General features: G+C 58.6%; 34 protein-coding genes and 4 tRNA genes. 34 read left to right on the top strand and 4 right to left on the bottom strand.

Annotated elements, in window-relative coordinates; genetic code table 11:
- Positions 1–251: 251 nt before the first annotated feature.
- The 3 genes from coaE to uvrB are packed head-to-tail and all read left to right on the top strand — an operon-like array spanning position 252 to position 3,759.
- Complete coding sequence (gene coaE / locus GPK39_RS06970; protein ID WP_215674625.1) at positions 252–893, top strand: dephospho-CoA kinase; 642 nt, start codon at positions 252–254, stop codon at positions 891–893.
- Complete coding sequence (locus GPK39_RS06965) at positions 886–1,467, top strand: lytic transglycosylase domain-containing protein (protein WP_215674624.1); 582 nt, start codon at positions 886–888, stop codon at positions 1,465–1,467. The genes coaE and GPK39_RS06965 overlap by 8 nt, the downstream gene beginning before the upstream one ends.
- Positions 1,468–1,518: 51 nt before the next feature.
- Positions 1,519–3,759 (top strand): excinuclease ABC subunit UvrB, encoded by a 2,241-nt coding sequence (uvrB, locus tag GPK39_RS06960; protein ID WP_215674622.1) that lies wholly within the window; start codon positions 1,519–1,521, stop codon positions 3,757–3,759.
- 65 nt (positions 3,760–3,824) lie between these two features.
- On the opposite strand, the gene GPK39_RS06955 is transcribed toward uvrB, so the two are convergent.
- The 4 genes from GPK39_RS06955 to GPK39_RS06940 all read right to left on the bottom strand — a co-directional run bounded on the left by GPK39_RS06955 (position 3,825) and on the right by GPK39_RS06940 (position 9,947).
- Entirely contained in the window at positions 3,825–5,465 is a 1,641-nt protein-coding gene (locus GPK39_RS06955; protein WP_215674620.1) for an NAD(P)/FAD-dependent oxidoreductase, read from the bottom strand.
- 80 nt (positions 5,466–5,545) lie between these two features.
- Positions 5,546–6,817 (bottom strand): NAD(P)/FAD-dependent oxidoreductase, encoded by a 1,272-nt coding sequence (locus tag GPK39_RS06950; protein WP_215674618.1) that lies wholly within the window; start codon positions 6,815–6,817, stop codon positions 5,546–5,548.
- Positions 6,818–7,648 carry an Mrp/NBP35 family ATP-binding protein gene (locus GPK39_RS06945; RefSeq protein WP_215674616.1) on the bottom strand — a complete coding sequence of 277 codons (831 nt, stop codon included), beginning with the start codon at positions 7,646–7,648 and terminating at the stop codon, positions 6,818–6,820.
- 145 nt (positions 7,649–7,793) lie between these two features.
- Entirely contained in the window at positions 7,794–9,947 is a 2,154-nt protein-coding gene (locus GPK39_RS06940) for an LTA synthase family protein (protein WP_215674614.1), read from the bottom strand.
- Positions 9,948–10,140: 193 nt separating this feature from the next.
- Between GPK39_RS06940 and uvrA the strand changes: the two genes are divergently transcribed.
- From uvrA to GPK39_RS06785, 31 genes are all read left to right on the top strand, one after another.
- Positions 10,141–13,020, top strand: coding sequence for an excinuclease ABC subunit UvrA (gene uvrA / locus GPK39_RS06935; protein ID WP_161116048.1), 2,880 nt, complete (start codon positions 10,141–10,143; stop codon positions 13,018–13,020).
- 132 nt (positions 13,021–13,152) lie between these two features.
- Complete coding sequence (gene ybaK, locus GPK39_RS06930) at positions 13,153–13,653, top strand: Cys-tRNA(Pro) deacylase (RefSeq protein ID WP_006236166.1); 501 nt, start codon at positions 13,153–13,155, stop codon at positions 13,651–13,653.
- A 105-nt stretch (positions 13,654–13,758) separates the two neighbouring features.
- Positions 13,759–15,339, top strand: a complete 1,581-nt coding sequence (gene murJ / locus GPK39_RS06925) for a murein biosynthesis integral membrane protein MurJ (protein ID WP_161144834.1) — start codon at positions 13,759–13,761, stop codon at positions 15,337–15,339.
- Between the two features lie 6 nt (positions 15,340–15,345).
- Positions 15,346–17,286, top strand: coding sequence for an excinuclease ABC subunit UvrC (gene uvrC / locus GPK39_RS06920; protein WP_338404405.1), 1,941 nt, complete (start codon positions 15,346–15,348; stop codon positions 17,284–17,286).
- A gap of 365 nt (positions 17,287–17,651) precedes the next feature.
- Positions 17,652–19,265: an ABC transporter substrate-binding protein gene (locus GPK39_RS06915; RefSeq protein ID WP_195363241.1), complete on the top strand. Its 1,614-nt coding sequence runs from the start codon at positions 17,652–17,654 to the stop codon at positions 19,263–19,265.
- Between the two features lie 155 nt (positions 19,266–19,420).
- Positions 19,421–20,377 (top strand): ABC transporter permease, encoded by a 957-nt coding sequence (locus GPK39_RS06910; RefSeq protein ID WP_022094871.1) that lies wholly within the window; start codon positions 19,421–19,423, stop codon positions 20,375–20,377.
- Positions 20,378–20,380: 3 nt separating this feature from the next.
- Positions 20,381–22,396, top strand: a complete 2,016-nt coding sequence (locus tag GPK39_RS06905; protein WP_022094872.1) for a dipeptide/oligopeptide/nickel ABC transporter permease/ATP-binding protein — start codon at positions 20,381–20,383, stop codon at positions 22,394–22,396.
- Positions 22,397–23,224: an ABC transporter ATP-binding protein gene (locus GPK39_RS06900; protein ID WP_006236159.1), complete on the top strand. Its 828-nt coding sequence runs from the start codon at positions 22,397–22,399 to the stop codon at positions 23,222–23,224.
- Between the two features lie 80 nt (positions 23,225–23,304).
- The gene (locus tag GPK39_RS06895) at positions 23,305–24,282 is read left to right on the top strand and encodes an acetylxylan esterase (protein WP_055310506.1); all 978 of its coding nucleotides are present in this window, start codon (positions 23,305–23,307) and stop codon (positions 24,280–24,282) included.
- A complete protein-coding gene (locus GPK39_RS06890) occupies positions 24,275–25,126 on the top strand; it encodes an acetylxylan esterase (protein ID WP_055286947.1) in 852 nt (283 codons plus the stop codon). The genes GPK39_RS06895 and GPK39_RS06890 overlap by 8 nt, the downstream gene beginning before the upstream one ends.
- Positions 25,127–25,194: 68 nt before the next feature.
- On the top strand, positions 25,195–26,115 hold the full coding sequence (locus GPK39_RS06885) for a dihydrodipicolinate synthase family protein (RefSeq protein ID WP_035138887.1): 921 nt from the start codon (positions 25,195–25,197) through the stop codon (positions 26,113–26,115).
- A gap of 172 nt (positions 26,116–26,287) precedes the next feature.
- Positions 26,288–27,253: an ROK family protein gene (locus GPK39_RS06880; protein WP_055286945.1), complete on the top strand. Its 966-nt coding sequence runs from the start codon at positions 26,288–26,290 to the stop codon at positions 27,251–27,253.
- 140 nt (positions 27,254–27,393) lie between these two features.
- Complete coding sequence (locus tag GPK39_RS06875; RefSeq protein WP_215674610.1) at positions 27,394–28,080, top strand: N-acetylmannosamine-6-phosphate 2-epimerase; 687 nt, start codon at positions 27,394–27,396, stop codon at positions 28,078–28,080.
- A gap of 101 nt (positions 28,081–28,181) precedes the next feature.
- Complete coding sequence (rapZ, locus tag GPK39_RS06870) at positions 28,182–29,102, top strand: RNase adapter RapZ (RefSeq protein WP_022094878.1); 921 nt, start codon at positions 28,182–28,184, stop codon at positions 29,100–29,102.
- A 6-nt stretch (positions 29,103–29,108) separates the two neighbouring features.
- Positions 29,109–30,038 (top strand): DNA-binding protein WhiA, encoded by a 930-nt coding sequence (gene whiA, locus GPK39_RS06865; RefSeq protein WP_022094879.1) that lies wholly within the window; start codon positions 29,109–29,111, stop codon positions 30,036–30,038.
- Positions 30,039–30,231: 193 nt separating this feature from the next.
- The gene (gap, locus tag GPK39_RS06860) at positions 30,232–31,257 is read left to right on the top strand and encodes a type I glyceraldehyde-3-phosphate dehydrogenase (protein WP_055286941.1); all 1,026 of its coding nucleotides are present in this window, start codon (positions 30,232–30,234) and stop codon (positions 31,255–31,257) included.
- 140 nt (positions 31,258–31,397) lie between these two features.
- Positions 31,398–32,588 carry a phosphoglycerate kinase gene (locus GPK39_RS06855; RefSeq protein WP_035138885.1) on the top strand — a complete coding sequence of 397 codons (1,191 nt, stop codon included), beginning with the start codon at positions 31,398–31,400 and terminating at the stop codon, positions 32,586–32,588.
- Entirely contained in the window at positions 32,581–33,348 is a 768-nt protein-coding gene (tpiA, locus tag GPK39_RS06850) for a triose-phosphate isomerase (RefSeq protein WP_089572945.1), read from the top strand. The genes GPK39_RS06855 and tpiA overlap by 8 nt, the downstream gene beginning before the upstream one ends.
- A 5-nt stretch (positions 33,349–33,353) precedes the next feature.
- Positions 33,354–34,907, top strand: a complete 1,554-nt coding sequence (gpmI, locus tag GPK39_RS06845; protein WP_215674608.1) for a 2,3-bisphosphoglycerate-independent phosphoglycerate mutase — start codon at positions 33,354–33,356, stop codon at positions 34,905–34,907.
- Positions 34,908–35,072: 165 nt separating this feature from the next.
- Positions 35,073–35,327, top strand: coding sequence for a preprotein translocase subunit SecG (gene secG, locus GPK39_RS06840; protein WP_006236144.1), 255 nt, complete (start codon positions 35,073–35,075; stop codon positions 35,325–35,327).
- 291 nt (positions 35,328–35,618) lie between these two features.
- On the top strand, positions 35,619–37,295 hold the full coding sequence (locus GPK39_RS06835; protein ID WP_215674606.1) for a peptide ABC transporter substrate-binding protein: 1,677 nt from the start codon (positions 35,619–35,621) through the stop codon (positions 37,293–37,295).
- Positions 37,296–37,451: 156 nt separating this feature from the next.
- Positions 37,452–38,489: an ABC transporter permease gene (locus tag GPK39_RS06830; RefSeq protein ID WP_195363665.1), complete on the top strand. Its 1,038-nt coding sequence runs from the start codon at positions 37,452–37,454 to the stop codon at positions 38,487–38,489.
- Between the two features lie 14 nt (positions 38,490–38,503).
- Positions 38,504–39,439: an ABC transporter permease gene (locus GPK39_RS06825; protein WP_035138881.1), complete on the top strand. Its 936-nt coding sequence runs from the start codon at positions 38,504–38,506 to the stop codon at positions 39,437–39,439.
- 2 nt (positions 39,440–39,441) lie between these two features.
- Entirely contained in the window at positions 39,442–40,533 is a 1,092-nt protein-coding gene (locus GPK39_RS06820; protein WP_022094887.1) for an ABC transporter ATP-binding protein, read from the top strand.
- Positions 40,533–41,561 carry an ABC transporter ATP-binding protein gene (locus GPK39_RS06815; RefSeq protein WP_215674605.1) on the top strand — a complete coding sequence of 343 codons (1,029 nt, stop codon included), beginning with the start codon at positions 40,533–40,535 and terminating at the stop codon, positions 41,559–41,561. The genes GPK39_RS06820 and GPK39_RS06815 overlap by 1 nt, the downstream gene beginning before the upstream one ends.
- A 594-nt stretch (positions 41,562–42,155) precedes the next feature.
- A tRNA-Leu gene (locus GPK39_RS06810) sits at positions 42,156–42,245 on the top strand.
- Positions 42,246–42,304: 59 nt separating this feature from the next.
- A complete protein-coding gene (locus tag GPK39_RS06805; protein ID WP_215674603.1) occupies positions 42,305–44,650 on the top strand; it encodes a GAF domain-containing SpoIIE family protein phosphatase in 2,346 nt (781 codons plus the stop codon).
- A 77-nt stretch (positions 44,651–44,727) separates the two neighbouring features.
- Positions 44,728–45,474 carry an anti-sigma factor antagonist gene (locus GPK39_RS06800; RefSeq protein ID WP_138375360.1) on the top strand — a complete coding sequence of 249 codons (747 nt, stop codon included), beginning with the start codon at positions 44,728–44,730 and terminating at the stop codon, positions 45,472–45,474.
- A gap of 106 nt (positions 45,475–45,580) precedes the next feature.
- Positions 45,581–45,656: transfer RNA gene (locus tag GPK39_RS06795), tRNA-Gly, on the top strand.
- A 34-nt stretch (positions 45,657–45,690) separates the two neighbouring features.
- Positions 45,691–45,764, top strand: a tRNA-Cys gene (locus GPK39_RS06790).
- Positions 45,765–45,806: 42 nt separating this feature from the next.
- A tRNA-Gly gene (locus tag GPK39_RS06785) sits at positions 45,807–45,882 on the top strand.
- Positions 45,883–46,290: the final 408 nt, after the last annotated feature.

The following is a 46,290-nucleotide window of genomic DNA, read 5'->3' as shown; positions in this document are numbered from 1 at the left end:
GCCCCATCGCGCCGAGAGTACTGCGGGGCCAGCCCGTGGGAGGCCAGGGCGCCGCTGACCGGTGGACGGCACCGAGCCGTCAGCGACTTGAAGAAGGGGGAGGCCTCGCGGCCTCCCCCTTTTTTGCGTTGTATATACGTTGTACTTTGGGACCTAGCTCCCCCGTATGTGCTCTTACTGTTTGGCTGTATTTTGAGTCCATCTAGTGTATTTGAGCGATAATTACTCGCATTGGCGTTAGGGAGGGCTTGATGTTTACCGTATTTGTCTTGGGCAATATTGCTTCGGGTAAGTCAACTGCCTGCCGCTATTTCGAATCTCGTGGCGCTATGCTTATCGATCTGGATGAGCTTGCAAAATCGCTGTATGTGCCGGGCTCTGATATCGTCAATACTCTCGCGGATGAATTCGGTTGGGACATTTTGGATGAGGAAGGCGGCATTCGCCGCAGCATCCTCGCTTCTCGAGCTTTCGCTTCTCCTGATTCGGTCGCACGGCTCAATGGCATTGTGCATCCCGTTCTGATTGAACAGCTTTCGCTTAGGATTCTCGATCCGGTTTGTTGTACAGTTTCATCTCCCCGTTATCCCTTTGCGGTGGTCGAGGTTTCTGCTCCGACTGGTTTTGAGGATGCATTTGGTTTGGCTGATGAAATTCTGGTCATTAGCGCCCCTTTGTCAGTTCGTCGCGAGCGCGCTATTCAACGTGGCATGGAGCCATCTGATTTCGATGCCCGTTCTGCTTGTCAGCCCGATGAGTCTGCGCTGTGCAATCTCGCCACAACGGTGATTGATAATGCTGCAGGCGATAATTCGCTCTTTGAGCAGCTTGACTCATGGCTTGCATGCCATGGGTTTAAAGACGCTGCGGATAAGGAGGGTGCCGATGCCTAAGACACGTTTCTTTGCGTGGTATCGCCTTGTACCGCTGGCTGCCGTTTTTGCCTTCGGCCTTATCTCATTCGTTTACTCTTGTGCTCCCGCCGCTTTCTTTAAGCCACTGTATCCGATTGACTACGAGGCATATGTAAAGCAATCCAGTATTTCGCATAATCTGGATCCGTATTTGGTGTGCGCTGTCATTAAGTCGGAATCGAATTGGGATCCCGCGGCCGAGTCGAATCAGGGTGCTCAGGGATTGATGCAGCTGATGCCCGAGACTGCCCAGGATATGATCGCCAAGGGCCTTGTCGACGGTGGGGAGTATTCGGGCGACAACCTTAACGATCCGGCTACGAATATCGAGTTTGGCTGCGCATACCTCTCGTATCTTCTGACCTATTTCAACGGGTCGACGGATAGTGCCATTGCCGCTTATAACGCCGGTATGGGCAATGTCGACGGATGGGCGCAGCAGAACACGTCACTTCATAATGCGATTACCTTTCCTGAAACTCAGGCTTATCTGATTCGCGTCAATAATGCCTGGGTTCGATATAAGACTCTCTATCCCGATCGGTTCGTATAGGACTAAGCCCACCGCCTGCGTATACTGCAGATGTATGAGTTAGGAGTATCCATGGCGGAATTTGAAGTAGAACGCGTTGGTGGAGAACTTAAGCGCTTTGGCGTTGAGGGCACTGAGGTGCCGTTTGAAGTCGTCTCTCCCTATGAGCCTGCCGGTTCCCAGCCTAAGGCCATTGAGTCGCTTGTGCAGGGCGTGAGGGACGGAGACCGCTATCAGGTTTTGCTGGGTGTGACTGGTTCGGGCAAGACCTTCACGATGGCAAAGACTATTGAGGCCCTGGGAAAGCCGACGCTGGTCATGGCTCCGAATAAAACGCTCGCCGCTCAGCTTGCGAGCGAGCTCAAAGAGTTCTTTCCCAATAACGCTGTGGTCTACTTTGTCTCGTATTACGACTACTATCAGCCCGAGGCGTATGTGCCGCAAAGCGATACATATATCGAGAAAGACTCCTCGATTAACGAAGAGGTCGAGATGCTGCGACATCAGGCGACCGCATCGCTGCTCTCTCGACGCGATGTGATCGTTGTCGCATCGGTCTCGTGTATCTATGGCATTGGCTCTCCTGAGGACTATGCGGGTCTGGCTCCAAACGTCGACAAAAAGGTGCCGCTCGAGCGCGATGACTTTATCCATGCACTTATCGACATTCAATATGATCGCAATGACTATGACCTGGCACGCGGCACGTTCCGCGTGCGCGGCGATGTTGTCGACGTGTATCCGCCTTATGCCGAGCATCCGTTGCGGTTTGAGTTCTTTGGCGATGAGGTCGAGCTGATTGCCGAGATCGATGAGGTCACCGGTGAGATGCTTCGTGAGTATGAGGCCATTCCCGTATGGCCGGCATCGCACTACGTGACCGAGAAGCCGAAGGTCAAGGCGGCTCTGAAATCGATCAGCGAAGAGTGCGAGAAGCGCGTCGCGGAGCTCAAGGCGACCGACAAGTTGCTCGAGGCGCAGCGTCTGCAGCAGCGCACCGATTATGATCTTGAGATGCTCGAGACGATGGGCTTTTGCAACGGCATCGAGAACTACTCGCGTCATCTGGACGGTCGCAAGCCGGGTGAGCCGCCGTTTACCCTAATCGATTACTTTCCCAAGGATATGCTCTGCATCATCGATGAGAGCCATGTGACGGTGCCGCAGATTCGCGGCATGCACGAAGGTGACCGCTCGCGTAAGGTGACGCTGGTGGAACACGGTTTTCGCCTGCCCTCGGCGCTCGATAACCGCCCGCTTCGTTTCGATGAGTTTGAGGCAAGGATACCCCAGTTTATCTATGTTTCGGCCACGCCGGGCGATTACGAGCTGCGGGTGAGCCAAAACGACGTGGAGCAGATTATTCGTCCGACCGGTCTGCTCGATCCCAAGATCGATGTGCGTCCGGTTCGCGGTCAGATTGACGATCTTGAGGACGAGATTCGCGAGCGCGTTGCCCGCAAGGAGCGCGTGCTGGTGACCACGTTGACCAAGCGCATGGCCGAGGACCTGACCGACCATCTGCTTGATGCGGGCATTAAGGTCAATTACATGCATTCTGATACGGCGACAATGGACCGTGTCGAGATCCTGCGAACGCTGCGCGAGGGCAAGATCGATGTTCTCGTTGGCATCAACCTGCTTCGCGAGGGCTTGGATCTTCCCGAGGTCTCACTGGTGGCAATTCTCGATGCCGATAAGGAAGGCTTCTTGCGCAACCGCCGTTCGCTGATTCAGACGATTGGCCGCGCGGCCCGTAACGCCGATGGCGAAGTCATCATGTATGCGGACGTTGTGACCGATTCGATGAAAGAGGCCATCGAGGAGACGCAGCGCCGTCGCGAGATTCAGATGGCATATAACGAAGAGCATGGCATTGTGCCCAAGACAGTGCGCAAGGCCATCAACGACATCTCAAGTTTTATTGCCGAGGCCGAAAAAACCGTGGGTTCCAAGGGGCGCTCGAAGGGCGATTCTCTTGGTCATGGCGCATTCTATACGCCCGATGAGTCGGGCGAGGGCGGCGTGCCGGAAACGGTGGCGCCCGAGCAGACACTTGCGGAGCAGTTGGAAGAACTGCCGCATGACGAGCTTGTGCGGATCGTCGAAACCATGGAAGAGGATATGCGCAACGCTTCTGCCGCCATGGACTTTGAGGAGGCGGCGCGCCTGCGCGATGCCGTCGTTCAGATTCGGGCGATGCTCGAGGGCGCGTCTGAGGACGAGACGATCGAGCGCTTACGTTCGCAGGCCCGCAAGGGTTCCACGTTCGCATCGGGCAGAAAACGCCAGGGTGCACGGTTTAAGAAATAGCGAACAGGCCCCGAGTTCCCTGTGGAGCTCGGGGCCTGTGTCTTTTGCGCGCTGGAATTCGTGCGTTAGAGGTCCGCGATCAGGGCTTCGGCACAACGGATGCCGTCGGTGGCCGCGCTCATGATGCCGCCAGCATATCCAGCTCCCTCACCACAAGGGTAGAGGCCCGGGGTCGACACGGCATGGCACGTTCGGTCTCGGGTGACAGTGACAGGTGAGCTCGAACGAGTCTCCACGCCGGTAAGAACGGCATCGGGACGGTCGTAGCCTCGTAGCTTTTTTCCGAGTAGGGGAAGTCCCAGGCGGAGCGACTCGACGATATGCTGCGGCAGGGCTTCGTCAATTGCCGTCCAGGTCACACCGAGCGGATAGGTGGGCTTTACCTTTCCGGGCGCCTTGCTGGCGCGTCCTGCGAGGAAATCTCCGACGAGTTGTGCCGGTGCGTTCCAGTTGGAACCGCCCAGGCGATAGGCGGCCGCCTCGCAGGCACGCTGGAGCTCGATGCCGGCGAGCGGGTCATCGTTGGGAAGGTCCTCAGGCGTGACGTTAACGAGCAAGGCGGCATTTGCGTTGCGTCCGTCGCGGGCATTGAGGCTAGCGCCGTTGACGCACAGGTGGCCCTGCTCGGAAGAGGCGGCGACAACCTGTCCGCCGGGGCACATGCAAAACGAGAACACGCTGCGGCCGTTGGGAAGATGGGCGACGAGCTTGTAGGGGGCTGCTCCGAGGGCAGGATGTCCCGCCAAGGCTCCATATTGGGCTCGGTCGATGTCGCGCTGCGGATGCTCGATGCGAACGCCCATGGCAAAGGTCTTTTGTGCGAGGGCCACGTTGTGGTCCTTAAGGAGCTCAAAAATATCGCGAGCAGAATGCCCGCAGGCGAGGATGAGGTGCTTTGTCTCAATTGGCTCGTAAGCGGCGTCTTGGGACGATTGGACATCGATACCGGTGATGGCACCAGACGCGTCGATGCGAATGTCGACGAGCTTTGTTCGATAACGGACGACACCTCCGAGCTGCTCGATGCGCTGGGATATAGCGGTGACAACCGTGGGAAGGATGTCGGAGCCAATGTGCGGCTTGGCATCCCACAGAATATCGCGGGGCGCGCCCGCCTCGACGAAGGTTTCGAGGATAAGGCGATGGGCGGGATTTTTGGTTCCCGTATTGAGCTTGCCGTCCGAGAAGGTCCCCGCGCCGCCTAGGCCAAACTGGATATTGCTCTCGGGGTCGAGGATGCGCTCCTTTAGAAAGAGATCGATCGCATGCGAGCGGCGAAATGCTGGGTCGCCGCGCTCGATGAGCAAGGGCTTAAGACCCGCTTCGGCAAGGGTGAGTGCAGCGAAAAGGCCAGCGCATCCGGCGCCGACAACGACAGGGCGTTCTTGAGGTGCGTCGGAGACGGGGGAGGGGAATGAGGGCCCATCGTCCTCTATCGCGCGTACGCGCGAGCGGTCACGCTCGGCGACGCTGTCGACCGCTTCTCGCTCGAGGTGGGGACTAGTCAGCTCAACACGAAAGCTCAGGATAAAATGGACGTCTCGTTTTTTGCGAGCGTCGATTGACTTGCGGTGGAGCTCGATGGACTTGATCTCGGAGTCCTTGCAACGTAGGACGCGCTTGGCGACTCGCTTGCCAACAATGAGGCAGGCATTTTCATCGCCGGCTTCATCGAGCGACGCGTTGACTTGGGTGATTTCGATCATCGAGGTCTCCTTAGAGGCAAGAAAGAGGCCGTCCGGTATCCCAGACGGCCCGAATGCGTTTTTGATTATAGACTGCGCGGCTACAGGCTGCTTGCAGCGCGAATGCCCGAGAGCCAGGCCCACGCAAGGTTAAAGCCTCCGCAATCGGCGTCGATGTCGAGTGCTTCGCCGCAGACGTAAAGCGGGGCGTCGACAGCGCTGCGCGCGCGTAGACTGGGTATTGAGATGCTCTCGACAGATACGCCACCACGCGTGACCTGCGCCGAGCGCTCCTCGGCTGTTCCCTCGACGAGCAACTTAAAGTGTTTGAGGATTGAGACCAGGTGGATGACATCGTTGGAGCCTGGATGGCACTGCTCGAACGTCGTGCAGACGACGCGGGAGAGTTGCGGGGCGAGCATGCCGTCGAGCCAACGGGGATCGCGGGGCGAAAAGCCGCCGAGTAGCTCAACGCGCCGGTTGAGCATATCGAGCAGCTCGTCTTTGGAGAGGTCGGGGAAAACGTCGAGCAGGATCGTATCGCCGCGCTGGATACGACGGGAGAGGTTGAAGACAGCGACGCCCGAGATACCGAAGGTTCGAAACAGGACTTCACCGTCTTCGTGCCAGAGCTCATTATGATTGCGGGCGAGCGTCAAGCGGGCGCGGACGCGCAGGCCATCCAACGTCTTGAGTGCCGCCCGATCGCCGACGACCGTTGCCGATACGGGGCAGAGGATGGGGCGCAGCGAAGTGAGGGGGAGGCGAAACGTATCGGCGATACCGGTGGGGTTGCCGCCCGTGGCGATAATTACGGCATGTGCCTGCAGGGCCTCGTTCTTGCGAGGGACATCGGCGAGCGCTTTCCGAAGCGAGCGGAGCTCCGATTTTCGGTCGTCGTGCTTTTTTGCCTTGAGTGCCCGCGCTGGACGGTCTATTTGGAGTGCCCAACCTTCGGAAGCTTTGTGCGCCGAGGCAACGTTGGCTCCGCAGATTAAGGTGATACCCAGGCGATCGCAGACGTTGAGAAGCGCGTCACGCACCGATTCGGCACGAAGGGAGCGTGGGTACAGCCGGCCGTCCTCAGAGGTTGTCGTGATGCCCAGCGAGGAGAAGAAACCCATAAGCTCTTGTTCGGGCTGGGGGCCCATAACGGATTCAACGAATGCGGGGTGGTTATACCGCTGTGGATCAATCGATTCGTTGGAGAGGTTGCAGCGGCCGTTGCCGGTCGCAAGGAGTTTAAGGCCGCAGGCGACATCGCGCTCAACGATGCAGACGCTTTTGCCAGCGCGTGCGGCCGTAATGGCGGCGGCGAGGCCTGAAGCCCCGCCGCCGATTACCAGGACGTCATAGAAGGCGCTCGTGTTCACTTAGGCCTCGTCGGTCTCGTGCGGGGTAATAATCTCGACGGCAGAGACGGCCTTGGGCAGCATGCCATCGGGCAGCGCGGTCTCGACCTCGCCCTTATCGCAGGCCTCGGCGAGTGCCGGATTAATGGGAAGCTGGCCCAAGATGTCGAGGTTGTAGCGCTCGGCGACCTCGGGAAGCTTGCTCTTGCCGAAGACCTCGATCTTCTTGCCGCAGTCGGGGCACTCGATATAGCTCATGTTCTCGACGATGCCCAGAATGGGGACGTTCATCTTCTCGGCCATGTTGACTGCCTTGGCGACGATCATCGAGACCAGATCCTGCGGGCTCGTGACGATGACGATGCCATCGACAGGCAGCGATTGGAAGACGGTGAGGGCGACGTCGCCCGTTCCCGGAGGCATATCAACCAGCAGGTAGTCGATGGGGCCCCACGAAGTCTCGCTCCAGAATTGCCTAATGGCGCCTGCGATGACCGGACCGCGCCAAAGGACGGGGTCGGTCTCGTTTTGGAGCAGCAGGTTGGAGCTCATGACCTTGACGCCATGCTCGGAGATTTCGGGCAGCATGAGGTTACCGAGGGCATGGACATGGCGTCCGCTCATGCCGAACATCTTGGGGATGGAGGGGCCGGTGATGTCGGCATCGAGGACGCCGACCTTGTGGTCGCGACGGGCGAGCTCGGTTGCGATGGCGCCCGTCACAAACGACTTGCCGACGCCTCCCTTACCGGAAAGCACAGCGATAACGCGCTTGACCTCGGACAGCGTGTTCTCCTCAAATTGCGACGGTGACGTTTGTCCGCCGGCGGCCTGTGCGTGCTCGCAACCCATGTATGACTCCTTTGTATATGTTGGGGCCGGGGCCCCGTGATGTGACACGAGCGTCATTGTACCCTCGTTTGCGAGCGGGAGTCATTTGCGATGCATTTGGGCCGAGCGTGCTTGCAATACGATGGGTCCGAGCGAATGGGCGGGCTTACTGAACTTTGCTGGCGAACTCGAGGTATTGCATGCGCCGCAGCTTGTCGATCGTCGAGGCGTATGGGCTGTCTTCAGATTCCAAGTCGTAGCGCAGCCCGTCGGCACCAAGGTAGCCGGCGACATTGATGGTGGGCACATCTGACCTTGTTACAAGCAGAGCCTTTTGATAGTCGGTGAGCGGGGCGCCGATCTTATTAAGGGTAATGGCTGCAATCTCGTTTGCCCCGACGGTGTCGTAGACGTTGAGCTCGGCATTGCCGGCGATTTCATAGTTAGCCCAGACGAAATATGTCGACTGATAGATACGGAAAGCGTGGCTTGCCGTATCTTCCTGAGGGTACAGCTCGTCGTTGAGAGTCGTTGCGGCGCTCGGCTGATGGTCGCCAAAAAAGACAAGGACAACCGGTCTGCCGATATTGCGGAGCTCGTTGATAAAGTACTCGAGGTCCCGGTCGGATGCGTTGATGCAGGTAAGATAGGTGTTGAGCGCGCTATTGGCGCCCTCGCTGGCTCCCTCGACCCAATAGTTTGTCAGCTCCTCGGCGGGAACGGTGCCATAGTCGTAGCCGCCGTGATTTTGCATCGTGACGTCAAAGATGAACTGCGGGGCTTCGTCGGTTCTAAGCAGGTCGAGTATCTTGTCGTAGGTGGCGTAGTCGCATACGCCGGCATGGTAACAGGGCGCACCTTCGAAATCGCCGATAGAAAGAAAGTCTCCAAAGCCCAGCTGCTGATAGATTTTATCTCGATGGTAGTTGACGGGGTTTTGTGGGTGCATAGCGGAAGCGGTATACCCAAGCTCCTTAAGGTCCTTTGCCAGGCTGTTGACGCCATTCATCTGATACAGCTGATAGGGGATCTTGCCTAATCCGACAAAGGCCGTTGTCGCTCCGGTCAAAAATTCGAATTCGGAGTTCGCCGTTCCGCCACCGGCGACCGAAGCGAGCATGGTGCCGCGAACAAGTGTGTCGGGAAGCGAGTTGTAGAATGCGGGGCCGGTGTACCCGGCCGCCTGGAGCTGCTCAAAGCACGAAAGGTCGCTAAAACTCTCGTTCATGACGGCAACAATCGTCGGCTTGATTTCATTGAACTGGGCAACGGCCGCCGCGCGCTGCTCGCTCGAGCCATACGTGTTGTCGTAGGCGGCGGCGAGCTCCTGCTCGATGCTCTGCGCCTCATCGGGCGTATAGTCTTCGGGCCTCTCAATAGGCAACTCGTTGACCATTTCGGTGAACGAAGTGATAAAACCCTGAGACGCATACGTGGTGATGGGCTGCCAACGGTCAAATCCAAAATTCAGCGCCTGCTCCAAGTCGATGCGGGAAAAGCCCGAGAGCCCCACAACGGTCACTAGCAGAAAAGCGCAGAGGTTAGCGGCGATTGCGGGGAAGACATGGGTGGGCGTACGGAGCTTTCGCGGTCGGATAAGCGAAAGAAGCCCCAGGGAAATCTCCAGCAGGGCGAGAGAGGTTACGATTCCGGCGGTAAAGGTAAACTCGTATCCCTCGCTCACTTCCATTGCGGTGCCGAGGGCCAAGATATCGCTTGGCAGGATGGCTTCGCCTTTAAACGTTATGACGAAGTGCTCGGCAATGCCAAGGATGCAACAGACGACGGGCACGAGGGCCATGACGCCTCCATGACGCTGTCCCAGCAAATAAAGGGAGAGCAGAACCGTCGCGAGCAGCCCGACGGAAAACCCGAATGAGTTGGCGGGAATGCGATAGAACGTTTCGTTGCAGGCAATTTCGAGTGAAACGAACGAGAGCGCTGAAACAGCGGCGATGACAAGGATGTCACGGCAAATACAGGCAACTGTTCCCGTCGCAAGATCGGTTTGGTCGATAAGTCCCGAAACCAAGGGCTCGACAAGAAGTATGACGGCGGCGGCGCCGAGCGCCGAATAAGAAAGGACCCATAGGGAACTGTCCTCATTTACGAGCAATTGATTCGTAATCCATGCAGCTACCATGCCGAGCGGGATGAGGAGCGTCGCGCACCAAAAGACCCGGGCAATGGGCGGCTTTTCATTGTGTTTGATTGAAAAATACACGCGCACGACGACGGTGGCCACGATAAGGACGGCGATGAATATGGGCAGATTGGCCATGTCGCTCGAAGTGATTTCAAGGGGGATACCTTCGGTCATGGACGTTCCTCTGTTACAGCAAATTAAGTTCAGTATTAGATTACTGTAACCTTTCCACGGCATTTCGAGAAACAAAGCACCCGATGCGCAAAGCTAAAGGTCTGCGAATCTTGTATTACGAACATCTGTGCGCGTCGAGTGCGCTAAACTCATCGACAGTATGATTCGATGCAATAGGAGGCAAGGAGCTTCCATGTCTGATTCTTCTATCGTTATTCGCGGCGCTCGTGAGCACAACCTCCGCGATATCGATGTTTCCATTCCGCGTGACCAACTCGTGGTCATTACCGGCCTTTCTGGCTCGGGCAAGAGTTCGCTGGCATTTGACACTATCTATGCCGAGGGTCAGCGTCGATACGTCGAGAGCCTTTCAAGCTATGCGCGCCAGTTCTTGGGCCAGATGGACAAACCCGACTTGGATTCAATTGACGGCCTTTCACCGGCGGTGTCGATCGACCAAAAGACGACGTCTAAAAACCCTCGCTCGACGGTTGGTACCGTAACCGAGATTTATGACTATCTGCGCCTGCTGTTCGCCCGTGTGGGTACCCCGCACTGTCCCGAATGCGGCCGCGTCATTGAACGCCAGACGACCGATCAGGTCGCCGATAAGGTGCTGGCGGCGGGGGAGGGCCGTCGCGCGTTTGTGCTGGCACCGGTGGTGCGCGGGCGAAAAGGCGAGTACACCAAACTGTTTGAGGACCTTCGCGCCGAGGGCTTTAGCCGCGTGCGAGTTGACGGCGAAGTGCGCTCGCTCGACGACCCTATCGATCTGGACAAAAAGTTCAAGCACGATATCGAGGTCGTAGTCGATCGCATCGTGATTCGAGAAAACTCTCTGGGCCGTATCGCCGAGTCTGTTGAACAGGCGACTGCCTTGGCGCACGGTAATGTGAATGTATACATGCTGCCCGATCGCGATGCTCCCGAGGGAACCGAGGGCGAGCTGCTGGAGTATTCGTTGGCTCTGGCGTGTCCGGAGCACGGGCACTCTATCGACGACCTACAACCCCGCGACTTTTCGTTCAACGCGCCCTATGGCGCGTGTCCCGAGTGCGATGGTCTGGGCTTTAAGAAAACGGTCGATGCCGAGGCGCTGATTGAGGACCCCTCGAAGTCCATTGCCGACGGAGTCTTTGGTAGCCTGTTTGGCAACTCGAACTACTATCCGCAGATTTTTGCTGCGGTCTGCAAACACTTTAAGGTGAGCACCGATACGCCGTGGGAGGACTTGCCCCCTCGCGTGCGTCGTGCATTCTTGGATGGCCTGGGCGATACGAAGATCTCGGTCGACTACCAAAAGCTCGACGGTCGTCGCAGCCAGTGGGACACCAAGTTTTCGGGCGTGCGCAATATCCTGTACGAGCGCTATACCGAGACGACCAACGAGAATACTAAGGCGCGCTTGGAGAAGTACATTCGCGAGGAGCCGTGCTCGAGCTGCCATGGCGCTCGCCTGCGCCCCGAGATGCTCGCCGTCACCGTGGGCGGCAAGTCCATTTATGAGGTTTGCTGCCTGTCGTGCCGCGAGTCGCTCGAGTTTTTTGAGGGCTTGGAGCTTACCGAACGTCAGCAGTTTATCGGCGGGCGCATCGTCAAGGAAATTCTGGAGCGCCTGCGTTTTCTGGTCGATGTTGGACTCGACTATCTGACGCTCGATCGCGCCTCGGCGACGCTTTCCGGCGGTGAGGCCCAGCGCATTCGCCTGGCAACGCAGATCGGCGCGGGTCTCATGGGCGTGCTCTATATTCTGGACGAGCCTTCGATTGGTCTTCACCAGCGCGACAACGAGCGGCTGATTAAGACGCTCGAGCGCCTGCGCGATATCGGCAACACCGTTATCGTCGTTGAGCACGATGAGGACACGATTCGCGCTGCCGACTATGTGATCGATATGGGGCCAGGCGCGGGCGTCAACGGCGGGCACGTTGTCGCCGCGGGAACGCCCGCTGACATCATGGCGTGTCCCGAATCAATGACGGGTGCCTATCTGACCGGCAAACGAATGATCCGGGTGCCTGATGAACGGCGCAAGCCCGGTCGTGGCTGCCTTAAAATTACGGGCGCTCGAGCCAACAACCTCAAAAACGTTACCGCCAAGATCGAGTTTGGTACGCTTACGGTTGTTACCGGCGTGTCGGGATCGGGCAAGAGCTCCCTGGTTACCGACACCATTGCGCCTGCCCTTACGAATGCCATTCACCGTTCGACGCGCCCTGTGGGTCCGTATAAAAAAATCGAGGGCATCGAGTGTATCGATAAGGTTATTGATATCGACCAGTCGCCGATTGGCCGCACGCCGCGTTCCAACCCTGCTACCTATATCGGCCTGTGGGATGATCTTCGCGCGCTGTTTGCGAGTACGCCGGAGTCGAAGGCGCGCGGCTACTCGCCGGGTCGTTTCTCCTTTAATGTGAGTGGCGGGCGCTGTGAGGCGTGCAAGGGCGACGGGCAGATCAAGATCGAGATGCACTTCCTTCCCGATATCTACGTTCCCTGCGAAGTTTGCGGCGGTAAACGCTACAACCGCGAGACACTCGAGGTCACCTACCGTGGCAAGACCATCTCGGACGTGCTCGACATGAGCGTCACCGAGGCGCTGGCCTTCTTTGGGAATATCCCGCAGATTAAGCGCAAGCTCCAGACGCTGTACGATGTAGGCTTGGGCTACGTGAGCCTGGGCCAGCCCGCCACGACGCTTTCGGGCGGCGAGGCGCAGCGTGTGAAACTCGCCAAGGAGCTTCATCGACGCCAGACGGGCAAGACGTTCTATATTTTGGACGAGCCGACGACCGGCCTTCATTTTGAGGACGTCCGCCAGCTGCTCGATGTGCTGCAGCGCTTGGTCGATGCGGGCAACACGGTGCTGGTGATTGAACACAACCTTGATGTCATCAAGGTTGCCGACCGCCTGATCGATATGGGTCCCGAGGGCGGTAACGGCGGCGGAACCGTCGTGGTTTCGGGCACACCGGAGCAGGTTGCGGACTGTCCGCAGAGTTATACGGGCAAGTTTTTGGCGCCGTTGCTCAGGCGTGACCGGGAGCGTCAGGCTCAACTTGATGCTCAATAAATAGGCGATTCAGTTTATGGGCGTCATCGACTCCTTGTGATTCGATGGCGCTTGCTGTGCCGAAGTGACGTATGCAGCCGAATTGGACATATACTTAATCCTTGCGTCCGAATGCGAGGGAAAGGATATGTCATGGCAAAGGCTGTAAAGACGCCAAAAACCAATGCGATGCGCGAGCTGGAAAGCGCCGGCATTTCCTATGTTCTACATACGTACGAAGACGATGGTGATGAGTCGGTGGGCCTGGGTGTCGCGATTTCGGAGCAGCTTGGCGAGGAGCCCGGTCAAGGATTTAAGACTTTGGTCTGCGTGACACCGTCCAACGACTATGTCGTGTGCTGTATCCCTGTTGCCGACGAGCTCGATCTAAAGTCCGCCGCGCGTGCCGCGGGGGAGAAGTCCTTGGCCATGATGCATGTGAAGGATTTGCTTGCGGCGACTGGCTACGTTCGCGGCGGCTGCAGCCCGGTCGGTATGAAAAAACGCTACCGGACGCTCATTGATGAGACATGTGTCCTTTGGGATACCATTTTTATTTCGGGAGGCAAGCGTGGTTATCAGCTCGAGCTTGCACCCGATGATTTAATTGCATTTTGCGGGGCGACGGTTGCCGCGATTACGAGAGAGGACTGAGCGATGCCGCAGGAAGAATTGAAGCGCGGAGCTCATTTTGCAAAAGAATCTGCGCCTCAGACACCCTCATCCGAAGCTTCTTCGTCGCGAGATGACACTGACGACATGGGCTCGTCGGACTACTCCACGGTTGGTCGTTCCGCCGGGCTTATGACCATCCTGACCATTGTGTCTCGCGTCACCGGTTTTATCCGCACGTGGGCAATGGCGGCCGCTATCGGCATGTCGCTGCTCTCGTCCTCCTATCAGGTCGCCAACAACCTGCCCAATATGCTCTACGAACTCGTGATGGGCGGCATGCTCGTGACGGCGTTTTTGCCCGTGTACATGGGCGTGAGGCGTGAGCAGGGTCGCGAGGCCTCGAACGAGTACGTGGGCAACCTGCTCGGCATTCTGCTTTTGGTGCTGGGTGGCATTTCGTTGCTGGGGACCGTGTTCGCCCCGGGCTTTATCTGGACGCAATCGTTCCTTTCGGGTGACGGCGGCAGCATGGATACCGCTGCGTTCATGTTCCGTTTCTTTGCCATCCAGATTCTGTTTTATGGTTTGGGCTCGGTGTTCTCGGGCGTTCTCAACGCACACCGCGACTACTTCTGGTCGACGTTTGCTCCGGTCCTCAACAATGTGATCGTCATTGCGAGCTTTATGGGTTTTGCGCCCGTGTCCGCACAGTTTGGCGAACGTGCCGGCATCATCTTGATTGCGGCCGGTACGACCCTCGGTGTCTTTGTTCAGATGGCATGTCAGATCCCCGCGCTTGGCAAGCACGGCGTGCATCCCCATATCCATATCGACTTTAAGGACCCCGCACTGCGGCAGACGATTGCGCTCGGTATCCCGACGCTGCTCGCCACGGTGTGCATGTTTGTCTCGACTTCTATCACCAACGCTGCCGCGCTGGTGGTCCAGCCCGAGACTGGTCCTTCCGTCATCGCCTATGCGCGCCTGTGGTACACGCTGCCCTACGCGCTGATTGCCGCCTCGCTTTCGACGGCGCTCTATACCGAGCTCTCTCACGACGCGCAGGAGAAGGATTACGACAGCGTTCGCACGGGCATTTCGCGTGGCGTCGCCCAGATGCTGTTCTTCCTGATTCCGTTCGCGCTGTACCTGATTGTCTTCGCGCGTCCGCTCAACATGATCTACTGTGCTGGCAAGTTCGATGAATCCGGCGTGACGCTGGTGTCCGAGTACCTTGTCTACCTGGCGCTCTCGCTGCCGCTCTACGGCGTGGTCGTGTTGATGCAGAAGAGCTTCTCTGCCTTGCTCGACATGAAGCCCTATAGTCGCTATTGCCTGTATTCTGCCATCGGCCAGGCCGGCTCGGTTCTGCTGTTTGGCGTTGTGCTGGGCTTCGGCATGCCGGCAATCGCGCTTTCGTATGTCGTCGACTACGTGATCTTGGTCGGTTGTTCGCTGTGGTGGCTGCGTCGTCGTCTGCGTGGCCTTCAGGTCAAATCTATCCTACATGGCGGTTTCTTTGGCCTTTTGCTCGGTGGCCTGGGTGCTGCCGCAGGCGCCGGCGTCATGTGGGCGCTTGAGCACTTTGTCGGGGCGCTTGGCGGTTCGATTCTGATTACTCTTGGCTATGTTTGCGTTGCGGGTGTCGTCTCGCTTGCTGTTACCTTTGGCCTTGCCGTCGTCCTTAAGATGCCCGAGGTCTCGGCGCTGCTTCGTCGCAAGTAGGTGCGCGTGGCCGGTCACGACAACATTCCAACGCTTGCCGAGCAGGTTTCGCGCGTTCCCACACAGCCCGGATGCTACCTTTGGAAGGATGCCAAGGGCGATGTCATCTACGTGGGCAAGGCGAAAAACCTACGCGCCCGCATGCGTCAATACGTGACACTGCAGGATGAGCGTCAAAAGATTCCGCTGATGATGCAGTTGGTGGCGAGCTTTGACTATATCGTGGTGGAGACCGAGCATGAGGCGTTGGTGCTCGAGCGCAATTTGATTGGTCAGTACCATCCGTACTTTAACGTCGACCTCAAGGATGACAAGAGCTACCCCTTTATCGCCATTACAAAGGGCGACCTGTATCCCGCTATCAAATATACGCGTGAGCGCCATAAGCCGGGAACGCGCTATTTTGGACCCTATACCGATAGCCGTGCGGCACGTGAGACGATAGATACGCTGCGCAAGGTTATTCCCATCTGCTCCGCATCCTGTGCGGAGTGGCGTCGTTGTCGCCGTATCGTTGAGTCCCACAAGGGCGAGGAAGACATCGTCAATATGATTTGCGCGCAAAACGGGCGTCCCTGCTTTGACTACCATGTCGGGCGCGGCCCGGGTGCGTGTGTCGGCGCGATTTCCCCGGCAGACTATGCCAAGAACGTCAAGCGTGTCGAGCGCTTTTTGTCGGGCCATCGCAAGGATGTCGTCGATGAGCTGACCTCCGAGATGACGGATGCCGCCGAGGCGCTCGACTTTGAGCGCGCGGCACGCGTCAAACGTCGTTTGGAGGTCATCAGGGGTCTGGACGATCGTCAGCAAGTCGTTTTTCCCTCCAGTGTCGATATCGATGTCATCGGGTTCTATCGCGAGGAGACCATCTCCGCCGCTTGCGTCTTCGTCGTTCGCGAGGGCCGAACAGTTCGCACCTGCGAGTTCATTCTCGACAAGGGTCTTGATGTTGACGAGGAAGAGCTCCAGTCGGGCTTTCTTAAGCGCTATTACGACGAGACGGCTGATATTCCAGCTGAGGTCAACCTTTCCGTCGAGCTTGAGGATGCGGAGGCGCTGGGGGAATGGCTTGCGGGCAAGCGCGAGCGTTCCTGCCATCTCCATAGGCCGCAGCGTGGCGAAAAGCACCGTTTGCTCGATATGGCATCCAAAAATGCGCGCCATGCCCTCATGCGCTACATGATGCGAACGGGGTACGCTGACGACCGCACCAATCAGGCGCTCCTGGAGCTCGAAAGCGCGCTGGCGCTGCCAGCGCCGCCGATGCGTATCGAGTGCTTCGATATCTCGACGCTGCACGGAACCTTTACCGTCGCCTCGATGGTGGTGTTTACCAACGGACGCGCCGACAAGAGCCAGTACCGTCGTTTTAAAATTCAGGCCGAATTGGACGAGGCAAACGACTTCGTGTCGATGTCCGAGGTTTTGGGACGACGCTATGCTCCCGAGCGCATGGCCGACGAGCGCTTTGGATCGCGCCCCGATTTGCTCGTTGTCGATGGCGGTAAGCCGCAATTGACCGCTGCGATCAAGCAACTTGAGGCTCTTGGGCTCGATATACCAGTTTGTGGCTTGGCAAAGGCCGATGAGGAGGTTTTCGTGCCTTGGGACGAGACTCCAGTCGTGCTTCCGACCGGGTCCGCGTCGCTCTATCTAATCAAACAGGTGCGCGATGAATCGCACCGTTTTGCCATCACGTTCCATCGCGAATTGCGCGATAAAGCCATGACGGTTTCGGTACTCGATGACGTTCCAGGCGTGGGACCCACCAGAAAACGTGCCCTTATGCGCCATTTTGGCTCGATGAAGCGTTTGCGCGCGGCGAGCGAGCAAGAGATCGCGGAAGTTCGAGGCGTTCCGGCCGATGTCGCCAAAGCGGTCCACGAGGCACTTGTTGCATGGAATGCCGAACGCGCCCAGGCATCGGCCAACCGTTCCGAAAGCTAAACGTGCTTCTAAACAACTGATATACATGATTGGCCGATTTTCAATCATTTATTTCGCGGCGATTACCTGTCGATTTCGGGTTTTATTAACGCTAAAACGTTTGACTAGCCATGGTGAACAACCCTGCTATCCTGCGGGTTGACGATGACTGATATCTCACCTCGTCGATACATACTGTCTGGCGAATCGTTTGTCAATGAATTCGGTGAACGGTAGTAAATACCGTTCAAGCGTATGTATGTATCGGTCGCCGAGCGCGGCACCTCAGTTGGGTTCGTCGGTAGGTAAGGTATATATCGTCCGCAAGTTGCGCGGGGGCACGTCTAGGTGCTCCCGGGTAAGATTCTCTATTGATAGGAGAAGACATGGCCATCATCAACAAGGGTATGTCCAGGCGTTCGTTCCTCGGCCTCACCGGCAGCGTCGCTGCTGTCGCAGGGCTTGGTCTCACCGGCTGCGGTGGCAGCTCCAACGACGAGGGTTCCGCTTCCGGTTCCGCCGATTCCGCCAACCGTGGCGGCGGTGTGATTACCGCTGGTTCCGCTTACGCTCCGTCCAGCTTCGATCCCGCCAGCACCGGCTCCGCTGTGGGCCTGGGTGCTAACTGGCACGTCGTCGAGGGTCTCTACGGCATCGATTACCACGACTACAGCACCTTCAACGAGCTCGCCACCGACGATCCCAAGTCCGTGGACGACACTACCTTCGAGGTCACCATCCGCAAGGGCGCCAAGTTCTCCGATGGTACCGAGGTCACTGCTGACGACGTCGTCGCTTCCTACACCGCTTGCGCTGCTTCCGCTACCTATGCTCCGTTCTTCCAGCCCTTCGAGTCCATCGAGGCCAAGGATGCCAGCACTGTAACGGTCAAGACCAAGGTCCCCAACTTCTCCCTGCTCAAGGATCGTCTGGCCATCATCCGTGTTACCCCGGCTACTCAGTCCGAGGAGGATCGCGCCAAGCAGCCGATCGGTTCCGGCCCCTGGATGTACGACTCTATCTCCGATACCGAGATCACCCTGGTTCCCAACCCCGAGTACAACGGTGAGTATGCTGCCGAGGATAAGAAGATCCAGTACAGCATCCTGACCGACCCCACCGCTCGCGTTACCGCCCAGCAGGAAGGCTCCACGCTCGTTATGGAGCTCGTCACCGCTGACGCCGTCGACCAGCTCGAGAGCGCTGGCTGCAAGATCGACAACGTCCAGGGCTTCGGCACCCGCTTCATCATGTTCAACGTCGCCAAGGAGCCTTGGAACAACGTCAAGGTCCGTCAGGCCGTCATGTACGCGCTCGACACCGAGAAGATGATCACCAACACCTTCGCCGGCCTTGCCACCGCTGCCAGCTGCTACCTGCCCAAGAGCTTCACCAACTATCATGAGGCTTCCACGGTGTACAAGACCGACGCCAAGAAGGCCAAGAAGCTCATCGAGGAGTCCGGCATCACCCCGGGTGCCATCACCCTGCGCACCACCGACAACGAGCAGATTAAGGGCATGGCCGCCCAGGTCAAGAACGACCTCGACGCTCTCGGCTTCGAGGTGACCATCCAGACCGATACCTCGCCGGCCACCTACGCTGCCATCGACGGCGGCGAGGCCTACGATATCCTCCTTGCCCCTGGCGATCCGTCCTGCTTCGGCGCTGACCCCGACCTGCTGCTCAACTGGTGGTACGGCGACAACGTCTGGATGCAGACCCGTTGCCCGTGGAAGGAGTCCGCTGAGTGGGAGAAGCTCCACGGTCTCATGGACGAGGCTCTTGCCGCCGAGGGCGACGAGCAGCAGAAGAAGTGGAACGAGTGCTTCGACATCATCGCCGACAACGCTGTTCTGTACCCCGTTGTCCACGTCAAGACCGTCTCCGCTTCCTGGGACGATCCGTCTACCGCGCCCAACGGCGAGGCCCTCGATGGCTTCAAGGGCATCGGCACGACGAGCATGTCCTTCAGGGGCGTCGCGACCGTCAAGGCCTAAGACTCGTTTGAGTCATATGTGGGGCGTCGGTCGTAAGGCAACGTCCTCATAGTTGAAACAAAGACCCGGGCGGCCTCGATGTCGCTCGGGTCTTGTAATGAGTATCCATACTCATATACCAGTTGGTCCTACCGACAAAAGAAAGGGGAGAGAACGTGAACAACTTTCTACGTTTGATTGGAAGGCGTCTCGTGGCGCTGCCGATCATGGCATTGGGCGTCACCGTCCTGGTGTTCTTCCTTATGTCGTTCTCCAAGACCGACCCCGCCTATACGGCGTTGGGTGACGGTGCCTCGCCCGAGGCGGTTGCCGAGTACCATGAGAAGTATGGTCTGGACGACCCCTGGCCCGTGCGCTACGTGCGCTACATGGGCGATCTGATCCATGGTGACATGGGCACCTATGGTGCTGCTCGCAACTCCGTTGCCAAGCGCATCTCCACGGCCCTGCCCGTCACGATGCAGCTGACCTTCATCGGTCTTGCCATCGGCGCGGTCGTCTCGTTTTTGCTCGGCGTCATCGCGGCACTGTATCGCGATAAATGGCCGGACCAAGTGATCCGCGTCTTTTCCATCGCCGGCTTGGCAACCCCGTCGTTCTGGCTTGCCGTTCTGTTGATTCTGCTGTTCTCTTCCTACCTTAAGGTGCTCCCGGCATCCGGTGCTCTGCCTCACTTCACCACCAACCCGGCTGGCTATCTGGGACGTATGATCATGCCCGCTATCGCTCTGGCATTCCCGCTGACGGGCCAGATGACTCGTATCGTGCGTACGGCCATGGTTGAGGAGCTCGACAAGGACTACGTCCGCATGGCCCGTGGCGCCGGCGTTCCCGAGAAGGTCGTCGTCGGCATCAACGTTTTGCGCAACGCGCTGATCACCCCGGTCACCACCCTCGGTCTTAAGATCGGTTACCTTATGGGCGGCGCCGTCGTCATCGAGGTCATCTTCAACCTCCCCGGCATGGGTACTGCGATTCTGCAGGGCGTTCAGGGCAACGAGGCGAACCTGGTTCAGGGCGTCGTCATCGTCGTTGCTCTTGCCTTCATCATCATCAACATCGTGGTTGACATGCTCTACCTGCTCATCAACCCGCGCATCAGGACGGTGTAGATTATGGTAAAGATTCGAGAGAAGCAAACCGAGCAGCTCGAGAAGGCTGCCTCCAAGGGGCTCAAGCTCGGTGGCTGGAAGAAGATGACGCTGTCTTCTAAGATTGCCGCCGTCGTGCTGGTGTTGGTCGCCCTGACCGCGATTCTGGCGCCCCTTCTTGCCCCCTATAGCCCGGTCGAGATTTTCACTGCTCGCCAGGCTCCCGGCAATGGATTTATCTTCGGTACCGACGATAAGGGCCGCGACATCCTGTCGCGTATGCTTTACGGTGGCCGTTACTCGCTGATCATCGGCTTCGGTGCTACTGCCATGGCTCTGGTCTGCGGCTCGGTCGTGGGCGCCCTCGCGGCGGTTTCGCGCAAGTCCGTTTCCGAGGCGATCATGCGCATCCTGGACATCATCATGTCCATCCCGGGCATCGCCCTCGCTGCCGTCTTCGTCTCCATCCTGGGCAATTCCGTGCCGTCGATCATCTTCGCCATTGGCTTTATGTACACTCCGCAGATTGCCCGTATCGTGCGCGCCAACATCGTGTCCGAGTACGGCGAGGACTATGTCCGCGCGGTCATCGTTTCCGGCGCCAAGGCTCCGTGGATTTTGATCAAGCATGTTCTGCGTAACTGCATCGCCCCGATCATGGTCTTCACCGTTACCCTGGTCGCCGACGCCATCATCTTCGAGGCCTCGCTGACCTTTATCGGCGCTGGTATCCAGGAGCCCACCGCTACCTGGGGCAACATCCTCGCCGACGCCCGCGGTGGCGTGCTCGCTGGCCGTTGGTGGCAGGCGCTGTTCCCGGGTCTGGCTATCATGATCACCTGCCTGGCGCTCAACATCCTCTCCGAGGGCATTACCGACGCCATGGCCGCTGCTCCCTCCGCCGCCCTGGATCCGACCGATTCCTCCAAGCGCCGCGAGGCCGACCTGCTGGTCTCCGACCCCGTTCGCGCTTACAAGGAGCAGGCTCAGTCCCTGTCCGCCCGTCTTGGCGCCCTGCGCGATGTCGAGCTCAAGCGTAACGACCGCCATGTGCCCGATGAGTCCGTTGAGCCGATCCTTTCGGTCCGTGATTTCTGCATCCAGTTTGAGCACCACGGTGATATCAACGTCGTCGATCATGTCAACTTTGATGTCCGTCCTGGCCAGACCATGGGCCTGGTCGGTGAGTCCGGCTGCGGTAAGTCCATCACCACGCTGGCCATCATGGGCCTGACCGACGATGACGAGCATCTTTCCGGTGAGGTTCTCTGGGAGGGCCGCGACCTGCTCAAGATGAGCAAGAAGGAGTGGTTCGGCCTGCGCGGTACCGATATCGCCATGGTCTATCAGGACGCCCTGTCCTCGCTCAACCCTTCCATGCTCATCTCTGCCCAGATGAAGCAGCTCACCAAGCGCGGCGGTACCCGTAGCGCCGAGGAGCTCCTGGAGCTCGTGGGCCTCGACCCCAAGCGTACGCTCGAGAGCTATCCGCATGAGCTTTCCGGTGGTCAGCGTCAGCGCGTTCTGATCGCTATGGCCCTTACCCGCGACCCCAAACTGGTCATCTGCGACGAGCCCACGACCGCTCTGGACGTTACCGTCCAGAAGCAGGTCATCAAGCTGCTTAACGATCTTCAGGCCAAGCTCGGCTTTGCCATGATCTTCGTTTCGCACGACCTGGCACTGGTCGCCGAGGTCGCTCATAACATCACGGTTATGTACGCCGGCCAGGTTATCGAGCAGGCGCCCACCAAGGAGCTGCTCACCAACCCGATTCACGAGTACACCCGCGGCCTTCTGGGTTCCGTCCTGTCCATCGAGAGCGGTTCGGGCCGCCTGCACCAGGTGCCCGGCGCCGTTCCGAGCCCGCGCGATTTCCCCAAGGGCGATCGCTTCGCACCCCGCTCGAGCCATCCGCGCATTGGCCTGGACACCCGTCCGGTCTTCAAGCGCGTGCCCGGCACCGAGCACTTCTATTCCGAGCTCCCCGACGAGGTGCTCAAGGCAAATGGTTTGACCCCTCACGCGGAGGTGATGTAGATGAGCGAGACCGCAGTCAACGGCGTCGAGCCGATCATCTTCCTTGATGACGTCCACGTCACCTTTAGGACCCGTACTGGCTCGATTCTGCACCCCAACCTGGTTCACGCCGTCCAGGGTGTAACGATTAAGCTCATGCCCGGACAGACCATCGGCATCGTCGGCGAGTCCGGTTGCGGAAAGTCCACCACCGCCAACGTCATGTGCGGCCTGCAGGCCCCCACGAGCGGCAAGGTCTACTTTAAGGGCAAGGACGTTACCAAACGTACCGCCGAGGACCGTCGCCACATGGGTCGCGTCATCTCGGTCGTGTTCCAGAACCCGGCCACGGCGCTCAATCCCCGCATGGTCGTTCGCGAGCAACTGCTCGACCCCATGCGCGTCCACAACCTGGGTACCGAGGCCGAGCAGGAGAAGCGCGTCAAGGAGCTCTTGGAGCTCACCGGTCTGCCCAGCTCCGCCGCCGAGGTTCTTCCCGGCCAGCTTTCGGGCGGCCAGCGCCAGCGCGTCGCAATTGCGCGCGCCCTGTCGCTGAACCCCGATGCCATCATCGCCGACGAGCCCACCTCGGCTCTGGACGTTTCGGTCCGCGCGCAGATTCTGAACCTGCTGACCGACCTTAAGAAGGAGCTCGGCCTGGCCATGGTGTTCATCAGCCATGACATCCAGACGGTCCGCTATATCTCTGACGACATCATCGTTATGAATGGCGGCAAGATCGTCGAGCAGGGCGAGGCCAAGCAGGTCTTCCAGCACCCTCAGGACCCCTACACCAAGATGCTGCTCGGCGCTGCGCCGTCGCTGCTGCATCCCAAGCTCGGCGAGTAGCCTCGCTTTCCCTCCCGTGCGCCCGGTTCCCTTGCCGGGCGCACCTCCGTTGCGATTTCGAAAGGTTGGGTTCACGAGCCATGCCAAGTGCTCAGGAGCTACAACAGCAATTTGGTGAATATCGAGGCGCTATGCCCCGTCCATCGGATTTCGATCTCTTTTGGAAGGACCGCATGGCCGAGGCCGACGCCGTCGAGCTCGACTATGCGATTGAGGCGGCTTCGGTTGCGGATTCCGCGACCTGTCGGTTTTTCGACCTCTGGTATACCGGCATGTGCGGTGCACGCCTGCATGCCAAGTATCTCCAGCCGGTTTCGGACGAGCCCGTGCCGCTGGTGCTACAGTTCCACGGCTATCCGGGTGCAAGCCGCAGCTGGTTCGAGCAGGCGTCGTTTGCGGGCATGGGCATGGCACTCATCGCTCTCGATTGTCCTGGCCAGGGTGGCCCCTCCGAGGATATTGGTGGATTTGAAGGCACGACGGTTGCTGGGCATATCGTCGCCGGTATCGACGGCGACCCGGCCAATCTTTACTATGTCCGCTTGCACCAGGATATCCGCATTCTGTGCCGTATTGTTCGCGAGCTCGAGGGCATCGATCTTTCCCGCGTATTTGTGAACGGCGCATCGCAGGGCGGCGGTTTGGGCATTGCGACCTGCGCGCTTAATAGTGAGCTTATCAATCGCGCTGCCATCCTCTATCCCTTCCTGTCGGATTTCCGCCTTGTTTGGGATCTGGATGCCGACGATATCGCTTATGAAGGCCTGCGTTATTGGTCGCGTTGGTTTGACGAGGACTCGACTCGTATTGAGGAGGCCTATGCCAAACTGGCGTACTTCGATTCCAAGAACTTTGCCCCCATGGTCAAATGCCCCGTGCTGTTTGGCACGGGCACAGCCGATATCGTCTGTCCGCCGGCGACGCAGTTTGCGGTCTACAACAATCTGGCCTGTGAGAAGCGACGCGAGTTCTTTGAGGGCTTTGGCCACGAGGAGATTCAGGACTTTGACGATCTGATCATTCCGTTTTTCTGCGAGGGAGGGGAGGCTCATGTCTAAGTGCGAGAGCAATATCGACGAGCTGATCGTCCCCGGGCTCGCGGAGATGCCTGGAACGGTTTCGTCAAGGCTCGCAGAATATCGGGACTGGCGCGGTGATGTCCAAGCAGATGTTTCTGATTTAGAGACATGCGCTTCGAATCTTGAGATTCAAGGCCTGGCCATTACGGCGATTGACTTTGTTAACCCCTGCGCCCGTTACTCGGAGGTCTCCTTTGAGCTCGGTGACGATGCGATTCACGCTCGTTTGATCGAGCCTGTCGGTCGTGCCCGAGTGTCTGAGCGCGTGCCGCTGTGCCTGATGTTTCACGACATCGATCGACCCGTGCGTGGATGGCATCACATGACGAGATTTGCCGCCATGGGGTATGCCGTTCTCGCGCTGGATGACGATGTTGCTGGTGCGGACGACCTGCAGTGGGGGATTGCTTCGCCCGCTTTTGTCAAGCGCGTCCGTTGGGGCTGCGCGTTGGCGAAGGTCGCGCGCAATCTTGATGGCATGGATCCCGATCGCATTTTTGCATGGGGCGAGGGTCTTGGCGGCGGTGTCGCGCTGGCGGTTTCTGCTCTGGACGAGCGCGGACTTGCCTGCACGGCGGTTGCCAATCCAATTCCCGGTGGCCTCGAGGCTCTGTCGTCTCGGGTGCGCGGATCGGTGCTCATGGGCACGTCGCTCATGGATACCGTGAGCGACCCCAAGGGTCAGTTTGCCGTATTCAACGGTCTTGAGTGTGACCGGAGGCATATCATCTATGCCAAATACGCTCATGAGCGTATTAACGCGTTCGAAAACGAAGTCGTCGACTTCTTTAACCAAACGTTCTATCCGTGTTCTTTGGCCTAGACGGCCTGGACACTGCCAACAAGAGTGAGCGGCATAGGGCCGCTCGCCAGACAGCTAAGGAGATTCTTGTGGCAACTCAGAAATTCACCGGCGTTATCCCTCCCGTCGTTGTTCCCGATACCGAAGACCACCAGCTCGACGTTGCCTCCTTTGAGCGCAGCATCAACCGCATGATCGATGCCGGCGTCGATGGTCTGTTCTTCTTGGGGTCTTCGGGCGAGGTCGTCTTCTCCACCGATGAGCGCCGTCGCCAGATTATCGCCGAGGCCGTTCGTATCGTCGACCACCGTGTGCCTGTTCTGGTCGGCATCATCGATACCGAGACCGAGCGCATGATTGAGCACGGCAAGGTCGCCCAGGAGCTGGGCGCCGATGCCCTCGTCGCCACCTGCCCGTTCTATGCCCTGCAGGGTATGACCGAGGTCGAGGAGCACTTCCGCATCCTGCACGAGGAGCTCGACCTGCCCATCTTTGCCTATGACATTCCCGTCTGCGTTCACACCAAGCTCCCCTGGAAGCTCCTTGCCAAGCTCGGCGCCGAGGGCGTCCTTGCTGGCGTCAAGGATTCCTCGGGTGATGACATCTCGTTCCGCTACCTCGTTCAGGAGAACGAGAAGAACGGCCATCCGATGAGCATCCTCACCGGTCACGAGGTTGTTGTCGACGGCGCCTATCTCGGCGGCGCTGACGGTTCCGTCCCGGGTCTCGCCAACGTTGAGCCCGAGGGCTACGTGCGTCAGTGGAAGGCCGCTCAGGCTGGTGACTGGGCTACCGTCAAGGCCGAGCAGGATCGTCTCAATGAGATCTCCCACATCTGGGATGTCACCTCGGGCGTCCAGGGCTATGCCGGTGGCGTCGGCGCCTTCAAGACCGCTATGAACCTCATGGGCATCTTCGACAGCCCGACCATGCCGCGCCCGGTGAAGGCCATGACCGGTGAGAACGTCGAGGCGATTAAGAAGGTCCTCCAGGACAACGGCCTCCTTTAAAGCTTTCCCAGGCACCCGACCTCGCCGTTCAACCGTGCGGCCATGACCCATTAGGTCAATGGCCACACGGCTTCTCGGCGATCTCGGGCACCTGGAAAACCTTTACCGCGCTGTGACGGCTAGCCTGACGGCGCATTTCCTGTAGTTGTTTATATCTCCTAAGGAGAGCGACATGGAGAACAAGTACGTTTGCTCCGTCGATATCGGCGGCACCAAGATTGCGACTGCCATTATGGAGTATCCGGCTGATGGCGGCGTGCCCCATCCGGTCTTTGAAGCTGAGGTTCCCACCGAGGCCCAAGAAGGCGGCGAGGCAGTTTTCCAGCGCATCGAGGCGTCCATCAAGGCTGCTCTCGAGGCGAACCCCGATGTCGAGGTCCTCGGTATCGGTATCGGTGCCGCCGGCGTTGTCGATCCCAAGACGGGCGCCATCGCGTATGCCAACGAGATCATGCCCGGCTGGTCCGGCGTTCAGTTGGGGCCGCGCCTGCGCGAGGACCTCGGTCTTCCCGTTGCCGTTGTAGGCGACGTGCAGGCTCATGCTCTGGGCGAGGCCCACTGGGGCGTCGGCAAGGGCAAGTTCTCCGTCTTGTGTCTTGGCATCGGTACGGGCATCGGCGGCGCATATGTCGAGAACGGCCGCGTGATGCAGGGCTTCCATGGTGCTGCTGGCCATATGGGCCACATCGAGTGCTCGGCTGCCGCCGGTATTCCCTGCGCCTGCGGGCGTTCCGGCCATCTGGAGTCGGTTGCTTCGGGCACTTCCATTGGTCGTATGTACGATGAGCGCTTTGGTCGCGTCGACCCCAGCCGTCCTTCGGTCGGTCGCGATGTGAACGACCTGTGCCGTGCGGGCGACGCAAAGGCGACCGAGGTCATCCATGACGCCGGCTTTGCGCTGGGGGCCAGCTTGGGCTCGCTCGCTAACATCCTGGACCCTGAGGTCATCGTGCTTTCGGGCGGCGTGATTCACCAAGGTCCCGATTGGCGTTCGCAGACGTGGAAGGATTCGGTGCACGAGGGCTATGCCAGCCAGGCGCTCGATCCGCTTCAGGACACGCCGATCCTCATCGGTTCTCTGGAGGGCGATGCTCCGCTTATTGGTGCCGCCGAACACCTTCTTGCGTCGTTGAAGTAAACATAACTACCAAGTGCGCCTTCTGAGGTGCCGCAGATTGACGTGAAAGAGGAGCGAAGCGTACTTCGGTACGCGAGCGACGGTTTGAACGTCAAGGTGCGGTGTCTCAGAAGGCTGTTTTGAGAAAGGTTGAGTCGCACATGACCGTTGATCCTTTGATTCAATCCCTGAAGGGTAAGCTCATCGTGAGCGTTCAGGCGTATATGGGCGAGCCGCTTCGTACGCCAGAGACCATGGCTCAAATGTCTCGTGCTTGCGAGCTCGGCGGCGCCGCCGCCATTCGCTGCCAGGGCCTTGCCGACATTGCCGCCATTAAGGGTCGCTGTGAGGTTCCTGTCATCGGCCTGTGGAAGGATGGGCACGAGGGCGTTTACATCACGCCGACGCTGCGTCACGCTCGCGCCTGCGTTGCTGCGGGTGCCGATATCGTGGCGATCGACGCCACCGATCGTCCGCGTCCCGACGGCAAGTCGGTCGAGGATACCTTCCGCCCGCTGCACGAGGAGGGTGTGCTCCTGATGGCCGACTGTGCCACCATCGAGGACATTCGCCGTGCGGTTGATATGGGCTTCGACCTTGTATCTACCACGCTTTCTCACGGTGTCGCTGCCATCGACTGCACCATGGCCGATGGCCCCGATCTGCCGCTCCTGCGTCAGGCGACCGAGGAATTCCCCGGTCTTCCCATCATCTGCGAGGGCCGCGTGCACACGCCCGAGGAGGCTCGCGCCGCGATCGATGCTGGCGCCTGGGCCGTTGTCGTCGGCACCGCCATCACGCACCCCACGAGTATTACGAGTTGGTTCAAGGCTGCGCTTGAGGCGTAAGACAGGCCTCGTATCCGCTCGGGGCGGTATACTCAATATAGGCAATTGACCGCGCGGGATCCGGGTTGCTGGGTCCCGCGCTTGTTTTTGGGAGGCAGCACATGCAAAAGGGAGATGCCATGGATGCGGCGGAGCGCTCGGAGCGCATCCCCGATATCGTCATCATCACCGGAATGTCCGGATCGGGCCGCACACAGGCCATGCACGTGTTCGAGGATATGGGCTATTTTTGCATCGATAACCTGCCTCCGCGTCTCATCGCCCAGCTTGCCGAGCTCGTCGGCATCAATACGGGCGTGGGCAGGCATCTCGCCGTCACCTGCGATTTGCGTAGCCAGGGACTGTTTGACGAGTTGCTCGATGCGGTCGCCGCGCTCGAAGAGCGCGAGATGAGCTGCGACATCGTGTTCCTGGAGGCTTCTGACGAGGTGCTGATTCGTCGCTACAGCGAAAATCGCCGCCGTCATCCCATTGCCAAGCCGGGGGAGACTACGGCCGATGCCATTCAGCGCGAGCGCCTTCAGCTCCAGGGCGTGCGCGACCGAGCCGATATGATTATCGACACGAGCCGTCTGCGCACCTCTGCGCTGCGCAACAAGCTACGTATGGCATTTTCCGAGCTGTCCGACCAGCAACTCATGGACGTCCACGTGTTCTCGTTTGGCTTTAAGCACGGCATGCCCGTCGAAGCGGACATTATGATCGACGTTCGTTTCCTGCCCAATCCGTTCTACGATCCCGAGATGCGCACGATGACCGGTCTCGATAAAAAGGTCTCCGATTTTGTTCTGGACCATCCCAAGACGCAGGAGTTTTGGAAGGCTTGGACACAGCTGCTCGATACGGTGATGCCGGGCTATATCGCGGAGGGCAAGCCGCAGCTTTCTATCGCCATCGGCTGCACGGGCGGCCAGCACCGCAGCGTTGCCATCGCCGAGGCCACGGCACGTTATTTGGAAGGCGCTCAGTATCATGTGAGCATCTCCCACCGCGACCTGTCGCGCGCCAACACGAAGGCATAGGCCTGCATGTCGTTTACCGCTGAGGTGCGCGACGAGCTTGCGCGCTGCGAACCCGAATGTGAATACTGCGACTTGTCGACGCTCGCCGCCCTCACGCGCGTGAGTGGTACGCTCTCGCTTGCCGGCTCTGGGCGGTATCGTTTGACGGTTGCGACTGAGACGGGAGCCGTCGCGCGCACGATGATCACGCTGACGCATCGTATCCTTAAGCTCAAAACGGAGTTCACCGTCCGCAAATCTGTCTTGCATAAGGTTCGAAACTACCTCATCACCTTGCCTGATCAGCCAGACCTGGATAAGGCCTTGGTTCTGCTGGGTATCCTCGACCGTAGGGGAGGACTTGTCGCCGGCGTACCCCGACATATCGTTGCCCGTCCTTGCTGTAGACTTGCCTATATCCGCGGCGCGCTCATCGCGGGCGGCTTCGTGGCCGATCCACGCGGCGATTTTCATTTGGAGATCGCTGTGCAGGGCGAGCAATATGCCAAGGGACTTTGCGATCTGTTGGAGCAGATTGGGGTCCATGCTCGTGTTAATGCACGGCGGGGGTCATATGCCGTGTACATTAAGAGCGCCGAGGAAATCGAGCATCTATTAAAGCTGATTGGTGCCAAGCGCAGCGTTGCCGAGATTGAGGAGGCGCGCGCGGTCAAGTTGGTTAAGAACGATGTGAACCGTCGCGTGAATGCCGAGCTCGCCAACCAGACCAGAAGCGCCGGTGCTGCCCAACATCAGCTTGCGCTTATCGATGAGCTCGAGCAGCGTGGCCTTCGCGATGCGCTTCCGGATGCCTTGGCGGTCTTTTGCGACCTGCGCGAGCGCTATCCTGATCTGTCGCTGCGTGATTTGGGGGAGATGGCTGACCCTCCCTTGTCGAAGTCAGCCCTCTACCATCGTGTTTTACGGCTTGAAAAGCTCATTGAAGCAAACAGGTAGTTTGAAGTAACGACTTATATATGGATTTAGCTGCTATTTTAGTATTTAAAACGTTTTAACGTAAATTTGATTTTCAATTTCGAGCATTCTCGTGAAATTCAAGTCAAAAAAAAGGTATATTAGGCGAGTGGTTAGTTTGTGGGCCTCAACGGCGGGCGCTGTAGCTCGCGGGGGCCTTACGAAAGGAGACACAATGGCAGTAAAGGTTGCTATTAACGGCTTCGGTCGCATCGGTCGTCTGGCTTTCCGTCAGATGTTCGGTCATGAGGGCTCCGAGATCGTCGCTATCAACGACCTCACCTCTCCCGATATGCTCGCTTACCTGCTGAAGTACGACTCCACGCAGGGCAACTACGCTCGCGATCACGAGGTCGTTGCTGGCGAGGATTCCATCACCGTTGACGGCAAGGAGATCAAGATCTACAAGGAGGCCGACGCTAACAACCTGCCTTGGGGCGACCTTGACGTCGACGTCGTTCTCGAGTGCACCGGCTTCTACACCAGCAAGGCTAAGGCTCAGGCCCACATCAACGCTGGCGCCAAGAAGGTCGTCATCTCCGCTCCGGCCGGCAGCGATCTGCCCACCATCGTGTACAACGTCAACCATGAGACGCTGACCGCTGAGGACAACATCATCTCCGCTGCTTCCTGCACCACCAACTGCCTCGCCCCGATGGCCAAGGGTCTGAACGACTTCGCTCCCATCGTGTCCGGCATCATGACCACCATCCACGCCTTCACCGGCGACCAGATGCCGCTCGACGGCCCGCAGCGCAAGGGCAACTTCCGTCGCTCCCGCGCCTGCTCCGAGAACATCGTCCCGAACACCACGGGCGCTGCCAAGGCCATCGGCCTGGTTCTCCCCGAGCTCAACGGCAAGCTCATCGGTGCCGCCCAGCGCGTCCCGACGCCGACCGGCTCGCTGACCAACCTCTACGCCGTCGTTGACAAGAAGGTCACCGTCGACGAGGTCAACGCTGCCATGAAGGCCTACGCCGAGACCATCCCCGAGACCTTCGCCTACAACGAGGACCAGATTGTCTCCCGCGACATCGTCGGCGAGACCCACGGCTCCATCTTCGACGCCACTCAGACCATGTGCTCTGACCTCGGCAACGGCCAGACCCTCGTTCAGGTCACCTCTTGGTACGACAACGAGAACTCCTACACCTCTCAGATGGTCCGCACCATCAAGTACTTCGAGAAGTTCGTTGCTTAATTTAGCTTTTAGCGAATAGCTCGTTGAGCGTCTAAAGAAGGGCGCGGCCTTATAGGGCTTACACCCTAGGGTCGCGCCCTTTTTATAAGAAATCGTCTGCCGTAATGGGAGGCAGACACGTACGAAAGGTAGAAGCAAACATGGCCTTTACCAAGAAGACCGTCCGCGACATCGATGTCGACGGAAAGCGCGTTCTCGTCCGCGTTGACTTTAACGTGCCTATCAAGGATGGCGTCGTTGGCGACACCACCCGTATCAAGGCTGCCCTGCCCACCATCAACTACCTCGTTGAGCACAACGCTCGCGTCATCCTCATGAGCCACCTCGGCCGTCCCGAGGGCACCGGCTTCCAGCCCGAGCTGTCCCTCGAGCCCGTCGCCAAGAAGCTCGCTGAGCTCTCTGGTCTCGACGTTGCCTTTGTCGCTGACACCTACGGCGAGAAGGCTGCTGAGGCTGTCGCCGCCGTCGAGCCGGGTAAGGTCCTCGTTCTCGAGAACGTCCGTTTTGACAAGCGTGAGAAGAAGAACGATCCCGAGATCGCCAAGAAGCTCGCTTCCTATGGTGACGTCTTCGTTCTCGATGCCTTCGGCACCGCTCACCGCGCCCAGGGTTCCGTCGTGGGCCCCGCCGCTTACCTGCCTGCCGTCGCCGGCTTCTTGCTCGAGAAGGAGGTCGACACGCTGACCGGCATCTTCGCCGAGCCCGAGCGCCCCTTCGTCGCCATCGTCGGCGGTTCCAAGGTTTCCTCCAAGATCGGCGTTCTCGATCACCTCATCGACTCCGCTGACACCCTGATCATCGGTGGCGGCATGGCCTATACCTTCTTCCTGGCTCAGGGCCTGTCCGTTGGTCAGTCCCTCAAGGAAGAGGACTGGGTCGAGCGCGCCGGCGAGATGCTCAAGAAGGCCGAGGAGAAGGGTGTCAAGATCCTGCTCCCCATCGACAACCGTGTTGCCGATCACTTTGGCGAGGACGCTGTCCCCGAGGTTGTTGCTTCCGACGCTATCCCCGACGATCGTGAGGGTATGGACATCGGTCCCAAGACCGAGGAGCTCTATGCCGAGGCTGTCAAGGGCGCCAAGACCGTGTTCTGGAACGGCCCCATGGGCGTCTTCGAGTTTGACAACTTTGCTCACGGCACCCAGGCTATCGCCGAGGCTCTCGCCGAGGCTGACTGCACCTCGATCATCGGCGGTGGTGACTCTGTCGCAGCTGTCAACAAGTTCAACCTGGCCGACAAGATGAGCTGGATCTCCACCGGTGGTGGCGCTTCCATGGAGCTCGTCGAGGGTAAGGCCCTGCCCGGAGTGGAGGCGCTTCTCGATGCCTAATCGCACTCTTCTTATCGCTGGTAACTGGAAGATGAACAACGATGTCGCCGAGGCCGCCAAGCTCGCCGATGAGCTGGCTCAGGCTCTGCCCGAGGTTCCGGCTGGCGTCGAGGTGCTCGTCTGCCCTCCGACCATCGACATCACCACGGTTCATGACCGCATTCAGGCTGCCCCCATCGCCCTCGGTGCACAGAACGTGTACTGGGAGGCCAAGGGTGCCTTCACCGGTGAGTCTTCTTGCGACATGCTCAAGTCCGCTGGCTGCACCTACTGCATCATCGGTCACTCCGAGCGTCGCGACTACTTCCACGAGACCGACGAGGACCAGAACAAGAAGGCTAAGGCTCTCGTTGCCGCCGGTCTTGTTCCCGTCTTCTGCTGCGGCGAGTCCCTTGAGGTCCGCGAGGCTGGCACCTATGTCGAGCACGTCGTGAACCAGGTCAAGGCTGGCCTTGCTGGCCTTGAGATCACCTGCCCCAAGCAGGTCGTCGTCGCCTACGAGCCCATCTGGGCCATCGGCACCGGCAAGACCGCTACCGCTGAGGACGCTCAGGAGGTCTGCGGCGCTATCCGTGAGACCCTCAAGGAGATGTTCGGCGAGGAGCTCGCCGACGGCATCCGCGTTCTCTACGGCGGTTCCGCCAAGCCCGGCAACATCGCCGAGCTCGTCGCCAAGCCCGACGTTGACGGCGCCCTCGTGGGCGGCGCTTCGCTCAAGGCTGCCGACTTCGCCTCTATGGTCGTCAAGGCAGGCGAGTAGGACATATGGCACAGCGTCATCTTCCTGCACTCCTGATCATCATGGATGGTTGCGGCCTTGCTCCGGCTGATGGCGAGAACGCCGTCGCCGCTGCCAAGACGCCCTTCCTTGATAACCTGTACGAGAAGTACCCCCACACCACGCTCGGCGCTTCGGGCGAGGACGTGGGTCTTCCCGATGGCCAGATGGGCAACTCCGAGGTGGGTCACCTCAACATCGGTGCCGGACGCATCGTGTTCCAGGAGCTTTCGCGCATCAACAACGCCATCAAGGACGGCTCCATCGCCAAGAACGAGGTCTTCGTCAAGGCTATGGACGACGTCAAGGCTGACGGCAAGACTCTCCACCTCATGGGCCTTATGAGCCCTGGCGGTGTTCATTCTCACATGAACCACGTCGAGGCTCTGGTCAAGATGGCTGCCGAGCACGGTGTCAAGACCGTTCGCGTCCACGCCTTCATGGATGGTCGCGACGTCGACCCGCAGTCCGGTGCCGGTTACATGAGTGAGTTCTGCGCCTTCCTGGCTAAGATTTCCGAGGAGACCGGTTGCGACGCTCGCGTTGCCACCGTCTCGGGCCGTTATTGGGCCATGGACCGCGACAATCGTTGGGAGCGCATCCAGCGCGCCTACGACGTCATGGTCAACGCGTCCGATGCTGATACCGACCCCGTTGCCGGTATCAAGGCCTACTACGAGAAGGATCCGCGCGGCGACGAGTTCGTCGAGCCCTTTGCTGCCCACAACGAGGGCATCCACGAGGGCGACGCGGCCATCTTCTTCAACTTCCGTCCAGACCGCGCTCGTCAGATGACCCGCGTGTTCACGGACAAGGAGTTCGACGGCTTTGAGCGCGAGCAGATCAAGCTTTCGCACTTTGTGACGATGACCGAGTACGATCCGACGTTTGACGTCGAGGTCGCCTTCCCCAAGACGTTCCCGGAGAACGTCCTAGCCGACGTTATCGCCGCCAATGGCCTGAAGCAGCTGCACACTGCCGAGACCGAGAAGTACGCCCACGTGACGTTCTTCCTCAACGGCGGCATCGAGGAGCCCAAGGAGGGCGAGGAGCGCGTGCTCGTCGCTTCCCCCAAGGTCGCTACCTACGATCTGCAGCCCGAGATGAGCGCTCCCGAGGTTACCGAGAAGCTTGTCGCCGCCATCAACGAGGACCGCGCTGATTTCTATATCGTGAACTTCGCGAACTGCGACATGGTTGGTCACACCGGTGTCTTCGACGCTGCCGTTAAGGCCGTCGAGGCTGTTGACGATGCCCTGTCCAAGGTTGTCCCGGCGATTCTCGCCAAGGGCGGCTTTGCGTTGATTACCGCCGACCACGGCAACGCCGATCACATGTTTGACGTTGCTTCCGACGGTTCCAAGCATCCGTTTACGGCGCACACCACCAACCGCGTGCCGTTCATCATCGTTGATGAGAAGGCACAGCTCACCGGTATCGAGGACGGTCGTCTTTCCGATATCGCTCCGACCATGCTCACCATGGCTGGTCTGGAGCCTTCCGCCGAGATGACGGGTCGCGTGCTCGCCACCGAGGCCTAAGAGAAAACAAATACCGTTTTCTAGCAAGGGGGTTGTCCACAATCGGACAATCCCCTTTTTTGGTATTTCTGCCATTTCCGCCCCGTCCCCGAGTGGCAGGTAGGGGAGAACGGGGGATTGTGGTACAGTACTGGAGTTTGAATTGTTCTATTAAGGAGCTTATCTATGGGTCCGTTCCAGATTCTTCTGTTTGTCGTTTGGGCTGTTTCTGCCGTGGCGCTGACGATTCTCGTCCTGATGCATTCCGGTAAGGGTACCGGCGTTTCGGATATGATTGCCAGTTCGCTGTATAACTCCAGCTCAGCCACAGGCGTTATGGAGCAGAACCTTGACCGCTTGACCGTCATCATGGCTGTCGTATTTGCCGTGTGTGTCGTTCTGTGCATGTTCTTCTTCCCGCAGGGCATCGTGGGCTACTAAGCTCGAGCCACATAAATACTTGAAAAGGGTTCCGCAAGTGCGGGACCCTTTTTGTTTACATATTTGTAACAGAGTCAAAATATCCTCATATACTTCGCCCAACTAAAGAAAATCTCGACCGTTAACCGGAATTAGCCCCAAATCGTGCATAAAATGCGCTACTGTATTGCAATACGTTGGCCCGCTTTGTATAACCAGCCAAAACGGCGGACCGCGTTTGAATGGTTCGATTGGGCTGTCTTGACGTTGCCCGACCGAACTTACTTTGTCCTATCTCATAAGGAGGATGGCATGGCTGATTCTATGTTCCACCAGCCCGTTATGGGTCGTCGCGCCTTTGTCGGCGGTACCCTTGCTGCGAGCTCCATGGCTTTTCTTGCCGCATGCGGCAAGAAGGGCGGCGACGCTTCCGGTTCTGAGTCCGGTTCGACGCTGAACTTCTACATCAACAACCCGGTCTGCATCGACCCCTACAATGTCCAGGAGGACCAGGGTACTCAGGTCGAGTACCAGCTCTTTGACGCTCTGACCTCTTATGACGCCGAGAAGGGCGAGATCGTTCCGCTGGCTTGCGAGTCCTTCGAGGCCAACGACGACGCCACCGAGTTCACCTTCAAGATCAAGAAGGCCAAGTTCCACAACGGTGACGACGTTACCTCCAAGTCCTTCAAGCTCGGTTGGGAGCGTCTGGTCAACACCAAGTCGGCCGTCGCTACCGAGTACGGCCCTTCCGAGGTCTCCTATCACCTTTCCATGGTCGAGGGCTATGACGACCTGCTTGCCGGTAACGCTACCGAACTCAGCGGTGTTACTTGCCCCGACGATGAGACCCTCGTCGTCAAGCTGTCTTCCGCTTACGCCGACTTCCCCTTCGTCGCCTCTCACCCGGCTCTGGCCCCGGTTCCCGAGTGCGCCGAGTCTGATGTCAAGAGCTTCTACCTTGCACCGGTCGGTAACGGCCCGTTCATGATGGACGGCAAGTGGGAGGATGGTCAGGAGATCAACCTCAAGAAGTTCGACGATTACTATGGCGACAAGGCCAAGATCGATGGCATCCACTTCCAGGTCATCAAGGACATGGAGACCGCTTACAAGGAGTTCCAGGCCGGTAACCTCGATGTCTGCGACGTTCCCGTCGCTCAGATCGATGCCGCCAAGAAGGATCGCGGCGTGTCCAAGGACGGCTACACCATGGGTGACGGCGAGCGCATGCTGCTCGGCGCCGAGCCTTCCACCTACTATCTGACCTGCAACACCACGGCCGAGCCGTTCAACAACGCCGACCTGCGTAGGGGCATCTCCCTGGCCATCAACCGTGAGGCCATCTGCAAGACCATCTTCAAGGGTACCCGTACCCCTGCCGACGGCATTGTTCCTCCGGGCATCGATGGCTACAAGGAGGGCGCATGGGAGTTCTGCGCCTACGATGTCGACAAGGCTAACGAGTACCTCGACAAGGTTGCTCCCGCTGGCGCTAACGGGGATCGTGGCATTAGCGTGACCCTGTCCTACAACCAGGACGGCGGTCACAAGGAGATCATGGAGTCCATCATCGGCGACCTCGCCAAGGTTGGCGTTACCGCTGTCTCCGATACCCCTGAGTGGTCTGCCCTGCTCGAGCAGTATCAGAACTTTAACTATCAGTTCGGTCGTCTGGGTTGGATTGCCGACTACCCGATTATGGACAACTTCCTGTATCCGCTGTTCCACTCTGACTCCCTCGGTGGCGACAACCGTTCCGGTTACAACAACCCCGAGTTCGACGCCAAGGTCAACGAGGCTCGCACTACTGTTGACGACGAAGAGCGCGTCGCTAAGATGCAGGAGGCTGACGCTATGGTCGCTGCCGACTGCCCGGTCATCCCGGTGATGTTCTACACGCACACCATCGTCGGCTCCGATCGCATCAAGCACCTCTATGTCGATCCGCAGAAGCACGCCGAGCTGGGTACCGCTGAGCTCGCCTAAGAGTTTGCAGCTTCCGTGAGGGTCAAGTATTTACGTAGACCTCATGGGAAACATACAGTTCTCCCTAACCTGGGGTAAACTGGCTGATGGTAATTTTGGGATGCCGGTCTGGCGATCGGCATCCCATTTAGGTTAATCCCTAGATAGGGGAGTGGTATGGGTAAGTACATCGTTAAACGTGTGCTTCAGTTCATCCCGGTATTTTTGGGCGTTACGCTGATTCTGTTCGCCCTCCAGAATATCGTGCCGGGAGATCCGATCAAGCTGATCGGTGGAGACAAGGCTCTGTCCCCCGAGGTGGAGCTTCAGCTTCGCGTTCGCTATCACCTGGTCCAGTCGGACGAGGACGGCAACGCGATCCTTGACGAGAACGGCGACCCCGTTCAAACGTCGCTCGTGGACCGTTACTTGTATTACATGAACGGCCTGCTTCATGGCGATCTGGGCAATTCGTATCAGCGCAAGCTGCCGGTTACGGATATCTTTGCCCAGAAGTATCCGTATACGGTCAAACTTGCCGCGTGCGCCATCGTGCTCGAAGCAATTATGGGTATCGGTGCGGGTATCATTTCGGCGGTAAAGCGTTATTCCTTCTGGGATATTTTGGTAACGCTCACCACGTCGATCCTCGTTGCGGTCCCGGCCTTCTGGCTCGGTATGTTGCTGCAGCTGTTCTTTGGCGTCATCCTCAAGGACGCCACGGGCGGTGCAATCTCCATGCCGATCTCGGGTGCCGGCGGTTCCAGCTCTCAGTATCAGGATTGGATGCACTATGTGCTTCCGACCATTACGCTGGCTTCGGTTTCGACCGCTTATGCTGCGCGCATCATGCGCTCGCAGCTGCTTGACGTCATGAACCAGGATTACATCCGTACGGCAAAGGCCAAGGGTCTCTCCAATCGTGCGATCATCGTCAAGCATGCGCTTAAGAATGCACTCATCCCCGTCGTTACCTATATTGGTGTCGACTTTGGCGGCATGCTTTCGGGCGCCATCCTGACCGAGACGGTCTTTAACTGGCCCGGTATCGGCTATGAGGTCTATCGCGCCATTAGCATGCGTGACTGGCCCATCGTTATGGGCGGCGTTACGCTCATCGTCGTCGTCGTTATGGTGATCAACCTGCTCGTCGACATTAGCTATGCATTCCTCGACCCGCGCATCCGCCTTGGCGGTCCGTCGGATAAGGCCTAAGGGAGGTACGTCTCATGCAGGAAACTGATTCTCAGTCTCAGGAGCAGGCTACCGCCACCAAAGCCGCATCTGCTCCTGCCAAGTCCCGCACGCTGTGGGGCGACGCTTTTAAGCGTCTTCGCAAGAACAAGCTCGCCGTTATCGGTGTCTGCTGGATCATCATCGTCGTTGTGGTTGCCCTGACCGCAGATCTGTGGGCTAAGCCCTGGCTCGGTTCGCCGACAGCTTCCGACTCGACCACCATGGCCGAGACGTCGCTGCTGGCTCCGTGCGCCGAGCACCCGTTTGGCACCGACGCCCTTGGTCGTGACATTCTCGTCCGCGTTATCTACGGTGCGCGCGTTTCGCTGTCCGTCGGCATTATGGCCACCGCGATCTCCACGCTGATTGGTCTGGTCATGGGTGCTCTGGCCGGTTTCTACGGCGGCATCTGGGATACGATCATCATGCGCTGTGCGGACATCTTCCTGGCGTTCCCGTACGTGCTGTTCGTTGTCGCCATGATCGCCGTTATCGGCCGTGGTCTTCAGAACGTCTTTATCGCCATCGGCATTCTTGGCTGGCCTTCGATTGCGCGCGTCTTCCGCTCTGCGATCTTGACGGTCAAGGAAAACGACTATGTTGACGCTGCGCGCGCGATGGGTGCATCTGACGCTCGCATCGTCGTACGTCACATCTTCCCGAACTCTGTCGCCTCCATCGTGGTCTATGCGACCATGAACATTGGTGGCGCCATTCTGACCGAGTCCGCTCTGTCCTTCCTCGGCATGGGCGTTATTCCGCCTACGCCTTCGTGGGGCTCCATGATTCAGGACGGTCAGCAGTATCTTCTGACTGCTCCGTGGATGATGATCATGCCCGGTCTGGCAATTCTCTCGACGGTGCTCGCCTTCACCCTGTTGGGTGACGGTCTGCGCGACGCCCTCGATGTCAAGATGAAGGACGCATAAGGATGAAGAAGAACAAGAACTATGTGGACCTGAAGGACCAGCCGGTTCCCGAGGGCCAGCATCTGCTCGAGGTCGATGACCTAAAGATGTATTTCCACACCGAGGATGGCGTCGTTCGCGCTGTCGACGGTGTCTCCTACACGCTCGATCGCGGCGAGACCCTGGGCGTCGTCGGCGAGTCCGGCTCTGGTAAGTCCGTGACCGCCATGACCATCATGGGCCTCATCTCGATGCCTCCGGGAAAGATTGAGGGCGGCGACGTTCGCTATCGCGGTCGTTCGATCCTCGAGATGACTGAGGAAGAGATGCAGCACATTCGCGGTAACGATATCGCGATGATCTTCCAGGATCCTATGACCTCCTTGAACCCGGTCTATAAGATCGGCAAGCAGGTGGGTGAGGGCCTTCGTCTGCACCGTGGTTATTCCAAGCAGGAGGCGCTCAAGCGTGCCACCGAGCTTTTGGACCTCGTTGGTATTCCCGAGCCCGAGAAGCGCGTCAATGAGTATCCGCACCAGTTCTCTGGCGGTATGCGTCAGCGCGTCATGATCGCTATGGCTCTTGCCTGCGATCCCGACATTTTGATTGCCGACGAGCCCACGACGGCCCTGGACGTTACCATTCAGGCTCAGATTATCGAGCTCATGCAGGAGATGCAGGAGAAGAACGGCAACGCCATTATCATGATCACCCATGACCTGGGTGTCGTCGCCGATATGGCCGATAAGATCATGGTTATGTACGCCGGCCGTCCCGTCGAGTTCGGTACTGCTGAGGAAATCTTCTACGAGAGCCGCCATCCCTACACCTGGGGTCTTATTCGTTCCATTCCGGAGCAGGCCATCGAGGAGAAGAAGCCGCTGACGCCGATTCACGGCAACCCGCCTTCGCTCATGAACCTGCCCGAGGGCTGCGTGTTCTCGCCTCGTTGTCCCTATGCGACCGATAAGTGCCGCAAGCAGCGCCCCGAGCGCGTTGTCACCGAGTCGGGTCACTACTCTGCGTGCCACTACTCCGGTGACCCCGAGTTCCTCAAGAACGCTCCTGAGACGTCCCGTACGCGCAAGGATTCCAAGAAGGGAGGCGAGGCGTAATGACAGATACCAACGAGCGTACTCCGCTGCTGAAGGTTGAGCACCTCTCTAAGGAGTTTCCCGCTGAGTCCGGCATGCTCGCCAAGCGTTTTTCCAAGCGTGTCGTCTCTGCTGTAAATGACATCTCTTTTGAGATTTATCCTGGCGAGACCTTTGGTCTGGTTGGTGAGTCTGGTTGCGGTAAGTCCACGACGGGTCGCACCATCATGCGCTTGACCAAGCCGACTGCCGGTAAGGTGTTCTTCCAGGGCAAAGATGTTGCCGAGATGAGCAAGCATGAGATCAAGGACATGCGTCGCGAGATGCAGTTTATCTTCCAGGATCCTTATGCTTCGCTGAACCCTCGTATGACCATTGGCGAGATCGTCTCCGAGCCCATGACCATTCACGGCGTGGGCACCAAGGAGGAGCGTATTGAGCGTGTCCGCGAGCTGCTGGACGTCGTCGGTCTGAACCCCGAGCACATCAACCGCTATCCGCACGAGTTCTCGGGCGGCCAGCGCCAGCGTGTCGGCATCGCCCGCGCGTTCGCTCTGAAGCCCAAGCTGATCATCTGCGACGAGCCTGTCTCTGCACTTGACGTGTCCATTCAGGCCCAGGTTCTGAACCTTCTTAAGGAACTCCAGGACAAGTTCGGTACGGCTTATCTCTTCATTGCTCACGACCTCTCTGTCGTGCAGCATATCTCCGACCGTGTTGCCGTTATGTATCTGGGTAAGATGGTCGAGGTTTCGGACTGGAAGACGCTCTACAGTGAGCCGCACCACCCGTACACGCAGTCGCTGCTGTCTGCCGTGCCGGTGCCCGATCCGGATATCCAGAAGACCCGCAAGCGCATCATCCTCGCCGGCGATCCGCCGTCGCCGCTGGATCCGCCGACCGGTTGCCGTTTCCACACGCGCTGCCCAATCGCGCAGGGTATCTGCTCCGAGAAGCTTCCCGAGTTTAAGGAAGTCGCACCGGGCCACTGCTGCGCCTGCCACTTCGCGGAGCCGTTCCCGATCAAGGAATCGCACATCGACCTGTAGCTGGTGATCGTTCGGGCCCGTGCCGGACTTAGTTTTCAGAACGTCCTCGACCATGGAAACCCCCTTATCCTGCTCCTTCGGAGCTGCGGATAAGGGGGTTTCCTGGTCTGCGGAATGTTCTGAAAACTAAGTCCAGCACGGGCCCTGTGTTACCGCTGCAGAGGGGTGCGATTCCTTGATCGCTCACTTAATCTAATAGGAAAGTTAGTGAGGCCGGAGCTTTAGCTCCGGCCTCTTTATATAAGGGCTCGGCAAAGCCGAGCCACCAAATTTGCATCAGCCCCCAGAACATGTTTGAGAACTGTGCCTGAAGCATGTGCCCCTAGGGCAGGAATGAGGATGCTTTCCAACGCATTCCGCAGGGGGCGGCATTATTTTGTAGCGCGAAGCGCAAATCAAAATAATGCCGCATGCCCGAGGACGCGTTGAAAAGCAACCTCATTCCTGCCCGAACAGGTCAGTCTACCTGCGCATTTATAAAATCGTAAACTTTTTTGAAAAAAGTGCTTGCACAGTTCTCGAATCATAGGTTATTATCTTCCTCGTTGAACGCGCGGGTCCAACAAAACGAACCGTGAATCAACAACATAGCATGTCGGAGTGGCGGAATTGGCAGACGCGCTAGCTTGAGGTGCTAGTGACCGCTTTTTGGTCATGCGGGTTCAAGTCCCGCCTCCGACACCATCGCATTTGAGAAGCCTCTTCGGAGGCTTTTTTGTTACCGATAGACGGCGGGGTCCACGATGGAAACGCTTGAACACAACGAGTGGGCAGACGTTGCCCAACTAGTCGAGATCACGAGCGATGCTGTCATCATCTGCGAGCTCGACGGAACCATTCTGCATGTGAATAATCGCTTACTTGGTTTGATGTGCGAGGAACGCGCCGACGTCATTGGTGGAGATGTTAAAGACGTCCTGTACTCGTCCGCTTTTGAACGTGCGACGGAACATCGTCTGCCATTTGAAACTGATGGCTCCGAGAACGAACTGATGCTCAAGCTGAGTGACGGCTCCTTTATCCCCGTCTTGGTTCGTGCGGGCTCCGTAACGCCTCCACGCATCTTTGGGCGCCGCGCGCCACGTGTCCTGGTGGCGCTCCATAGCATCGAAGAACAGTATTCGCACGACCGTCAGCTCAAGCGTGCTCTTTCGGAGCTTAGAGTGGCTAACAAGCGCCTCTCTGGCACGCTCTCGGTCATTATGAGTACCGTGGGCTCCGATGAGCTGCCCAGCCTACTTGATACCGTTTTGAACCAGCTTGTAGGAACGCTCGATGCTTCGGGTGCCGCTATCTATTTTTCTGAGAGCGGCGGTTTTAAACTTCGCGGTGTTTCCAAGGAGCTGTACGACAGCTACCTGCCTGAGTTTTTGCCGTATGGCGCTGGCATTCCGACGTATGTTCTTCGTGAGTCGCGTGCCTGTCGCTTGTCGATTCAACAGGACCTTGAGGGTGATAAGGCCGCCTCCGGTATGTTTATGGACTTGGACAATCGTTCTAAGCACCTGTTGCGCATGCAGGATATGCCTCCGTACCGCAGCGAGATCTGTCTTCCCGTTTTTTACGGTACGCAGATTCTTGGCGTGCTGGAAGTTGGTTGGAAACGCCCTCAAGCACCGCTCGCCTATGACGTTAATGTACTCGAGGTCATTTGCGATTACCTGTCTATCCAGCTGGTCGGCATGGCATCGAGCCTTCGCTCCCGTCGCACGGCCGAGCTTGGCCGCTCGCTCAATGTCTTGCGTGATGAGTTGTTTGCCTTTCTAGACGATTCCGCCGCGGCTACCCAGGCGGTATCGTCCGAGATCTGCAATATGCTTAACTGCCATTTTTGCCCTGTTGAGTATGACGCCAGTCTGGATTCCTACGTCATAGATTTTGAAGGGGGCAGTCGCGTTGCTTTGCCGGACGATCCCGAGAAGCTTTTCTTTTCCACGACGGCGCCAGCGGCACGTCTGGGGGCTGGCCCTGATGGCTTTGAGGCATCTGTTTTGGGCGGTACGAGTGCCGAGGACCTTAAACACGTCCGTATAACTCGCGTTGACGAATCGATGCCTATGGGAGGCTGGCTTAGGGCGCACGGTCTGCCTTGTCAAGGTCTCTACGTTGACTCCGGCATCGAGGCGGGGCGCCCGCGCTCTGAGGGTGATGGCAGGCACAGTAACGACGCGATTGTTCCTGCTTCTGTTGCGAAGAGCCCGACGACGCGCGCGCTGCTGCTTCGTGATGGTAGCCAAGAGCCGATTGATGATCTTGAATATGACTACTTGGTGCACTTGGCGCATGACTTTGAACTGATCTACGAAGGCGAATCTCAAAAGCGCGAGGAGCGCCATATCGCTCAGACCCTTCAGATCGGCATGAGAAATTCCCTGGGGGATGTTCCGGGTATCGCAACCGATTCGGTGTACCTGTCGGCCACGAACTCGGCGTTGGTCGGCGGCGATTTCTATACGCTCATCCGTCTTCCCGACGACTGCGCCGTCATGATTCTGGGTGATGTGTCTGGCAAAGGCATTGAGGCCGCATCGATGTCCGCGCTCGTCAAGACGGCCCTGACGGCATATGCCTGGGAGGGCGCTGGACCGGCCCGCATGGCACGCTCCCTTAACAGCATGCTCATGGGCTTTTCGAGGGTCGAGACGTTCGTGACGGCCTTTATCGCCAAGATTGACCTTAAGGCCGGACGCGCAACGTATTGTTCGGCGGGCCATCCTCCGACCATGGTCATCAGGCCAGAGTCGATGCCGCTGGGTGGCGGTGAGGCACGTGGGGGAGAGGTTGAGCTGCTTGGATGCCAATCGGGCGTAATCGGTGCCTTTGAGAGCATGGTGTACGAGACAGGCGTGTTTACGTTCGCCCCCGGCGACATGCTCTTCATGTATACGGATGGAACGATTGAGGCCCGCGACCGCACCGGAGCGTTCTTTGGCGAGCAGCGCTTGCGCGACCTTCTGCTTTCTGTTTCGGGGGAGGGCGTGTCGGGCATTTGCGGCAAGGTCCTGGGCGAGCTTGACCGATTTACCGAATCGGCGCTGGACGATGACATTGCATTGGTGTCCCTTGAGTTTTTACGGGGTCGTTCATAGACGACGCTGGGCGGGCTGAATCCGCACGGTTGGGGAAACGAATGCATCGAGTGGGCTTTTTTGGGAACCATGGTCGTATGAATGAGTGGAATGACATAGCGGTTTTGACGCCACCGGGCGATATCGACATCGCCACGGTGCCTGCGCTGCGTCGGCGGCTGGATGCTTTGATTGGCCGCGGCGTGCGTCGTGTCGTCATCAACTGTCAGGCTGTTAGCTTTATCGATTCGACGGGCTTGGCATTCCTGCTTACGCGCGCTCGTGAGCTCATGAGGCGAGAAGGCCTGCTTTCGCTCGTCAATGCATCAGGTGAAGTTGTTCGCTTTTTGGAGATTGCTCGTCTTGTCGATATCCTTCATGTCGCGGGGCCGGCACGGGAGTCTATTCCCGCCATTCCGGTGGGGGAGCTGCCTCGCTGGAGTAAGAGTGTCGAGGTCCGTCAGGGTATCGAGAATCTTCCATACTACCGACATCGCATCGCTGAACTCCTTGAATCGCTTCCGTTGCGCCGTGACGAGCGCTACGATGTCGCATTGGCGTCGGGGGAGGCGCTGGGTAATGCCTATGACCATGCGGGCGGTATCGGGTGCGTCCTGACGGTTCAGGCCTATGGCGATCGCGTTGTGGTTGAGGTGCTTGATCGAGGTGCCGGCTATTCTATCGATAAAACGAGCGAGCCGGTCGCATCCGAGGAACGCGGCCGTGGTATCAAGCTTATGCGTATGCTCGTCGATAACGTGGAGGTTGCTCGTCGTACGGACGGCGCCGGCACGCGCGTGCAGATGGTGAAGCTGTTTAGCGGAGCGCTGGAATCGTGTGCCTAGCCAATCGCTTTAACGCGTTTGGCTACTAAGAACATGCGGCAGACAAGTTTTTTGAAAAAAAGTACTTGCGTCTTTTGGACAACTCGCGTAAATTAATAACCCGCAAGCGGACATGGCTCAGTTGGTAGAGCACAACCTTGCCAAGGTTGGGGTCGCGGGTTCGAGCCCCGTTGTCCGCTCCATTGCATTTCCGGACCGTTTAGGCGGTCCTTTTTCGGCGAAGTGGCCAAGTGGTAAGGCAGAGGCCTGCAAAGCCTTTACCCCCGGTTCGAATCCGGGCTTCGCCTCCAGGCAACATCCGGGCGCTCCGACGCCCGTTTTGTTTTACATATGCGGACATGGCTCAGTTGGTAGAGCACAACCTTGCCAAGGTTGGGGTCGCGGGTTCGAGCCCCGTTGTCCGCTCCAAGTGTAATAGCCCGACTACCACGGTAGCCGGGCTTTTTTGTACCCATCGCCTGGGCTCGAACCCGAGAGGGAGCGAGCGTTAAGCAAACGCGGAGCGTTTGTAGCGAGCTGGCGAGGTCGCCGGCAGGCGGCCGAAGCCGGTGCGGATCCGCGAAGCGGATACGCGGACGCCCCGTTGTCCGCTCCAACTATCTTACGCGGTTCTAACGAACCGCGTTTTTTGTTGACGCTGCGCGGGCCCCGGGCACCCCATCTTGCCCCTCAATCGTCGGTCGCGTACATAAAGTACGCTTCCCTCCTCTTTCGCGGCAACCTGGGGCACCCGGAGCCCGCTCGCTCATATGACCCAATCCGCTGTCAAGAGCCACAATGGCCCCGCCGACCGCTTGCAATCGGTCGGCGGGGCCT

The organism is Collinsella aerofaciens (assembly GCF_018785245.1).
GTDB lineage: Bacteria > Actinomycetota > Coriobacteriia > Coriobacteriales > Coriobacteriaceae > Collinsella > Collinsella aerofaciens_AD.
Note: the sequence above shows the minus strand (reverse complement) of the source record. Positions and strands in the feature narration are given on the sequence as shown.

What these genes read in the sequence shown, in the direction of transcription:
- coaE (WP_215674625.1), top strand. Translation starts at nt 252, where the DNA reads ATGTTTACCGTATTTGTCTTGGGCAATATTGCTTCGGGTAAGTCAACT.
- GPK39_RS06965 (WP_215674624.1), top strand. Translation starts at nt 886, where the DNA reads ATGCCTAAGACACGTTTCTTTGCGTGGTATCGCCTTGTACCGCTGGCT.
- uvrB (WP_215674622.1), top strand. Translation starts at nt 1,519, where the DNA reads ATGGCGGAATTTGAAGTAGAACGCGTTGGTGGAGAACTTAAGCGCTTT.
- GPK39_RS06955 (WP_215674620.1), bottom strand. Translation starts at nt 5,465, where the DNA reads ATGATCGAAATCACCCAAGTCAACGCGTCGCTCGATGAAGCCGGCGAT.
- GPK39_RS06945 (WP_215674616.1), bottom strand. Translation starts at nt 7,648, where the DNA reads ATGGGTTGCGAGCACGCACAGGCCGCCGGCGGACAAACGTCACCGTCG.
- GPK39_RS06940 (WP_215674614.1), bottom strand. Translation starts at nt 9,947, where the DNA reads ATGACCGAAGGTATCCCCCTTGAAATCACTTCGAGCGACATGGCCAAT.
- uvrA (WP_161116048.1), top strand. Translation starts at nt 10,141, where the DNA reads ATGTCTGATTCTTCTATCGTTATTCGCGGCGCTCGTGAGCACAACCTC.
- ybaK (WP_006236166.1), top strand. Translation starts at nt 13,153, where the DNA reads ATGGCAAAGGCTGTAAAGACGCCAAAAACCAATGCGATGCGCGAGCTG.
- murJ (WP_161144834.1), top strand. Translation starts at nt 13,759, where the DNA reads ATGGGCTCGTCGGACTACTCCACGGTTGGTCGTTCCGCCGGGCTTATG.
- GPK39_RS06915 (WP_195363241.1), top strand. Translation starts at nt 17,652, where the DNA reads ATGGCCATCATCAACAAGGGTATGTCCAGGCGTTCGTTCCTCGGCCTC.
- GPK39_RS06905 (WP_022094872.1), top strand. Translation starts at nt 20,381, where the DNA reads ATGGTAAAGATTCGAGAGAAGCAAACCGAGCAGCTCGAGAAGGCTGCC.
- GPK39_RS06900 (WP_006236159.1), top strand. Translation starts at nt 22,397, where the DNA reads ATGAGCGAGACCGCAGTCAACGGCGTCGAGCCGATCATCTTCCTTGAT.
- GPK39_RS06895 (WP_055310506.1), top strand. Translation starts at nt 23,305, where the DNA reads ATGCCAAGTGCTCAGGAGCTACAACAGCAATTTGGTGAATATCGAGGC.
- GPK39_RS06890 (WP_055286947.1), top strand. Translation starts at nt 24,275, where the DNA reads ATGTCTAAGTGCGAGAGCAATATCGACGAGCTGATCGTCCCCGGGCTC.
- GPK39_RS06880 (WP_055286945.1), top strand. Translation starts at nt 26,288, where the DNA reads ATGGAGAACAAGTACGTTTGCTCCGTCGATATCGGCGGCACCAAGATT.
- GPK39_RS06875 (WP_215674610.1), top strand. Translation starts at nt 27,394, where the DNA reads ATGACCGTTGATCCTTTGATTCAATCCCTGAAGGGTAAGCTCATCGTG.
- rapZ (WP_022094878.1), top strand. Translation starts at nt 28,182, where the DNA reads ATGCAAAAGGGAGATGCCATGGATGCGGCGGAGCGCTCGGAGCGCATC.
- whiA (WP_022094879.1), top strand. Translation starts at nt 29,109, where the DNA reads ATGTCGTTTACCGCTGAGGTGCGCGACGAGCTTGCGCGCTGCGAACCC.
- gap (WP_055286941.1), top strand. Translation starts at nt 30,232, where the DNA reads ATGGCAGTAAAGGTTGCTATTAACGGCTTCGGTCGCATCGGTCGTCTG.
- GPK39_RS06855 (WP_035138885.1), top strand. Translation starts at nt 31,398, where the DNA reads ATGGCCTTTACCAAGAAGACCGTCCGCGACATCGATGTCGACGGAAAG.
- tpiA (WP_089572945.1), top strand. Translation starts at nt 32,581, where the DNA reads ATGCCTAATCGCACTCTTCTTATCGCTGGTAACTGGAAGATGAACAAC.
- gpmI (WP_215674608.1), top strand. Translation starts at nt 33,354, where the DNA reads ATGGCACAGCGTCATCTTCCTGCACTCCTGATCATCATGGATGGTTGC.
- secG (WP_006236144.1), top strand. Translation starts at nt 35,073, where the DNA reads ATGGGTCCGTTCCAGATTCTTCTGTTTGTCGTTTGGGCTGTTTCTGCC.
- GPK39_RS06835 (WP_215674606.1), top strand. Translation starts at nt 35,619, where the DNA reads ATGGCTGATTCTATGTTCCACCAGCCCGTTATGGGTCGTCGCGCCTTT.
- GPK39_RS06830 (WP_195363665.1), top strand. Translation starts at nt 37,452, where the DNA reads ATGGGTAAGTACATCGTTAAACGTGTGCTTCAGTTCATCCCGGTATTT.
- GPK39_RS06825 (WP_035138881.1), top strand. Translation starts at nt 38,504, where the DNA reads ATGCAGGAAACTGATTCTCAGTCTCAGGAGCAGGCTACCGCCACCAAA.
- GPK39_RS06820 (WP_022094887.1), top strand. Translation starts at nt 39,442, where the DNA reads ATGAAGAAGAACAAGAACTATGTGGACCTGAAGGACCAGCCGGTTCCC.
- GPK39_RS06815 (WP_215674605.1), top strand. Translation starts at nt 40,533, where the DNA reads ATGACAGATACCAACGAGCGTACTCCGCTGCTGAAGGTTGAGCACCTC.
- GPK39_RS06805 (WP_215674603.1), top strand. Translation starts at nt 42,305, where the DNA reads ATGGAAACGCTTGAACACAACGAGTGGGCAGACGTTGCCCAACTAGTC.
- GPK39_RS06800 (WP_138375360.1), top strand. Translation starts at nt 44,728, where the DNA reads ATGAATGAGTGGAATGACATAGCGGTTTTGACGCCACCGGGCGATATC.